Source organism: Rhodococcus sp. HM1, from assembly GCF_023218075.1.
GTDB lineage: Bacteria > Actinomycetota > Actinomycetes > Mycobacteriales > Mycobacteriaceae > Rhodococcus.
The window spans coordinates 1-55,965 of sequence record NZ_JALPTB010000011.1 but is presented as its reverse complement, the minus strand read 5'-3'; the positions used below and the strand labels follow the sequence as shown (position 1 = coordinate 55,965).

Sequence of the window (55,965 nt, the reverse complement as noted above, 5' to 3'; positions counted from 1 at the left end):
GTTCGGAGACTCGATGGGGTCGGCGATGGTCGGCCCCTTCATGTCCGACGCGGGTCTGTCCCTCGGGCAGATCGCGCTGATCAAGGGCGTCCTGTCGTCGGTCGGTGCACTCGCGGGTGCGGCACTGGGTGCGTGGATGTGCTCACGGTGGGGCCGGCGGAGGGCTCTGCTGATCGGTGGCGTGACCCAGACCGCGAGCGTGGCGCTGTATCTGGTCGCCTCGCTCGGGGTCGGCGGATTCGGATTGATCGTCTCGGCGAGCCTGGCCGAGCACGTCCTCGGCGGCGCCGCGACCGTGGCGGTGTTCACGCTCATGATGGACGCCGCCGATCGCGACCACGCGGGCAGCGACTACACGCTGATGGCGTGCGCGATCGTGGTCGTCCAGGGCATCGCCGGTTTCACGGCGGGCGCGGTCGGTGAACTGCTCGGTTATCCCGCTCTGTTCGGCACGGGTGCCGCCCTGTCGGGTCTCGGCTGCGCGGTTCTGCTCGTCGCTCTCGACCGAGGAGTGGGACCTCGTGGCGTCGGCGACGTCTGGCGAGCACCCGAACGGACGAACGCAACCTGAACGGATTCGGCCGGACGCCCGTGAGGCGTCCGGCCGAATCCGGGTCGGGCAGGTGTCAGGCCTGCGCCTCGGCGGGTGCGCGACGCGCGCCCACGGCGTAGAGCGCCAGGCCCACGACGACCCACGTCACGAGAGTCAATGCGGCCGTTGCCCCGCCGGCCCAGTCGAAGTAGGCGGCCGAGCGGACCAGGGTTCCGGCTGCACCCGGCGGCAGGATCTGGCCGAACGTGCCGAGCCCGCTGGGCAGCCACGCCGAGGTGGTGGCGATGCCGGCCAGGGGGTTGCCGAGGAACATCATCGTCATGGCGCCGAGCGTGAATCCCTTGGCACCGAACGCCTTCTGAAGACCCGCCAGCGGAAGGGCGAGCCCTGCGATACCCAGCGTGAGGGCCGCCGCGACCGGCCACATGCTCGATTCGATGCTGCCGAACCAGTGGGTGAGCACGGCGGAAACTGCGATACCGCCGAGCGCGGCGAAGCCGATCAGGCCCGCGAGGTACCACGCATTGCTACGCGGGAAGATCTTCCGGAACGCGACGACCGGGACGATGCCGCCGAAGACGAGCGGGAACGCGAGTCCGCCGATGCCGATGCCGGTGGGATCGGACGCGGGCAGCGGAACGACGTCCTCGACCGTCACTGCGGATCCGGTCGCGCGGGCCACGGTCTGCGCGGTGCCGGTGAGCGATCCGGAGATGGCGGACGAACCGGCACTGGCGACCAGAGCGTGGACGTTGCCGCCGTCGACGACGAACCCGCCGACGACCTCGCGATTGCGGATCGCGTCGCGCAGAGCCTCGTCCGACTCGAAACGCTGCGGCTCGTATGCATCCGGGGCGGCCGCGCCGAGGGCCTGCTCGAATTGGGCGGTATCGGTTCCCACCACCCCCACCTGCAGATCGTGGGCGCCGCTCTCGAGCGACGGCAGGATGAAGACCATCAGGAGCAGAACCAGGATCACGCCGAGGCCGGCACACATGGCGAGCAGCATGGCGGCGGGGTTTCGGGTGCGTCCGGAAGCGCCCTCCTCGGCTGCCGCCGGGGACTCCGTGTCGATCTGTGTCATTCCCTCGTCCTTCTGCCCCGGTGTTGAACCGGATGAAGATCCTCCACTTATGTGGAGAATAATCCTCCGTTTAGAATGGGATGTCAAGAACGCCCGTCAGGACCGAGCGCCCGAGGAGTTACAGATGCGTTCCGATGCCGCGAAGCGTCGTCAGGCAATCGTCCGGGAGGCACGACGGTTGTTCGCCGCCCACGGCAGCGACGTCGCGTTGGAGACCATCGCCGAGGCCGCAGGCGTCGGCATCGCCACCCTGTACCGGAACTTCGAATCACGCAGCGCGCTTGCCCACGAGGTGGCGCTGGCGATCCTCGGCGACATGCAAGCAGCGGCGGCCGATGCCCTCGACGCGTTCGATGCGGCGCCCGACACCGCCTGGACGAACTACGTGCAGCGACTCGTCGAACTGGATCTCGGGGCGTTGTCGGGCGCTCTGACGGAGTACGTCGCGCACGAACTGCCGGAGTCGGTGCGCCGGGCGCAGCAAATCACGCTCGCCGGGGTCGAGGACGTGCTCGCCGCCGCCCGGTCCGCGGGCGCGGTCCGCGCGGATCTGGGTGCGCTCGAACTCGTTCTCGGGATCGGCATGATCACCCGCCCCCAGCCCGCGGCCATCCGCGCCGTCGCACCCGACCTCGTCCCCCGCCTGGTGTCGATCATGCTGGCCGGGATGCGGCCCTAACTGTCCCCTTCCAGGGTCCGTTCCAGGACATCGGCGGGCGCATAGTTCGCCCAGCCGTGCCCGGGCCAGTTGAACCATCCGGACGACGCGAGGGTTCCGCCGTCCGGATGCAGCGTCGTGCCGGTGATGAACGACGACAGTCCCGACGCGAGGAACACGACGCAGTTGGAGATGTCGTGGACATGTCCGACGCGCCCCATCGGAATCGCGATCGCCGCACTGCGCGGATCGGCCAGGGCGTGCTCCCCCGCCGCGAGCCGCTCGAGGTTCGGTGTCGGAACGAATTCGGGCGCAACGTTGTTCACGCGGATGCGGTCCGGCGCCACCTCGACCGCGAGTGTTCGGGCGAACTGCTCGACGGCGGCCTTCGTAGCGGAGTAGACGGCGAAACCCGATGCGGCCCGGTGCGCTTCGATGGTCGAGAGGTTGACGATGCTGCCGCCGCGGCCACCGTTCTTCATCCGGCGCACCGCGAGCGAACACGCGTGCAACACGTGCGAGAGGTGTACGCCACCTCGGCCACGTTGAACAGCGAGATCGCGAACCTCGAGAAGTGCGCGGCCACTCATTTCGGCCGGCACCCGGACGCTGAGATCCTGCTCGGCCAGCCCGGTCTCGGGGTCGTTCTCGGTGCCCGGGTGCTCACCGAGTTCGGGGACGCCCCCGGTCGTTACGTCGGTGCGAAGGCACGGAAGAACTACGCCGGGACCAGCCCGATCACCCGAGCGTCCGGCAAGACGCGTGTGGTCTGCGCCCGGCACGTGCACAACGACCGGCTCGTCGACGCCCTGAACACTGCTCGGCGGTTGTCACGTGGACGGGTGCCCCGGCCGGTGCGAGTGCAGAACCTCGAGACAACGCCGAAACTCGTCCTCGTCGATCTCCCCGTGCGCGAAGCGTGTTGCCAGGATGCTCTCCGGGGTCGGTTCCGGAACAGGCGGCGGGACCGGAGGCGGTCCCACTTGCGGACCCGGACTCAATGCTCGCACCAACAGGACGATCCCCGCGATCACGAGCGCCCAGAACAGCACCATCGCGACGGTCATGAGGACATAGCCCCAGCCGCTCATGCCGTCGCCGTACCAGAACATCATCGAGATCCACTCCTCCCGCTCGGCGACGCTCCTTCGGGGCGCCGCGGGACCGTTCGTCCACTTCCATGCTCCCCGTCCACGACAATCTGTTCCGCGTCGATTTCGCGAAGACCCGCCCGAGATGGGCCGGACCGAACATGCAGCCGACCACAACGGGAACCGGTGCCCAGCGGCGTCACGGGGGTGGAACCGCCGCGGTCACCGATCCTGCGTCGCCGAGGCATCCTCCGGGTTGTTCCAGACCGCGGCAGCGCCGCTGTCACCGACCCGATAGACCTGGACGACGGATCCAACCGCGAGAACGATCCCGACGACGGCGAACCCGATCGCAAGCACCCGGGACACCTGTGTCGGTGCGGAACCCGCGCGCTTCGCCCACCACGCGCGGACCCGGGACTGGTGGATCGCCCACCACGCGAACGAGACCAGGAACAGCCCGGCCGACCAGTAGACGAGCTGGTCGCCCAGCTCGGCGTGGGTCTCCACCAGCGGATCGCGCGGCGTCCGGTGCTCGAGCCACTCGCCCGCCTGAGTTGTCAGCGGGACAAGGACGAGGGACACGAACGCAACTGTCGGCGTGATGACCCCGAGCCTGCGCCGGGCGGCCGGCCAGCATACCGACAACAGCAGGAGCAGCGCCGACAACGGAACCAGCACCACCACGAAATGCACCAGCAGCGGGTGGATCGGCATTCCGTTGAACGTTGTGGGGCCCATGCTTACTCGCCTTCGTCGAGATGTGTGCGATCGGGCGCCAGACTAGGGGCGAATTCTTGGAGCTTTCTGGGAATCGACAGGTAGTTCGAGCGTGAAGCTGGCTCCGTGACCTTCTCGCGATTCGACCAGGACCCGGCCGCCGTGAGCCTCCGCCACCTCTCGGACGAGGGCGAGGCCGATACCGTATCGGCGCGGCCCCCCGGGCCGGTCCGGTCCGTGCGCGAACCGCGTGAACAGCCGCTGCATCTGCTGAGGAGGGATGCCGATGCCGGTGTCTGTCACCGTAATTCGGGCATACTCGGCATCGGCAGCGACGCGGATGGTGACACGTCCGCCCGGCCGGACGTGAGTGACGGCATTGTCGACGAGTCCGTGCACCGCACGCCGCAGGGCCGGACGGGATCCCGACACCACTGCCGTCGCGGTGTCTCGTTCCAAGTCGACAGTGACACCGAGGGATTGCGCGTGCGCCGAGACGCTGTCGCGGATCTCTTCGCACATGTCCGCCGTGTCGACCGGTTCGCGGGCGTCCGGGCCGGACTCCAACGACGCCGAGAGCAGGAGATCCTCCACGAGCTCGGAGAGTGCTCGGGTATCGTCCACCAGCCCCTCGAGCTGCCGGGACACCTCGGACGGCTCGAGGCGGCCGGCCCGGCGCGCCAGCAGCTGCGCCCGGGTGTGCAGGACGGTGAGCGGCGCCCGCAGCTCATGGGAGGCGTCGGCGACGAATCGACGCTGCAGCGAAAGCGCCTGCGAGAGCGGCCGGATGGACCTTCGGGTCAGCAGGAAGACGACCAGCGTCGAGGCCGCGATGCCGGCGAACTCGGCGAGGGCCAGCGCCGTCAGCAGTCGATCCCGCCCGGCCTCGAACGGTTCCAGGTCGAGAAGGACGACGGCGCGTCCGTACGAGTTGTCGGCGACAAGCACCCGGAAGTGCCGGTCGCCGTCACGGAACTCGACGAAACCGTTCGGGGCATCCACCAACTCCAGGGCCCGCGGCGGGGCGCCGGGGCCGGCCTCGGTGGCTCCGTCGTGGTCCCGGAGCACGATCACCGTGCCGGGCGGAGGATCGTCGACGTCCTCGGCGGTCGCGACGATCGACCGCAGCTGAGTGTCGATCTGACGCGATTGCACGCGGCTGTCGACGAGGAACACGGCGACGCCGACAACCAGCAGAACGAGAGCGAGGGCGATCGCGGACTGCAGCGCTGCGAGCCGACCCGCGCGGCGCAGCAGGTGCTCGTCCCCGATCACCGCGGCCGGTCGCGTCGCGAGGGTCGGAGGGCGACCGCGCCGTCGTGTTCTCATCGGGAGCCGAGCCGGTATCCGACGCCGCGCACGGTTCGCACGACATCGGGTCCGAGCTTGCGACGCAGGTAGTGGACGTAGGTGTCGACGGTCCCCAGCGCACCGGCGGCACCGAACGCGGCGTCGAGGAGTTGCCCTCGCGTGAAGACCTGACCGGGAGCCGCGGCGAGCACTGCCAGCAGCGCACATTCGCTCGCCGATAGCTCGACCACCCCGTCGTCCCCGATCACCGTCCGGCTCGCGAGATCCAGTCGACGACCTGCCACCGGCAACTGTTCGGCCCCGTCGAACCGGCGACGCCGCAGAGCCCGGAGCCGGGCGAGCAGCTCGGGGATCTCGAACGGCTTGACGAGGTAGTCCTCGGCACCGGCGTCGAGTCCCTCGACGCGATCCCCGAGTGTGCCCCGGGCGGTCAGAACGAGCACCGGTGTGCCCACCCCGCGCCGCCGCAGCGCACGCAGCACCTCGATACCGTCGCGTCCCGGCAGGCCCCGGTCGAGGACGACGACGTCGTGCCGGCCGGTCAAGCCCAGCTGCAGACCGGCCTGGGCGTCACCGGCGACATCGACGCGGTAGCCCTCGTCCGTGAGCAGTTCGACGAGCAGATCCGCGAGGCGCGCGTCGTCCTCGACGAGCAGGACCGACGGGGGCGCGGCAGACGTGGACATGATTCGAGAGTGCCACTCGGCGCTCACTCGGGGCCGTACCGCCGCGGTCCGGACGTCTACAGTTCCCGCGTCAGCCCGACGTGAGTGCTGTCGTAACCGAGCCGCGCGAAGAACGTACAGACCCGCTCGCAGACCCGGTCCGCGGTGACCTGAGCGAGCGACGCCCCACGCTGTCGGCCGTGCCCGTGCGCCCACTCGAGCATCGCGGTGCCGACACCCCGGGAACGTTCGGACGGCGCCACTCTGACCCCTTCGATCTGCATCCGCGTGACACCGCCGCGGGAAAGCCCCGGAACGATGGAGAGCTGCATGGTGCCGACGATCCGATCGTCCTCGTCGCGCACCGCGGCCAGGTAGTGCGCGGAGTCCCGGGTCACCGCGTCGTACGCCTCCTCGTACCGCGCGATCTCGGCGCCTTCACGGCCGGTGTCGCCGGACAGGAGCGCGACCAGCGCCGGCACGTCCACGCGGGCGGCGCGCGTCACCCGGTACGTCCGGTCGCCGACACTCAGCCGTCCCCCGACCGATTCCCGCGCTCGTGACCGCAAGCGGGCGATGAGCGTGTCCAGCCAATTGCCGACATTCAGCCGGGCCTCGGAGGTGTCGGGGTAGCGGCAGCGCAGGTGCAAGCCGGACTCGTCGAGGATGAACCACAGCATCACGCCGTCGGTGCGGATCGTCGCGCCGACGTACTGCGCCTCCAGCCCGGTCGCGTCGACCCGGACCGGTAACCGGCGCAGATCCAGCCACGAGATCGCGAACATCCCCGGCGCCTCGGGCATCCCACCCCACGGACGCAGCACGTCCTCGAGGGGCCAAGACCCCATCCCCACCGCTTCCTTGACCGCCTCCGCGGCGGCGCGGGGCTCGGGGACGGCCGATTCCAGCACCGAATTGGTGATGAACCAGCCGACGGAGTCGTGCCACGTGGCGTCGTACCGGCTGTGCACCGGGAACACCGCCCGCAACGGAGAGCCGGCCAGCTCGAGGGTCACGTCGGTCATCGCCGCCACCACCAGGGCGAGGGTCGAGACGCCGTCGTCTTTGGCCTGCGCCCCGAAGGCAGCGCTGTCGTCGACGTCGAGCACGTCGCGCACCTCCACGCGTTCGCGATGCAGCGTCTCCTCGCCCAGCGGCAGCGGGAACCGCGGCATCACGTCGCCACTGGCCGCGAGGACCTCGGCCCAGCGGCGGCGTACGTCGTCGGGTGCGGTCGGGCGGTCGCGAAGCGCGCTGGTGTGCTCGGCGAACGCCGGTGCCGTCGGCAATGCCGGTTCACGGCCCTCGTGGACCGCTGCGAGTGCGGCGAGCAGGTCGCGGGCGAGCACCAGCATCGACCACATGTCGACGTGCGAGTGGTCGGCGGCGATCACCACCGTCGGTCCGTCCGCTGTCTCGAGCATGCACAGCCGGTGCGACGGACGGGTGTACGGCGAGCACGCGCGGTCGAGCACGTCCCGCAGGGCATCGTTGACCGCCTGGCCGGGCGCGATCGAGTGCTCGACCCACCGGCCGGGTGTGATTTCGACCTCGTACAACTTCGGCTCACCGTCGTCTCCGGGCACGAAGACCGACCGCAACGTGCCGTGCCGCGCGATCACCGCCAGCCACGCGGTCGCGAGATCGTCGGGTGACACCGGCTCGGAGAGCCTGAAGGACAAGGCCATCCAGGATCCGGCACGGTCGCCCGCACCGACGTGGCGTCCCTGGTCGAAGGAGACGGGCAGGGGTCGGCCCGGCTGTCCGGCTGTCACGTCGTAGCCGAGCAGCCGACCGAAGGGAAGGCGCAGGTGCGCGACGTTCGTGAGCCGCATGGCGGTATCCTAGGCGCCTTCCTCAGCGACGACCGACCAAGGAGCCGCCGTGCCGACCTTCAGTGTTCCGGGAGCCGAACTGGACGTGGAGCTGAGCGACGAGGGTGGCCACCCGGTTGTGCAACTCCACGGCCTCACCTCCAGCCGCCATCGCGACCGCCTGATGGATCTCGATCTCGGGCGTGGACTGAGCGGGACCCGACTCCTCAGGTACGACGCGCGCGGGCACGGCCGTTCGACCGGCCGCGCGGTGCCGGAGGACTACCGCTGGGAGGTCCTCGCCGACGACCTGCTGCGACTGCTCGACCACTGGTTCCCCGGCGAGCAGGTCCACGGCGTCGGCCCGTCGATGGGCACCGGAACACTGCTGCACGCGGCGGTCCGGGATCCGGGGCGGTTCAGTGGCCTCACCCTGATGGTGCCGGCGACCGCATGGGAAACGCGCGCGGCCAAGGCAGAGAGTTACCGGCAGAATGCCCGGGTCATCGAGGAGCAGGGACTCGACGCGTTCCTCCGAGCGGACCTGTCGCAGTCGCGTCCGCCTGCAACCGCGGGAACCCCGGAGACCGTGCCGGACGTCGCCGAGCACCTGCTTCCGTCGCTGTTCCGAGGAGCCGCGCTGAGCGACCTGCCCGACCCCGACGAGGTCGCCAAGATCGACGTTCCCGCAACGATTCTCGCCTGGATCGACGATCCCGGGCACCCGGTGTCCACGGCGGAGGCGTTGCTGGATCTTCTCCCGGACTCGACTCTGGAGGTGGCCCGCACGCCGGCCGACCTCGCCCGCTGGCCGAGCATCCTGTGCGCGGACGTGGCGCGGCAGGGGTAGCGGCGGGGCGAGTCGTCACATGCGTGGCGACTGGCGGAACTCCGGGGCCGGGGTCGGGGCACCACTGCGGAGGTCGGCGTCGGGCACATCCGGCCCCTTCCCCACGTTCTGCAGCAGCGTCTTCGCAGGGTCCCAGAACTGGCCGTTACTCGGAATGAAGAGCTGAACCTCGTCCGTCAGGCCTTCTTCCTCCAGCCACGTCTTCCCCGCGGCCTCGGTGGCACCTGCCTCGTGGAACAGGTCGCGATACGCGGGAAGCGCGATCGCGGTCGTCTCACAAACCTCGTCGAGGGTGCTCACCGCTGCGCGCAGACGCAGCCACTTGTGGCGCTTCCAACGCTTTTCGTCGGCTGCGAAGCGGTGCCGCAGTCTGGCCCCGGCGAGCGCACCGCGCAACGCCATCGACGCGACCGTCTCACGCCTCATGAACAGGTTGGTTCCGCCTTCCTCGGCACGCTGCCGCACCCACGCGACCCGGCCGCGGGTGCTGGGCATGTTCGTCTGCATGACATCCCGCCAGGTCCGGGCGGTGGACACGATCGCCGCGACGAATCCGGCCGCGGTCCCGCGAACTACGCTGTACGGCGGCACGCTGGACTGCCAGTCCTCGGGAAACCACACGTCCTGATGCTCGAATCCCCGCGGATGCCGCCCCAGGTTCAGACCGAACGTCGGCCATTCCGGCAGAGACTGGTCGAACAGGTGCACCGGGAAGTTCGAAGTGATACCGCCGTCCGACAGCCACAGTTCCTCTGCGATTTCGGTATCGGCATTCATCATCGGGGACTCGAGCGCCTTCTTCGGCTCGAACTCGAGCGGCCGACCCATATCGTCGCGCACCGTGGTCGGCTTTCGCAGCCGGTAGACGCGGACGGCCTTGAAGAGGAACGGTAGCGCCATGCTAGCCCGGACCGCGAATACGACGGGAAGGTCCCACGGCTCGGGAAGCGCACAGAGTTCGCGCCGTTCCCACTTCCCCTTCTCGCCCCAGCACTTGTACATCTGTGCATTCGACTCACCGTCGACCGACTCGGGTGCCAGCAGATCGACGACCTCCGGCGGGAAGATCGCCGCGAGATCCTTACGGTCGACATAGAACTGGCTGCCCAGCGACTCCTTCATGCTCGCGTTGTCGACGAACGGAAACAGGAACGGCCGCTGCTGCGCCAGATCGGTGGTGACCAACTGCAGATTGACGCGGCGCGCGCGGGCACGGTGTGCCAGCTTCTCCCCCCGTCTGTTCTCATCGTTTTCGTCGACGCCCCACAGGTCACCGAACGTCAACGGCCTTTCCTGCCCGGCGAGATCCCGGAGCCGAGCGTCGATCCATGCCACCAGGCGATCCCCCGAGAACAGCCCGTACTGATCCCGCGACCGGAACTTCGCGTTCATGTCCATTGCGATGACGCCCAGGAACGCCGCGGACACGAGCGCCCACAACCCGGTGAAGGCCAGTACGAGCAATGCGGCCAAGACGACTCCACCGAGATCCATGGCCGAGCGGTCCGTCGCGATCCACACGAACGCCGCTGCGGCCGCGACGCAGGCCACCAGCCCGATCACGGTCGCTACGAGCACGCCCTTCGTCGCACGCGGCTCCTCGGCACTGGTGTGGCTCTTCAGCAGCTCCTGGTAGAGCGCGGTTGCCTTCGCGTCCTTGCCGGCGATCCAGTTCTCGATCTCACGATCCAGATCCCGTTTCATGCCGCGCGCTCGTTGGAGACGGAATACACCGACCGCGCTCACGACCACCAACACGATCGTGAGGATCCCGGTCACCGACAGTCCCAACGCCGAGCCCCACCGGCCCCACGCGTCACCGGCCGCTTCGTCGACGGCCCGGCGCATCGCCACGACCAGGAGCGCGAAGGTCCCGGCGCTGATCAGCATGCCGAGGGTGCACCATCGCAATCCGAGCGCCAGCGCGGCCCGCCAGACCGCCTGGTAGCGATTGCGGCGCCGCATGATCGGCTCGAGCAACCCGAACAGCCGCCGCTCCCGGCGCTTCGCCGACTGCGCCTTGCGAGACTCCGAACTACCAGGCGCCGGCTCGTTCGGACGGAAGAGCCCTGCGAGCCGAAATTCGTCGTCCGACTTCCCTTCCGTGTCGGGCCGGGTCCCATCGAGTTGCGTCAGCCAGCGCACGACTTCTGCGACTCCTGCGAAACCGCGCTGCACGGACTCCGGCGTGGACGCCTTCGTTGGCACTTCCACCTGTTCGATCTCCCGGATGCGCCCGAGCTCCGCGGCGGCAGCTGCGGCCGCGGCGATCGCACCCGCCGACGTCCCACCGATGTTGCGCAGCCGGAACGCGCGGGCGATCTCGCACACTGCGAGCGGGTAGACGATGCCCGAGGTCGTGCCGCCGCGCATGGTGATATCCGTGCTGCGCCGACAATAGTCCCCGTACTTATCGACCTCGTCCGCGAACGTCTCCGCCGCCTCCGCGTGGCTGAGATTCAGATCAGGATTGCCCAGGTCGTTTTCGAAGTAAGTATTCGGGTTGAGATAGCCAGTCGCCGGGGGATCCGGCACGGGCGTCGGTGGCGACTCGGCCGGCTCGAGCCCCTTCGGATTCGGCTTGTCGCGCTGCCAGACCTTGCGCGACTCAGTACCGGCGAGCAATTCATCGAGTCGTTTCAGCGCCGACGACGGACCTGGCACGGCCATGGTCGCCGCCTCCTCCCTGTCGGTTCCACAACCGATCGCTATACGCTGCGCTCACCGAAAGGCTTGTCCAGAAGGCATTCTCGGATCGAGATCACACTTCCGAACCTGCCACCGCCGAGCCGGCATCAATGAAGAATTGGCCGAACCCAGATCAGAACGGCCCCAGCATATTCCGACACACCCTTGTGCCTCTTGGGCGATTTCGAACTCCCGAGAAGTGTCGAGTCCCCGCCTTTCGTGAGTAGCGCGAGCTTCGTTGCGTCTACAACCACGACCGAACTGCACGACACCGACCCATTCACATTCCGACCGGTGCAACAATGTCCCCCGACTGCGCATTCGATTCTAGGCCAGGGCCCTCGGGTTGGGCGGCGAGTTCGTGCGGTAAGCCCATCCCGACGACCATCGGCGTTGATCACCGTCTACCGGCGCCTCGGCGCGACCCGATGCGCGGCCGAACCGGCGGCCGATGAGATGATGACGGGCGTGCCCATGCCCTCACCACTACCTGTCAGGAACGGCGTCGGGCCGACGCGACTGCGCGTCCCGAACTCCGGCCCCTGGTCGACGATCGCCGAATACGTCGTCGCCAGGTTCGATCACCTCGACGCCGACGACCTGTACCGGCGGTTCGACGCCGACGAGATCGTGGGCGCCGACGGCAGTCCGATCGACCGCGATACGGAACTGGGAGCGCACCGGTTCGTCTGGTACTACCGCGATCTGCCGACCGAGGAACCGGTGCCGTTCGACGAGGAGATTCTCCACGTCGACGACGACCTCGTCGTGATCGACAAGCCGCACTTCCTGCCGACCACCCCGGGCGGGCGGTACCTGCGCGAGTCCGCGCTCGTCCGACTGCGGACCCGCCTCGACAATCCGGATCTGACGCCGATCCATCGACTCGATCGAGCAACCGCAGGTCTGGTGATGTTCTCGACTCGTCCCGAGACGCGCGGCGCCTACCAATCGCTGTTCGAGAAGCGGCAGGTCGTGAAGGTCTACGAGGCGGTGTCGGCGCTTCCGTCCGAATGGGACCCTGCCGCACCGGCGCTCGCCAGGCACGCCGTGCCCGTCGTCTACCGCAACCACATCGAGTCGCGCCGCGGCGAGCTGCGGGTCGTCGTCGACGATTCGCGAGAGCCCAACTCCGAGACGGTGATCGAGGTGCTCGGCACCGGCGTGAGCGCCTCGGGACGTGCGGTGCTGCACACGCTCCTGCGGCCGCACACCGGACGGATGCACCAACTGCGGGTGCATCTGGCGGCGCTCGGCGTCGGGATCCTGGGCGACCGTTGGTATCCCGACCTCTTGGCCGAGGAACCCGACGATTATTCCCTCCCCCTCCAATTACTGGCGCGGGAACTGGAATTCACCGATCCACTGTCAGGGGTGCCGCGACGGTTCGTCACCCGACGGACGTTGAGCGAAGCACCCGTTCCGGGACGCTGAGCCCGTCCGAAGATCGCACTCGGTCAACCGGACGGCTCCGCAGCGTCGGCGAGCCCGAACTTGGCTAGTTTCCGGTACAGCGACGACCGTGAAATGCCCAGTGCGCGAGCGGTTTCCGCCCGGTTCCCGCCGGCATCCCGCAACGCTTTGGCCACCACGTCGCGCTCGACCGCCTCGACGGCGCTCAGTTTGCGGCCCGGCCCGTGATGGCACCATTCGGGCAGGTCCTCGCGCGTGATTCGCCCGGCCGGCCGCAGCGCGACGGCGCTGCGCAGCGCATCCTCCAGCTCGTGGATGTTGCGCGGCCACGGGTAGCGCACGAGGAGGCGCATCGCGTCGGGCGTGAGCTCGCGGCTCGACGAGCCGGTGATCGTCCGAAGCACCTGCGCCACCACTCCGGGGATGTCGTCGGTGCGGTGCCGCAGCGCGGGCACGTGCACGGTTCGCTCGAGCGCGTCGAGCAACGGAGCGAGGAACTCCGGCGCCGGTTCATCCGAATCCTGCATGGTGGCGACGACGAACACGTGCTCGGGACAGGGTTTCGCCAGCGCCGCCGCCAGGGTTGCAACCACCGGTTCGGGCATGGATCGAATGTTGCGCAGTACGTACAGGGTGGGAGTCGGGGAATCGTCGGTAAGCCCCGAGAGGTCGGTACTGCCGTCGACGAGGATGCTGCGCCCGCCGGGCACCACCGAGTGGAAGATCTCGGACGCCAGCGAGGCCTTGCCCGTGCCCGGCTCGCCGGTGACCAGCACCCGCTCCCCCGTCCGCACCGCGTCCTCGATCTCGTTGCAGGTCCGGGTCCACAGGGGCGAACCGCCGGCCCGCAACTTCCCGGTTCCTGCGGCAGCCAGTCCCGCCCCATGCGAGGGCACGCGGGGCGGAGCGGTGGGCCGGACCGCGGCCGGGATCGCGGCCGCCGCAGCGGCGGATTCGGACACTTCGATCAGGTACCCGGCAGTGTCCTCGCCCGCCCGGATCCGGACGGCCCGCACCCGGACGCTGACACCGTCGGGCAGTTCGACGTGCTCGTCGATGCGGTCGCGGTGGCCGATCATGTAGTCGACATGCTCGCCGACGCGGCGCTGATCTTCCGGCGCCAGGATGGCGTGGGCGAGCGGATTCGCCAGCGACATCGCGCTGCCGGTGGCCAGCAGCGCCGTCCCCCCACGTGCGTCGGCGCGGACGAACGCGTCGAACAGCGCGTGCTGACGGGCGCTGCGATCGCGAAACAGGTTCAGTTCGATCTCGGATGCTGCGCTGCGCGCCACGCTCGCCAGCAACGGGGAAGAATGCTCGGAGAGACAGCTGAGGTCGACGACACCGGCGATGTGGCCGCTGAACGGGTCGCGGATCGGGGCACCGGAACACGCGAACGGTTGGAACCGGTCGTGGAAGTGCTCGGCGCCGTCGATCTGGACTGCCTGTCCGGATTCGAGCACGGTCCCCACGCCGTTGGTGCCGATCTCGGCCTCCCGGTAGTCGAAGCCGGGCGCGAGCGAGACCCGGTCGAGGAGCCGGCCGATGCCGCGGGCACCGTCGATCCTCATCAGCACCTGTGCCTTCGCGTCGGTCAGTGCGATGCTGACGGGAACGTCGACCATGTCCGCCGCGAGCCTGTCGAAAACGGACATTGCGCATTGCACCAGCCGGGATTCCCGATCCACGTCACCGACGTACCCGACGTCCCCACCGGAAGGCTGCACCCCGGCTGCCTGCGACCGCTGCCACGAGGCGGACACGAGCGGCGACACCAGGGACTCGTCCGGCTCTCCGGAATCGAGGAACCCGGCGCGGGCGACCGCCACCGTCAGCCGTCGGTCTGCGTTCTTCATCGTGTTCCTTCCACCACGTCGCAGTGATCTGCGTCACTCGAGGGTACCGGTCGGTTCCGTGCGACGCCCGGACCGAGTGTTCGGTCGGTTCCGTGCGATGCCCGGGTCCAGTGTCAGTTCGCCCCCGAGCGAACGCTCTCTCGGTCCAGGTCGGCCAGCCGGGCCAGCACTGTTTCCGGCACCGCACCCTCGGGGAGCCGGGCGAGCCGGAACGCCCCGGTCTCCGCGGGCACGGCGGCGCGGTCGCCGAGCCAGAAGTCGTCGCCGAGCACATCCCCGTCGCCTTCACCGAACGACACGCTTCGCTGGTCACGCAGCCCTAGCTCCCATCGGTAGTGCACGGCGACGTTGCCGATCGGCGCATAGGCCTCGGGGGGTACTGCAGGCACATCTCCGGCCGCGCGCTCGTCGAGCAGGACCGCCGCGACGGGCACGTCGGCGAACCCGCGCAGCCAGTCGGCCACGTACATCGCCGCGTTCTCCACCCGGTCGGCGTCGAGATCGTCCGTCGTTCCGGGGTGTGTCTGTGCCAGCCACGCACGCGGGGACGGGATCTGCAGGACGAGCGGCAGCCGTGTCGTGCCGGCCACGGTGGCAACCAGCGTCACCGCGGCCCGGCCGGCCTCCGCGTCTCCGAGCAGGGTGCGCAGCGCGTATCCGGGACGCGACCGTGCGGTCATCGCATCCTGCAGGCGGGGGTCCTCGGCGAGGATCCGATAGTAGGCACCGAGGTCGAGCAGCGTGGCGTCCGGGCGCAGCAGCCCGTGTGCCTGGTTGAACAGGTTCGACAGCGCGGTCGGGTCGCCCCAGGGAATCGGATTGCCGCGCAACAGGACCCGCTGACTGTAGTCGAGATGGTCGATGATCAAGGGGGTGCGGCGCCCCGAGGCCGGTGCAGCGAGGAACTCGGGCTTCGAAGTGGTCATCGTGGTCTCCGGGGGGTGAAGGGGTGCCCGCACGCACGTCGTGCGGGCACCCGGTGGACGGGGCGGACGGTGGTCAGGACTTGCGGTGGACCACCTCACCGTGCTTGGCCTCGAGTTCCTTCACCCGCGCGGTCAGCTCGGCGATCTTCAATTCGCGTCGGTCGGGCATCATGATGATCGGCATCTTGTCGATCGTCGTGGTGACCCGCTGTGCACCGTTGACGGTGAAGTGGGTGGCGGTCAGTTCCTCGGTGTCACCCCAGGACCCGTAGTAGAGGAGGTCCTTCGGAGGTTCGGGGGTGACGAACTGCTCGACGAACTGCGCGTAGGGAACGCCGCGGGCGATCCGGGCTCGGCGCATCGACGCACGCAGTTCGTCGGTGGCTTCGGTGTCGACGACGAACGTCTCCGGCTCGTACACGACGCCGTAGATGTCGTGCGCGACCTTCGGTGAGATGCGGTCGATCTCGAGATCCGCGACCACGTCCTCGGGGGCTCGTTCGAGCGGGTCTCCGTAGCCGCCGCCGGTGCCCTGCGAAATCATGTACAGCTCACCGTCCTTGGCGACGTCGAACTGCAGGCCCATGTGGCTGGTGGTGTACTCGGCGCCTTCGAACGGCTGCTCGTTCATCACCTTCTCGATGGACAGGTCGAAACGTTCCGGGTTGCGCCGCAGTTCGTCGTAGACGTTGACGCCCTTGACCATCGCGAGCGGATAGGTGTTGCAGCCGTAGCCACCGAACTGCCCGGTGATGGACGAGAACTTCGCACCCGAGGTGACGGTCATGAAGCCCCACAGCGGGGTGCCTTCCGCCGCCACGATCATCTCGTAGCCCATGCCACCGCGATACTTGCCGAAGCCCTGATTGTCGCGGACGATCCGCTTGCTCACCAGCTGCATGAAGGGCACCTCCTCCTCCATGACCTCCTGTTCGGCGGTGTCGGCCATCGCGCAGAACAGGGGCGATACGGCGTCCTCGCCGTCGCGGAACGCCTTCGCGCCGCCGCCCATGCCGTTGAGGTCGGCGCACAGATTCCCGACCTGATCACCGTGCTGGGTGACCCCGCCCCACAGGAAGGTGTTGATCTGGTTGAACCACGGGGCGATGACGTTGGAGAACTTCTCCGGGTTGGAGAACTGCAGCTTCGCCCAGGGGTTCTGCAACGCCGAGAACCCGCGGAACGAGGCCTGCAGGGATTGGCCCATCGGGGCGTCGTAGCCGGCGTCGGACCAGGTGTGCTCATCGGAGATGATCTCGATCGGACTCATCGCCGACGTGCAGCGCGGCAGATCCGGCCACCAGAACGCGAGGATGGCCTGCATCATCATCGACTTGACCGAGCACAGCGGCGAATTGATGGCCCGGTTGAGAATCTCGGGTCCGCTCCCGCGCAGATCGATCGTCATCTTGTCGCCCTTGACGGTGATCGCACAGGCGAGCTTGATGAGGATGTTCTCCTTGAGCGTCGAGTCCATGAACTGGTTGAACCGGACGGTGCCGTCGGGCAGCTCGCGGATCCGGCGGCGCACCTCGGCCTCGACGTCCTCGACGGTGATGCGCAGTGCAGCGACGAAGGTTTCCACTCCGACCTCGTCGATGATCGCGTCAACTCGTTCCTGGATACGTTGCACCGCACCGATCTTCACCTTCAGATCGGCGAGCTGCAGCTTCGGGTCGCGCACCGAGTGCTGCAGGAAGGTGAGCAGGTCGCGGCGCAGCTCGCCCCGTTCGACGATCTTGAACGGGCTCATCCGCAGGCCGTCGTCGAAGGGCGTCTCCGAGCCGGAGGGCATGCCGCCGGGCTCGCACGCGCCGTTCTCGCCCTCGTGGATGGTGGCCGCGATCCACGCGATGATCCGGTCGTCACGGATGATCGGCATGATCATCGACTGGTCGGTGTTGTGGACGTTGCCGAAGCGGGCGTCGTTGTGGATGAAGCCGTCGCCCGGGTGGATGCCTACGGTCGGCTCGTCCTTCCAGTACTTCATGATGTACCGGATCGGGTGGTGCAGGATCGCGGAGAACGCGATCACGCCGTGGCAGGACAGGTAGGTCACATCGCCGGCGGCGGTGTAGATAGCGGTGGTGAGGTCACCCCATTTGGCGCCGGGAGCCGCACCCATCGCCTCGCACATCTCGAAGCCCTCGTCGAGGGCGCCGGCCAGGCGTTTACGGATGCGATCCACCTCGAGCGGATCGATGCCCTTGGCGATGCATTCCTCCTCGAGCTCGCTGCGCGAGGCGATGTGGTGCGAACGCATGATCTCCCGATCGGGGCCGAGGAACAGCGTGGTCTCGTCCATGAATTCGTCGACCCATTGCTGTTCCTGCTCGTCGAGCGACGCGAGGCGTTCGGCGGCGGCGTTGGCGAGGTCGTCGTGCACTGCGGTCATGACATTGTCTCCTGGTGTTTCTGCGCTAGTCCTTGAGGAACCAGACGGCGCCCTGCGGGGAGGGTTCGAGGCGCCAGCCCGGCTCGACGAGATAGGTCGTGTTCTCGGTGGTGACGATCGCCGGGCCGGGGATCACATGCCGGGCATCGAGGGCCTTCGCGTCGTAGACCGCGGTGCTGATCGCCCGCGGGTGCCCGACGAAGTGCGCGTCCCGATGTCCGATCGGGACAGGCAGCGTTCGTTCCCCGCCATGATGCAGCGAGTCGAATTCCACCGTGTCGCCGTTGACGTACGACGCGACACGGATGGTCTGCACACGGATCCCCGCCTCGGGTGCGGCCGACCCCTCCCCGTACCGTTGCGAGTAGATGTCGGAGAAGGTGCGGATCAGGTGCAGGACGTCCCCGACCCCGTGAATCCGGTTGATGTCGAAGGACACCGCGGTCGTCACCAGCTGGTTGCCGTACCGCAGGTCCATTTCGAGGCGATGCTCGATCACGTCGTCGGTGATGCCCTGCCGACGCAGATCCTCCGCACCCTTCGCTTCCAGGGCAGCCACGATGTCGTTGAACTCCTCGTAACGGTCGTAGAGTGCTCGCGTGGTTGCGTTGTAGAGCACCACGTGCACGCCCCGTTCGTGGATGTGCAGCTGCTTCATGTTGCCGGCGCCGCACGCGGAGAACACCGACGAGAACGGCGGCGCGAGGATCCGGCGGATACCGGCGTGGTCGGCGATGCCGCACGCGTGCAGCGGGCCGTTGCCGCCGTAGGCGAGCATCGTGAAGTCCTCGGGCAGGTAACCGCGCACCCGCAGTTCCTTGGCGATGCCGATCGCCATCTGCTCGTCGACGGAACTCTTGATGACCTTGGCCACGTCGATGACGTCGAGATCCAGTTCGTCACAGAGGTTTTCCTCGATGGCGAACACCGCGCGCCTGGGGTTGAGCTTGATGAAACCGTTAGCGTAGTTGTCGGGGTCGAGGTAGCCGAGCAGCAGATCGGCGTCGGTCACCGTCGGGCGCAGTCCGCCGCGGTCGTAGCACGCCGGGCCGGGGTCCGATCCCGCGGACTCGGGTCCGAGCCGCACGGACTGGTGGATGCGGTCGTAGCTGGCGATGGAACCGCCTCCGGCGCCGAGGGTTTCGAGGTGAATCATCGGTACCGAGACCAGCCACCGGTCGATGGTGGGTTGGAAGTCGTAGTGCTTGACCCCACCTGCGGGCACCAGGCCGATGTCGAAGGAGGTGCCACCCATGTCGGTGGTGATGATGTTGCCGATGCCCGAGGACTCCGAAAGATGCTCTGCGGCACTGACTCCCGCGACAGGTCCCGAGTGGATGGTCTGCAGCGCATCGGTCGAGTTCATCTGTGCCATGCCGCCGGAGTTGTGGATGATGAGCATCGGCTTGTCGTAGCCGGAATCGCGCAGGTTGTTCGCCAGCTGGCTCATCGCGTGGAACATGATGTCGTGCAGGAAGCCGTCGACGATGGTGGAGGTGGCCCGCACGTACTCACCCTTGCGGCCGGACACCTGGTGGCCGAGCAGCACCGGGATGGCGCCGAGCTGATGCTCGGGGTACTCCTCCTGGATGATCTCCATGATCCGCAGCTCGTGCGCCGGATTCTCGGTCGAGTTGACCAGCGACACCACCAGCGCCTGGACGCCGGCGTCGACGAGTTCGCGCACCATCTCTCGTACGTTCTGTTCGACGAGCGGGATGACGATTTTGCCGGCGGAGTTGACGCGCTCCTTCACCGAGCGGATCAGGCTGCGGTGCACCAGTGGTTCGGGACGCTCGGCAGCGGGCAGATTCTGCTGCATCGACGGGTCCAGACCCTCACCGTAGCCACGGCCGCGCGAGAGCGGGATGGTGTCCTCGAAGCCGTGGGTGACGATGGCACCGACGCGGGGCCCCTTGCGCTCGATGAGCGCATTGGTACCGAGAGTGGTGGCGTACCGTACCGAATCCACCTGGGACAGCACGTCGTCGCGGTCGAGGTTGGCCCGTCGGCAGGCAAGGTCGAGGGCCTCGTTGAAGCCCTGCGCGAGGTTGTGGTGGGTGGTGAGGGCCTTGGCCTCGACGTACTTGTCGTCCCAGGCGAAGAAGCAGTCGGTGAAGGTGCCGCCGATGTCGACGGAGATGCGTTTCATGGTATCGGATTCCTTGCGGTCGAAGATGTTCAGTGCTGGTGGCGGCGGCCTTCGAACTCGCCTTCGGCGTCCTGCCCCGGTCCGTAGGTGATGACCTCTTCCGGATCGGTGCCGCGTTCGAGCCACTGGGCACGCAGGGCGTCGATGTCCCACTCCATGTCGACGGTCGGCGGATGGCCCGGCGGGACGTACTCGGTCTCGATCTGGGTTCCGCAACCCGGGCAGTAGTACTCGAGGATCCGGCAGTAGTTCGGGTCCGGTGAGAATGTGAACTCGTAGCGGTCCGGGTCGATGATCGGCTGATGGATCTCGCGCGGATCGCGGTCGTAGACGAGGGTCCCTTCCTTGTAATTGCCACGGGCGCTGCCGAATTCGTGTTGGCACACCCGGCACAGCCACAGTTCGGTGTCGAGATCGATGACCAGGTATTCGGTCATGGGAATTCGCATGTCGTGCATCCTTCGAAGCGGTGGGAGCAGGCGTCGCGCCTGTCGGTCAGTGGGTGTCGGTGAGCAGCAGGTCGCCGCCGGCGGTGACGTGGAAAGTCCAGCCGTCCTGCACCCGGGCGGTGAAGAAGGGGCCTTCGACGATGGCAGGTCCCTCGGCGGTCGCACCCGGCTGCTGCTCGGTGAGCGTGTACACCGGCACCTCGGCGCGTCCCGCGGCACCGAGCACGGTGCGGACACCGGTCGCCTGCGGGTCGCAGGGTTCGGCGAACGAGCTGTCGGGCAGGGCGATTCGATTCATTCGGCGCGTGACGACGAGGGTCAGCGCGCTGGAGGCACCGGCCACGAGTTCCACCGGCTCGCCGGGCCGGTAGGGGGTTTCGTCGACGGTGACGCCGTGCTCGTCCTCCGAGGCAACCGTCCACGACAGAGTGCACTCGTCGAGGGAATGACCCTCCTGGAACATGTCGCGTTCGGCCTTGGCGAGCAGGTCGGCGGTGGCATCGGCGAGTGTCGCGTCGCTCGTGTCCACGAGGTCGGTCTCGTAGCTCTGCCCGATGTCGGAGAATCCGATCCCGAACGCCGAGAAGACGGCGGCGAGCTTGGGGATCAGGACGGTGCGGACACCGGCATCCCGGGCAGCACCACACGCACTCATCGGACCGGCACCGCCGAACGCGGCGATCGTGGTCTCGTCGGCATCCTGGACTGCCGGGGCGATGGCACTCCCCATGGCTGTGAAGTAGGCCTGCTCCATCGCGATCAGCGCCTCGTCGAGGGTGAGGCCGAGCGGCTCGGCGACGGTCTCGCGGACGACCGCGCGGGCCCGGTCCGCATCGAGGGTGAAGCCGCCGTCGAGGTAGGTGGACGGATCGAGTACCCCGAGCAGCAGATTGACGTCGGTGATGGTGGCGGCGGTACCACCGAAACCGAAGCAGGCCGGTCCCGGTGCTGCGCCGACGCTCTCGGGGCCGACCGTGATGACACCGTCGGTGACGGCGATGACGGAGCTGCCGCCGATGCCTGCGGACTCGACGTTGGACATCGGGAAGGAGATGGGGATCCCGGCGATGGAACCTCTTCGGTCCGTGAGGATCTCGCCGCCGGTGACCGTGCCGATGTCGGTGGTCGTGCCGCCGACGTCGATCATGAGGACGTGCTTGAGGCCGTAGACTTCGGCCAGCGCCCGGGTGCCTTCCAAGCCGCCTCGCGGTCCCGACGAGTAGGTCTTGAGCGCAACCGATTTCGCTACGCGCGACGAGGCCCCGTCGTTGCGGTAGATCAGCAGTGGGTTGCGGACGCGATGGTCGCGCAGACGATGCTCGGTGTTGTACAGGAACCGTTCGATCGTCGGGTGCAGGAAGGTGTTGATCACGGCCGACCAGATGCGCCGGGACGCGGTGCGATCGGTGCTGAAGTCCCACGAGTACAGGAACGGCACCGACCCGAGCAGGTGGCGCGGGAACTTGCGCAGCAGGACCCTGCGGATCTCGCGTTCGCGGCCGTCGTTGGTGTCACCGACCGCGACGACGATGCGGGCCGCGCCGTCGGTGATGAGCCGGTTGACCTTGGCGACCAGTTCGCTGTCGAGGTCGTCGGCGGCGCTGTCGATCACCGCGACGCGGCTGCCGACGAGGTCGTCGAACAGCGCGCGCTGCTCGGGGGTGCGCCTGAGCTCGTCCACCGTGCCGGCCGAGTCGGTGAGGATGCCGACACTCGGACCCTTCCGCTCCACGAGCGCGTTCGTACCCTGCGTTGTCGAGTAGCGGATGTGTGCGGTCGAGTGCAGCAGCTCGGGCAGATTCTCCGTGCCGTAGATCTCCCGCGACACTTTGGTGAGACCGTCGAACAGGCACTGCGACAGGTCGAACGGGGTGGTGAGGGTCTTGGTGAAGCTGAAGTCGTGGCCGTCCCACGCGCAGATGTCGGTGAGGGTACCGCCATTGTCGATGTTGATCAGTCTGTCCATGGTGTCCTCGGTCCAATGCGGTGTTGCGATTCGGATGAGGAAATCCTGGGGCTGCAGACATCGTGTGAAGTGTGTCACTTGCGGACACCTTGAGTGATATACGCCCCAACCTGGGGTTTCGGTGTTCGTCCCGCACGACCGATGCGCGCGGGTGTCGGCGTGGTGGAGGGAAGTGTCCGGATGAGGGACACTTTCCGGTTCGATGGGGAGTGCAGGCGAACACGGGAACCACAGATCTCCTAGAGCTGGGGACGACCCGTTTCGGACCCGGCCCCGTAGGGGACTGCCCCACTCGAAGTGAGGGCAGTCCCTTCGGACTCTCGGTCCCTGCCGCTGATGCGTGAAACCGGAGACAGACCACCGCGACACGACAGCCGGGCCGCGGTAGTTCGCACGTGTAACATTTTCGCTCGTGCTCGTCATCCCTCAAGCTCACGGACAGGAAAGTATCGTCGACTATTCGGCGCTTCCCGGACCTGGCGGGCAACAGTCCAAGATGCCTGCGCTCGACGCACTGCAGTGGACGCTGAAGGTCGCGCTCTCGCAGCGTCCGTGGAGCTTCGTCGCCTCGGTCGGCATGGCGGTCGCTTTCATCTGCAACGGCCTGACGCCCGTCGTCGTGGGCAGGGCCGTGGATGAGGCCATCGCCACCTCGTCTGCCGGCCGACTGGGATTCTGGATCCTGGTTCTGGGTTGTCTTTTCGTGCTCGCCATCGTCGCGAACTGGATCGCGCGCTTCATGTTGATCCGCAGTCAGCAGCTGGTCAGCCATGATCTGCGCACCATGGTCACCGACCGCATCCAGGATCCACGTGGGTTCGCCGGCCGCGAGCGCACCGCAGGCGGCTTGCTGTCGATCGCATCGTCCGACACCAGCCGGGTCGGCGAGATCGTGATGATGACGGTCATGCCTGTAGCCGAGGCGGCGGCCATCGTCTACGGCGCCACCATGATGTTCACCATCAGTCCCTGGCTGAGCCTGGCCACCCTCATCGGCGGTCCGCTCCTGGCGATCGTGGCCCTCCGGGTGGCCCGCCCGCTGCAGAGTCGTTCGGTCGCACGTCAGCATGCGATTGCTCAGGCCGCGGCGACCGCCGCGGATGTGGTGCAGGGACTGCGCATCCTGAAAGGCCTGGGCGCGATCGTCACCGTCCGGGTTCGCTATGCCGAGGTCTCGGACATCGCCTATCACAAGACCATTCACGCCAATGCCGCCGAGGCGCGCCTCAACGGGGCCACAGAGGCCACCGGCGCGATCTTCGTCTCCGCCCTCGGCATCGCCGCCGGCGCGTTCGCACTCAACGGGCACATGACCATCGGCGACCTCATCACCGTCGTCGGCCTGACGCAGTTCCTCATCACTCCGATGACCATGTTCGGCAGGAACCTCGCCTCGCGATGGGCCTCGGCCGAGGCATCCGGACGGCGTATCCGCGAGGTTCTCGGGGCAGACTTCGAACACACCACTGAAATCGACGAAGCCAGGACCGCCAACTTCCTGGAGGCCCTGCCGACCGGTCTCACTGTCGTGCGCGGCACCGACCACGAGCTGATCTCCCAGCTGGAGTCGCTACCCCGGACCAGGGTGATCGTCGTCCCGCACGCGGCTGACCTGTTCGACGGCAGCGTCGCCGACAACGTCCACCCCGACCGGGCCACCGCCGAGGAAGCACTCCGCGTCGCCTGCTGCGACGACATCCCCGAGGGCCCCGACAAGCGCGTCGGCGAGAACGGACGCATGCTGTCCGGCGGTCAGCGGCAACGCGTGGCCCTGGCACGCGCCATCGCCTTCGACCCCGAGGTCCTCGTGCTGCAGGATCCGACCACCGCGGTGGACTCGGTGACGGAGCAGAACCTCGCCGAGCGGGTGTCCCGGCACCGGGCAGGCAAGATCACGCTCGTGTTCAGCGAGGCCCCGGCCTGGAACGCCGTGGCGGCCAACCACTCGAGCGTGGCGGAGCTGAAGGCGACGGCGGAGGAGCTGCTGGCGGGGGCCGCCCGATGAATCCGTCGACGAACGCGAGCCCACCCGTCAAGACCGACACCGCCCTTCGGTTCCCCCTGGCCACGCTGACGCAGGTGCGGCGCGAGGTCGCGCGTCAGCTGGGCCAAGTCCGCCATGCGAAGCTGTTGTTCCTGCTCGCCCTGGTACTGCTCGTCCTCGGCGCGTACGCCGGTGTGCTGGTGCCGCAGCTGATGGGCCGGATCGTGGACCTGGTGACGGACCGCACCCAGGGATCGCTGTGGCTGATCGGCGCAGGTCTGATTTCCGCCGCGATCGCCGGCGCGGTCGTGAACGCCTGCGGCTTCTATCTGGTGTCACGGCTGTCCGAGCGCGTGATCGCGAACCTGCGCCAGGACATGGTCGGCACCGCTCTGGGACTGCCCACCCACCGAGTCGAGGATGCAGGCGCAGGCGATCTGGTCAGCCGTTCCACCGATGACGTCGCCGAGCTGTCCGCCGCCGTCACGGAGACCGTGCCGACGCTGTCCACCTCACTGTTCACTGTCATTGCCACCGTCACGGCCCTGTTCGCGCTGGACTGGCAGTTCCTGATCATCCCGGTGATCGTCGCGCCGGTGTACTACATCGCCGCGCGCCGCTACCTCGCCAAGGCCCCCGAGCGCTATGCCGCCGAGCGCGCCGCCATGGCCGAGCGTGCCCGTCGCGTCCTGGAGTCCATCCGCGGTCGCGCGACGGTGCGTGCGTTCTCGATGGAAAACCGCGTCCACACCGAAATCGAGAACGCCTCGTGGGATGTGGTCCGCAAGGGCATCAGGGCTCGCAGCACCATGCTCGTCCTCAACGTCTGGATGCTCGGTGCCGAGTTCCTCATGCTGACGATCGCGCTGTCGGTGGGTTACCGGCTGGTGTCCACCGGTGCCCTCACCGTGGGCGCCGTGACCGGGGCGGTGCTCATGATCATCCGATTGCGTGGTCCTTTGAACACGTTCATGCGCGTGCTCGACGTCGTGCAGTCCGGGTACGCATCGCTGGCACGAATCGTGGGCGTGGTCTCCGATCCGCCGGTGCCGGTGCCCGACAGCGGCGCAGATGCTCCCCGAGGGCACGTCGAGCTGCGCAACGTCAGCTTCAGCTACGGCGGCCCCTGGGCCGTCCGCAACATCAACCTGACCATCACCCCGGGCGAGACCGTCGCCATCGTGGGCGCGTCAGGGGCCGGAAAGACAACGGTGGCAGCGCTGCTGGCGGGACTGCACATACCCGACGAGGGCGAGGTGCTCGTCGACGGACACCCCGTGTCGTCACTGTCCGACCGTGAGCGCGTCGCGCGTCTCGCCATGGTCAGCCAGGAGGTGCATGTCTTCTCCGGAACTCTGCGCCAGGACATGACCCTCGCCAAGCCCGATGCCACCGATACAGAGCTCCGTTCGGTACTCGATCTGGTACATGCCCGCTCATGGTTCGACCGGCTTCCTCAGGGGCTCGACACGGTGGTCGGCGCGCGTGGCATCCAGCTGGAGCCTGTGGCCGCTCAGCAGCTGGCGCTGGCTCGCGTTCTACTTCTCGACCCGGCCATCGTCATCATGGACGAGGCGACTGCCGAAGCCGGCTCGGCGGGGGCGGGGGCGTTGGAGGATGCCGCTGATGTGGTGACCCGTAATCGTTCGGCCCTGGTGGTGGCGCACCGCCTGGACCAGGCCTCGCGTGCCGACAACATTCTCGTCATGGACGCGGGTCAGGTCGTGGAGCAGGGCACCCACGACCAGTTGCTCGCCGCCGGCGGGATCTACCACCGTCTGTGGGCCGCTTGGACTGCCGGTCGGCGAGAGATCGGCAGCGCCGGCCGCGCTCCGGACGGAGATTCCGATCCCGACCTCGTCACTTCGGGGGTGACCACGTAGCCGCGTGCTCCATCCGGACCGGCAACTCGCCCCTCTTGCGCCGAGACCGGCCGTTGCGCGACCGCAGGCCCTAGCCTGGTCCGCATGGCCGACCCGAACGCAGAACACCTGCACCTCGAGTCCCTCGACGAGTGGCACGCGTGGCTGCGGGACAACCACGACCGGCCCCCCGGCGTCTGGATCGTGTTCTGGCGCAAGGAGTCCGGTAACACTCCCCTCGACTACGAGCAGGTCGTGCGGGAAGCACTGTGCTGGGGGTGGGTAGACGGGCACACCCGGATCATCGACGAGCACCGCCGTGGCATGTGGTTCACCCGACGCGCGCGCAACAGCGCGTGGGCCGCGTCCAACAAGGCTCGCGTGACCGAACTGATCGCCGAGGGACGAATGCAGCCGCCCGGGCAGGCCGTCGTCGACGACGCCAAGCAACGCGGTCTGTGGACGCTGCTCGACGACGCCGAGGCACTCGTCGAATCTCCGGAACTCACCGCAGCCCTCGACGCCGACCCTCGGGCGCGCACCAACTGGGACGCGTGGCCGCCGAGCGTCCGCAAATTCGCGCTCAGCCAGATCGCATTCGCGAAGCAGCCGGCGACCAAGACCAGGCGGATCGCCGGCATCGTCGAGAAGGCCGCCCGCAACGAGCGACCGTGATCGGGGCCGCGCCTACGGAACCAGGATGGTCTTGCCCGTCGTCTGCCGGCCGACCGATTCACCGGTCCGACGCGGGCTGTGTGGCACCGCAGGCGCAGGCGCCGCCGCTACGCGGTTGGTAGTCGTGCACATGACCGGTGCGGTCCTGGCTGATCCGGCAGCAGGCCTGCAACCGCTGCCGGAGGTGGGCGCGGCCTCGCTGGACGCGAGATTTCATGCCGGAGACGGAGATTCCGGCCTCGTCGGCGGCTGCGGCATGCGTGCGGGCGTCGAGATCGACCATCTTCACCGCCTCGGCCTGTTCGGCGGGCAGACCCGAGAGCATCGGCACCAGGCACGCGGCGAGTTCCTTCTGGACCGCCTCATCGGTCTCGGAACCGTCCGGCAACTGGTTGTCCGGGACGGCGTCGACAGGCAGTTCCCGGCGATGAGCCGCGGACCGGTAGTAGTCCGTGATCGCGTTGCGGGTGATCGAATACATCCACCCCAGCAGCCGATCCTGATCGCGCAGACCGTCGAGACTCCGGGCCATCCGCAGGAAGACGATCGACAGGATGTCGTCGGCGTCCTCCGGGGTCGAGACCCGGCGGGCGATGAATGCCCGCAGGTCACCCGAGAAGTCCCGCCACAGTTGCTCGAGATCGCCCGGTGCCGGTTGCAGTGTCGTCGCAGTGGGGTCCGTCGTCTCGCCCATGATCTCTGATTCCTCTCCGTCTCCAGCATCCTCGCCGCGCGGCGCTTCCGCGAGCCCCGGACGGTTGCCGTCTCGTCGAGACGGACGATCTAAAGGGCTGTCGGACGCAACCCTGCGCGGCTGCAGCGAGGCAGGCGCTGCGTCCGATTCACATGGGTCTCGTCTGTAGAGGTGTCGATGTCGATATCGGGTTCCCCGATTCGACGTACCGGTAGAAGCGCGGTGAGGAGGTGAGAGCGATGTTGACCACGCATCTGTTGTCGGGTCTGACCAGTGAAGAGGTGGACCTGATCCTGGCGGAGGAACTGCATCTGCTCGACACCGCCGAATGAGCGCTGTCGACGCCCGCCCCGGACGTATCCACTGAACGCGGTACCCCTATCCCCTTCACGGATAGGGGTACCTGCCGTGCCCGGTGTCGGGCGGCGCCGAGACGCCGGAAACCGCCCTGCCCGTACCCGCCACCGGAGCGGGAACGGCGCAGAGCGGGATCCCGGCGCTCAGCGGGCCGACGACGGCCGGATCCGGCGGATCACGATCGGGAGGGCGATGACCACGGCCCACAACCCGATCGCCGCGATCAGGGCGGTGACGGTGTCACCGCCGCTGGCGGTGCCGAGCACGTGCCCGCGCAGGGCGTCGGTGGCATGCGCGACCGGGTTGAGCGACGCCATCGCCCGCATCCAGCCGGGCATCGTCTCGAGCGGCGCGAACGCACTCGAGACGAACATCAGAGGCATCATCACCATCATTCCGGCGAACTGCACGACGTCGGGACGCCGGAGCCGGTCCCCGATCAGCCCGAACAGCGCACTCATCGCCCCGGCCAGGACCACCAGCACAATCACCGCGGAGACGGCGTCGGCGGCGGTGCCGTGGAATTCGAAACCCAGTGCCACTGCGGTGATCCCGAGCAGCACCGCCCGAGCCAGGGTGAACATCGCTTCGTTGAGGGTGCGGGCCACCCCCGGCACGCTCGGGCGCATGGGCAGAGCAGCGAACCGGTCGTGGAGGCCGTTGGTGTGATCGATCGCCGCGGACACCCCGGCGTTGGTGCCGGCCATCACGGTGGAGACGGCAAGCATCGCCGGAGTGAGGAAGTCGATGTAGCTGACTCCGGCCGGAAACTCCGCTCCGGCCGCGACGCTGCGGAACACCTGGCTGAACAGCACCAGCATCGCCATCGGCATGGTCAGCGAGAACATCAGCAATTGCGGGACGCGGGCGCTGGTGCGCAGGTTGCGTATGGTCAGGGCGGCGACCTGGCTCCCGAACGGGGAGACGGTCGGGCGGATGGTGGTCATCGGTGTGCTCCAGTGTTGTGGGCGAGGTGGGTGAAGACGTCGTCGAGACTCGGGGATGTCACATCCAGATCGGTGAGCTCGATACCTGAGCGGTGCAGGTCGGCGACCAGTGCGGTGGCGGCAGGAGCGTCGTCGACGGTGACCGACACCCGGATCCGGGCGCCGCCGTCGACCGGACGTTCGGTGTCCGGGGTGAACGGCAGCGCGCTTGCTCGAACGGCCGGGACGGTGGCGGCGAGGACCTTGCCGCCGACGATCCGCTTCAGATCGCTCGGGGTACCGCGGGCAGCGACCCGGCCACTGCGCAGGACCACGATGTGGTCGGCGAGCCGGTCGGCTTCCTCGAGGTACTGGGTGGTGAGCACCACGGTGGTACCCGCGGCGGTGAGTTCCTCGACGACCTCCCACAGCCCGGTGCGGGCGATCGGGTCCAGGCCGGTGGTCGGCTCGTCCAGGAACAGCACCGACGGGGAGCCGACGAGGCTGGCGGCCAGGTCGATTCGCCGGCGCGATCCCCCGGACAGTTCCCCGACCCGGCGGGTCGCGTACTCGTGCAACCCGAGCCTCTCGATCAGCGCGTCCGCCCGGGGGCGGGCGGTGCGACGCAGCCCGGTGAGGCGACCGATCAGCTCCAGATTCTCTCGGGCAGTGAGGAATTCGTCGAGACCGGCGTACTGACCGGTCACCCCGATGCGGCGGCGGACTGCGGTGGCGTCGGCGACGACGTCGAGACCGTCGACCTGCACTCGTCCGATGGTCGGGGTCACCAGGGTGGTCAGGGTGCGGATCAGGGTGGTCTTGCCGGCGCCGTTGTGGCCGAGCACCCCGACCGTGGTTCCGGCAGCGGCTTCCAGGTCGACGCCGTCGAGCGCCCACGTCTTGCCGTAGGCGACGTGGAGGTCTTCGACCACGACGGCCGGGGCGGTCATCGCACACCCCCGGCGGGGTCGGCGGCGGGACGGGCGGACAGTTGGGTGGTCATCGCTGGTTCCTCTCGAGCTGGCGGTGCCCCCACACGAACGTGGGGTCCGCTAGCTCAGACGAACCAATCGCTGCCCGGACGCACTGCCGCCGAGCGTTGGGGCGTCAGCGGCAGCAGTTCGGATCGAGGACGATCCGCAGTGCGTCGAGAGACTCGGTACGGGCGCGATAGAAGACGTTCATCCCTCGACGTTCGGATTCGACCATGCCGGCCTTGCGGAGCTGCCCGAGATGATGACTGACGGTGGATTCGGCCAGGTCGACACCGGCGGCGAGATCGCAGGTACACACCTCGCCGCCGTCGGCGGTGAGCAGGATGGATACGAGCTTGATGCGGACCGGATCGGCCAGTGCCTTCAATCGGAGTGCGAGCTCGAGGGCAGCGTCGTCGCTCATCGGCGCGGCCGACACCGGAGCGCAGCAGATCGGTGCACTGACGTCGATCACTGGCAGGGCTTTCGGCATGATTCGAGACTACCCAAAAGCTTGACATATATCGAAAAGGTGGCGCACCCTGTAGCCGTCATACTTCGATATATGTCTCAGAGGTGGAGGTCATCATGTCCCGCGCCCAACTCGCCCTCAATGTCGACGACCTGCAGGAAGCGGTCACGTTCTACTCGAAGCTGTTCGGTACCGAACCGGCCAAGCTCAAGCCGGGCTATGCGAACTTCGCGATCGCGGAGCCGCCGCTCAAGCTGGTGTTGCTCGAGAACCCCGGCAAGGGCGGCACCATCAACCACCTCGGGGTGGAGGTCGAATCGAGCGAGAAGGTACATGCCGAGATCGCCCGCCTGACCGGCGAGGGGCTGTTCACCGACGAGGAGATCGGCACCACTTGTTGTTTCGCCACGCAGGACAAGGTGTGGGTCACCGGTCCGGCCGGTGAGAAGTGGGAGGTGTACACCGTCCTCGCCGATTCGGAGACCTTCGGGACGAGCCCGCAGCACCTCGACGGCCCGGTCGGCGAGGGCGGCGTGTGCTGTGGCACCGCCGCCGGCACCCTGGAGGAGAGCGAGCGGCCGCAGCCTGCTGCCACCGAAAAATCCTGCTGCTGAACCACATACCGGTGTCGGCTGCCTTTCGGGCGGCCGACACCGGTGTCCTCGGCGACGCACTCCTCGGGAGCAGGACTTCGGACGCGAGGCGTTGATCGCCGGGGTGCGCCCGGTCGAAGTCCTTTCACCGAGATCAGTTGTCGAGGTCGAGGTCCAGTTCGGCGACGGCAGATCGAGCGGTGCGGCCGACGCCGAGGATCGTGGCCGAGCCGGGGCCGGTCCAGTCGCCGTAGCCGAGCAGATGCAGGCGCGGTTCCTTCAGGGAACGGGTGCCGGCGACCGGCACCGTGCCGGTGTGATCGCGCAGCCGAAGCGGTCTCAGATGCGCGAGTGCGGGCCGGAAGCCGGTGGCCCACAGCACGACGTCGGCGTGCTGCCTACGCTCACCCCAGGCGATGCCGTCGACGGTGAGCCGGTCGAACATCGGCAGCGCGGTCAGCACCCCGCGGTCGCGCGCTGCGAGGACGTCCGGGACCATCACGATGTCTCCGAGGGCGGCGATGCCACCGGGATCGGGCCGGCCGGAGGCCAGGGCGATCGCGCGGCGGGAGGCGAACTCGAACAAGGCCCGGCCGTCGACGCCATCGGGCAGAAATCGTGGTGGCCGGGTGGTGACCCAGGTGGTGGTCGCGGTGGTGGAGATCTCGGCGACGAGTTGAGCGGCGGAGTTGCCACCGCCGACGATCACCACGTCCGCCCCGGCGAACTCGGCCGGGGTGCGGTAGTCGACGGTGTGCAACTGCCGTCCGGTGAACAAGTTCGCGCCCGGGTAGCTCGGCCGGAACGGTCGCTGCCAGGTGCCGGTGGCACTGATCACCCGGCGCGCCCGCCACTGCCCGCTGTCGGTGTCGACCAGCAGATCGAGGCCGTCACGCCGGACCGCGTGCACCCGCACCGGCCGCTCGACCGGCAGGTCGTAGCGGGTTTCGTAGGCGGTGAGATAGTCCACGACATGACGTGCCGGCGGGAACCCGTCCGGCCACCGGGGCATCGGCCGGCCCGGCAGGGAAGCGAATTCCGCCGGCGAGAACAGCCGCAGCGACGGCCACATGTGCGGCCAGGCTCCACCCGGACCCCGCTGGTCGTCGAGGATCACGAAGCGGTGCCCGGCCCGGCGCAGATAGTAGCCGGCGGCCAGGCCCGCCTGGCCGCCGCCGATCACGACCACGTCGACGCTCGTCGTCATCGAAGATCCTGCAGTCAGCGCTGGGACGGCTGCGCGGTCAGTTCGGCGATGAGCGCTCCGACCTTGGCGCGGATCTCGTCGCGGATCGGGCGCACCGCGTCGATGCCCTGCCCGGCCGGGTCGTCGAGCACCCAGTCGCGGTAGGACTTGCCCGGGAACACCGGGCAGGTGTCCCCGCAGCCCATCGTGATCACCACATCCGAGGCCTGCACCGCGTCGGTGGTGAGGACCTTCGGATTCTCCTTCGAGATATCGATGCCCACTTCGGCCATCGCGGCGACGGCAGCCGGGTTGACGTGCTCGGCGGGTGCGCTTCCGGCGGATCGGACCTCGATCCGGTCCCCGGCCAGCGCAGCGAGGAATCCGGCGGCCATCTGGGAGCGGCCGGCGTTGTGGACGCAGACGAACAGCACCGAAGGCCGGGTGTTGCCGCTGGTGGTGGAGTCGGTGGTCATGACGCTGGGGATTCCTTTCCGCAGGAAGTTCGGACGGAGACGGCGCTGTCCGGTCCCGTCAGCTCGTGGCGACGGCAGCCTGGCCGGTGAAGCGTTTGCGCAGTGCGAGCGAGACATAGACCAGGGCGACGAGGACCGGCACCTCGATGAGCGGTCCGACCACCCCGGCCAAGGCCTGCCCCGAGGTCACCCCGAACGTGCCGATTGCGACCGCGATGGCCAGTTCGAAGTTGTTGCCCGCCGCGGTGAACGCCAAGGTGGTGGTGCGCTCGTAGCCGAGTCCGATCGCGGCACCGAGCAGATACCCGCCGCCCCACATCAGCGCGAAGTACGCCAGCAAGGGCAGCGCGATACGCACCACGTCCAGCGGCCGCGAGGTGATCTGCTCGCCCTGCAGCGCGAAGAGGATCACGATGGTGAACAACAGCCCGTACAGGGCCCACGGCCCGATCTTCGGCAGGAACTTGTCCTCGTACCACTGCCGGCCGTTGGCCTTCTCACCGAAGTGACGGGTGAGGAACCCCGCGATCAGTGGGATGCCGAGGAAGATCAGCACCGACTCGGCGATCTGCCACGGAGAGACGTCGAGGGTGGTCTGCTCGAGACCGAGCCACCCGGGCACCACCGACAGGTAGAACCAGCCGAGCACGGCGAACATGATCACCTGGAAGACCGAGTTGATCGCCACCAGCACGGTGGCAGCTTCGCGGTCGCCGCATGCCAGGTCGTTCCAGATGACGACCATCGCTATGCAGCGGGCCAGGCCGACGATGATCAGGCCGGTCCGGTACTCGGGTAGATCCGGGAGCATCAGCCAGGCGAGGGCGAACATGAGCGCCGGGCCGAGGATCCAGTTGAGGAGCAGGGAACCGACGAGGAGTTTGCGGTCGCCGGTGACGGTGTCGAGGCGGTCGTAGCGAACCTTCGCCAGCACCGGGTACATCATGATCAGCAGACCGAGGGCGATGGGCAGCGAGATTCCGTCGATCTCGATGAAGCTCAATGCTTCTCCGAGTCCGGGGATCATCCGTCCCAGCAGCAGGCCGGCAACGATGGCGGCGCCGATCCACACCGCCAGATACCGGTCGAGGGTCGACATCTTCCCGACCACAGCCGGGTGTTCGGTGGTCGTGGTCACGAGAGGGCCTCCTGAACGGCTTCGGTCGGGGCGCAAGCCGATCCGGGCAGTACGCCGGATTCGGTGGCCAGCACCGCGGAGAGCTGTTCGAGCACGGGCGGAATCACTCGGTAGTAGACCCAGGTCCCGCGGCGCTCGCAGTCGAGCAGCCCGGCTTCGCGCAGCACCTTCAGGTGGTGCGAGATGGTCGGCTGGGACAGGTCGAAGGCCGGGCTGATATCGCACACGCAACTCTCCCCGCCCTGGTGGCTGGCGATCAGGCTGAGCATCCGCAGCCGCACCGGATCACCGAGGGCTTTGAACATCCGGGCCAAGTCGGCGGCCCAATCCGAGGTGAGGGGCTGCCGCATCAGCGGGGAACAGCAGGCGTCGCCGCTCGGATCTGCTTGCATTGACATGGATCAATATTGACAGACGTCGAATCAACCGCCAAACTCCGGTGCGGACGTCCCATCTCGATCAGAGGCACACCATGCCGGAACCACAACCGCCGGTCGACCGCCGGGAGATCGCCGCCGACCTCGAACGTGCCCGCCGCACCCTGCACTCACTCCTCGATCACGCCTCGTCCGAGGAACTCGACCGCCGCTCGCACGGCACCCGATGGACCAACGAACAGCTGTTGTTCCACATGGTGTTCGGATACATGGTCGTTCGCCGACTGCTGGTGCTGACGCGGGTGTTCTCCCGCCTGCCCGACCCGGCGGGCCGCGGATTCGCGCGCGCCCTGAACGCGGCGACACCGGCGTTCCACGAGGTCAATTACCGGGGCTCGTGCGCGGCCGCGTTCGTCTTCGACCGCCGCCGGATGGGAAGGCACTGCGATCGCGTCATCGCGAAGCTCCAGCGCTCGCTGGCCACCGAACCCGAGACGAACATGCAGCGCAGCATGGCGTTTCCGGTGCGCTGGGACCCGTTCTTCACCGACACGATGACCGTCGAACAGCTCTACCGCTACCCGGGCCGGCACTTCGACTTCCACCGGAACCAGCTCACCCTCGACAGAAATCCCCCGCTCTGACAGGAGGGCACCGGCGTGGGGCGCCGCAATCCCGCGGCACCCCACCCCACCGAGGTCATCCGCAGCAGACGCTGCCGGCCGACGCATCCTGCTCGGCGCCGTCCTGCTCAGCGTTGTCCTGCCCGTTGCACGCGACCTCACACGCCGAGGTCGTCAGACCCTCGGGGTTGGCGGGGCTGTCGTCGGTCACCGCGTAGAACTCCCACCACCCGTTGGGCACGTCCGGTGCCTCGACGAACACCTTGTCCTGCACCGCATGGCAGCACAAATCCTGTTCGGCCACCGTCGCGGTCAGACCCACGTCCCGGAACCGCGCCAACGCGGCGGAGACGTCCTCGGATGTCGGCGATTCGACACCGATATGGTTCAGACTCTCCTGGGCACCGGGATTCTCGATCAACACCAGCTTCAGCGGAGGATCCTCGATCTCGAAGTTGGCGTATCCGTCGCGCTGCTTGTGCGGGGACACCCCGAACAGCGTCGAGTAGAACGCGGTCGCCGCCGTCACGTCTTCGACGTTGAGCGCGAGTTGAACTCGGGAGGTAGGCATCGTCGTCACCTTTCGGGAATTCGGGCACCGGCGCGAGCGTCCCCATCGGACTCTCGTCACCGTGTGCCGCCCCTACTGACGAGGCTCGTCCCGCAAGGACGCAACTCGGCCAGTGAACCGGTGGCATAGCCGCAAATGAGAAAGATAGCCGCGCGAGGCATGCATCGCGCGGCTATCTTTCTCGTCTGCGCTTGCGCGCGTCGGGGTCCTACACGTTGAAGCGGAACTCCACGACGTCGCCGTCCTGCATGATGTAGTCCTTGCCCTCCATGCGCACCTTGCCGGCGGCCTTGGCGGCGGCCATCGAACCGGCCTCGGCGAGGTCGTCGAAGGAGACGATCTCGGCCTTGATGAAGCCCCGCTCGAAGTCGGTGTGGATGACGCCGGCAGCCTGCGGAGCGGTGTCGCCCTTGTGGATCGTCCAGGCGCGAGCTTCCTTCGGGCCGGCCGTCAGGTAGGTCTGCAGACCGAGGGTGTGGAAGCCGGTGCGGGCCAGGGCATGCAGACCGGGTTCGGTCTGGCCGATCGAGTCCAGCATCTCCTGCCGGTCCTCCTCGTCCAGCTCGAGCAATTCCTGCTCGACCTTCGCGTCGAGGAACACGGCGTCGGCGGGGGCGACGGATGCGCGCAACTCGGCGACCTTCGCCTCGTCGGTGAGCACCGCCTCGTCGGCGTTGAAGACGTACAGGAACGGCTTGGTGGTCAGCAGGTGCAGCTCGCGCAGCAGGCCGAAGTCGAGCTTGTCCTTGACGCTGAACAGCGTCTTGCCCTCCTCGAGGAAGGCCTGAGCCTTGACGGCCTCCTCGTACTGGGGCTTGAGGTCCTTGTTCTTCTTCGCTTCCTTCTCGAGACGCGGCAGCGCCTTCTCGAGGGTCTGCATGTCGGCGAGGACGAGTTCGGTCTCGATGATCTCGATGTCCGAGGCCGGGTCGACGCGGCCGTCGACGTGCACGACGTCGTCGTCGGAGAACACGCGCACCACCTGGCAGATGGCGTCGGCCTCGCGGATGTTGGCGAGGAACTTGTTGCCCAGGCCGGCACCCTCGGATGCGCCCTTGACGATGCCGGCGATGTCGACGAAGGACACCGTGGCGGGCAGGATGCGCTCGGACCCGAAGATCTCGGCGAGCTTCTTCAGCCGCGGATCGGGCAACTCGACCAGGCCGACGTTCGGCTCGATGGTGGCGAACGGGTAGTTCGCGGCCAGCACATCGTTCTGGGTCAGCGCGTTGAACAGCGTCGACTTGCCGACGTTGGGAAGTCCGACGATTCCGAGAGTAAGGCTCACGGAATCAGCATTCTACGTGGCCACGCGCCGGCCCCGTCAGCCGCACGACGTGCGACGGCGACGAGCCAGTCCGCGGCGTCGTGCCAGGGGCGCAGATCCCAGGTCGCGAACCGCTGCTCGAGCACCATCCCGGAGGCGGCGAGGTCCGCGGCGAACTGCTCCGGACGGTAGACGCTGCCGGTGGTGAATCCGGCGACGAACACCCCGCCGGGCCGCAGGTGCGCGGCGATCGCGGCGAGCACCGTGCGTTCGCTGCCCGGTTCCAGGAACACCATCACGTTGCCGGCGGCGACGACCGCGTCGAACGGCTCCCCCGGCAGGTCCAGGGTCGCCAGGTCCGTGAGGTGCACGGTCAGGTCGGGATGGCGGCGGCGTGCCTCGTCGATCAGCACGGGATCGAGGTCGACGCCGGTCACCCGGTGACCGCGCCGGGCCAGTTCGGCCCCCACCCTGCCGGTGCCGCACCCGGCGTCGAGCACCCGGCTGCCGCGCGCGAGGAGGACGTCCACGAAACGCGCTTCACCGTGCAGGTCGGCGCCGGATTCCTCGAGACCGGTGAACCGTTCGATGTAGGCGCGGGAATCGTCGGCGCTGCGCTCGGTCTGCCATCGGGTGCCCATGGCACCCGAACGTACCGAGCCGGCAGTGCCTACGGGCAGGCGACCTTCACGAGCTGCGCGATGCGCGCCGCCTGGTCGTCGGTCGGTTCCACCGAGCCGTTGGTGGCGAGTTCCTGGACGGTCGCGTCGATGTCCTGCTGCGGAGCGCCGTCCTCGATCATCGGGCACGTGTCGGTGACGATCTTCTCGATCGACTCCGTTTCCCGATCCGCCGCCAGGTCCGGGTAGGCGGTGCGGAACGTACCGACGAATGCGCTGAGCTTCGCCTGGTCGATCGCTTCCCCGGCCTTCTCCGCGGCGCTCTCCGCGGCGCTCTGCACGGACGACACCGCACCCTCCGCCTGCTCGCGGACACTCGTCACGACCGCACCCAGCGACGACTGCGCCTCCTCGCTCGCCGGGGTGTTGTCCTCGTCGGAGGAACAGGCGGCGAGTGTGCATGCGACCGCGAGTGCGGCGACGGCCGCCGGAACCGACTTCCGGATCCGAGATCCCACGCTTCGTGTGCTCATGCACTCGAGGGTCCCACGCGTCCCGCGGCCGAACGCGGGAATCGTCGAATTCCGCCAGGTACACGACTCACAGCCCGGAGTTCCGCGGGGTCCGACGCGAGGCCCGTGTGCATCGGCGAACCGGACGCTCGCTCCGTTAGATTGTCGGAACGAGGCCGTCGGAAGGATCCCCGTTGAGCGAAGCGAAGTCCCCGCCCGAACTACCCGCACGTCCCCTCGATCGGGGCGCGGTCATCGGCGCCGGCGGCATCTGGCTGGCCAAGGTGTCGGCATGCGTCGTCCTGATCGCCGCGGGCGCTGTCGTCCTCGGCTGGATCATCGAGAAGATGTGGGTGGTCGTACTCCCGGTCGCCCTCGCGATCGTGGTGTCGACGGTCCTGTGGCCGCCGACCCGTGCCCTGATGAAACGCCGTGTGCCACCCGCGGCGGCCGCGTCGGTCACCCTGCTGCTGTTCTTCGCGGTCGTCGGCGGCATCATCGCCGGCATCGTGCCGTCGGTGGTGTCGCAGGCCCCGGAGCTGGGTAACAAGGCCACCGAGGGTATCCACAAGGTGGAGGACTGGATTCAGGGACCGCCGATCAACCTCCGCGACGAGCAGCTCGAGAACGCGGTCCAGGTGGTGGTGGAGAAGGTTCAGGGCAGCGCCGCGACCATCGCCAGCGGCGTGTTCTCGGGCGTCAGCACGGCCGGCTCGCTGCTGGTCACCCTCGGCCTGGTGCTGGTCCTGACGTTCTTCTTCATCAAGGACGGCCCGCGGTTCATCCCGTGGCTGCACGCCGTCGGCGGTGGGCGCGCGGGACGTCACCTCGAAGAAGTGCTCGTCCGCATGTGGGACACGCTCGGCGGGTTCATCCGCACGCAGGCGCTGGTGAGCTTCATCGATGCGTTCTTCATCGGTCTCGGCCTGGTCATCCTCGGTGTTCCGCTCGCACCCGTGCTGGCGATCATCACCTTCATCGGCGGGTTCATCCCGATCGTCGGCGCGTTCGTCGCCGGCGCCCTCGCGGTCCTCGTCGCGCTCGTGGCCAACGGCCTGACCACCGCGATCATCGTGCTGGGCATCATCATCGCGGTACAGCAGCTCGAAGGGAACGTGCTCCAGCCGGTGCTGCAATCACGGAGCATGCACCTGCACGCGGTCATCGTGCTGCTCGCGGTGACGGCCGGGTCGTCGCTGTTCGGCATCGTCGGGGCGTTCCTCGCCGTGCCGGTCGCGGCGGTCGCCGCGGTGGTGATCCGCTACATCGGCGAACAGATCGACGAACGCGTCGAAGCAGCCAACAAGGAAACCCTGGCGCTGCCCGCTCCCGGGGAGGGCTCGGCACCCGAACCGAGCTGACCGACGTGGCCGGGTTCAGCTCGCGATCTCGACCGTCGAGCCGGCCCGGCCCCGGACGACGTGCAGCCTGCTCGGGATGCGCTGCCGCATCTCGTCGACGTGGCTGACCACCCCGACGACGCGGCCACCGGCACGCAGTTCGTCGAGCACACCCATCACCGAGTCGAGGGCGTCGGCGTCGAGCGTGCCGAACCCCTCGTCGATGAACATGGTGTCGAGCACGAGCCCCCCGGATTCGGCGGCGACGACGTCGGCCAACCCGAGCGCCAACGCGAGCGACGCCTGGAACGACTCACCACCCGACAGGGTCTTCGTGGACCGGACCATCCCGGTGTACTCGTCGTGGATGTCCAGACCCAGACCGCCTCGTTTGCCGTGGCTGCCTGCGGCGTCGGAGTGCACGAATTCGTAGCGTCCACCGGACATTCGACGCAGCCGCTCGGACGCCGCCTCGGCGACCTCCTCGAGTCGCGCCGCGAGCACATACGACCGCAGCGACATCTTCCGCGAGTTCTGCCCGCCACCTGCGATCACATCCGCGAGTCCGGCCAGTTCGTTCTGCTCGGCCCGCAGGGGCGCGAGCTTCGCATCCTCCTGCTCGAGCCGGGTCGTGTACTTGTCGATGTCGGTGAGCCGCCGATCGGCCTCCGAGGCAGCGGTGAGCGCCGCGTGCAGTTCGGCGGCGGCGCGGTTCGCGGCGTCCTGCCGCGCCGCGACGTCGGCCGTCTCGTCTCCGATGAGCGCCGCGAGCTCGGGTTCGGCGAGCGTGGCGGCCGCGACCGCGCGGGCTTCCTCGGCGGCGCGGACGAGTGCGTCGATCTCGGCCAGACGCGCGTCGGATCGCACGGCGGCCAGTGCCGCGTCCAGGTCGTGGAATCCGGCGTCGACGGCGGCTTGCTCGGCGTCGCGGGCCCGCTCGTCGGCGAAGGTCCGGGCCCGGACGGCGGCCGCTCGCCGGTCGAGCAGTTCGGTGGCCGCGGCCGCGAGGGCCGCCAGCCGCGCGCGGCGGTCCACGAGCGAACCCCCGTCCCCGACCGCGGCGTGGATGCGAGCCCGGATCTCGTCGGCTTCGGCAGCGGCGACCGCGTCGGCCTGCGCGATCTCCGCGACCTCGGCCTCCGTGCCGCGCAGCCGCTCCTGCAGTTCCGCGTCGAGCCGTTCCAGGGTGTCGACCTGCGTGCGACGCCGATCGAGTTCCCCGGCCTCCGTGGCCGCCGCGTCGTGGGCCGACCTGGCGGCGTCACGTTCGGCGACGAGGTCGTCGAGCGGCCGCTCGCCGCACCGCTGGCGCAGCGCCGCAACGACTTCGGCCGCCTCGGCGACGGCAGCGATTGCCCGGGCGAGTGCCGCCTCGGCGCGCTGCTCGGCCTCGCGGGCCGCGTCCTCGTCGGCCTTGGTGACAGTGTCCGGTGCGGGCCGCGCCGGCGCGGGATGCTCGGTGGATCCGCAGACGGCACATTCCTGCCCGTCGACGAGTTCGGCCGCCAATTCGGCTGCCATACCGGCGATTCGCCGTTCCCGCACGTCGAGCAGGACGGCCCGGGCGTCGAGATGCGCCGCACGCAGCTCCACGACGCGCTGCTCACGCTTGTCGAGTTCGGTTCTGCGCGAAGCAAGTTCGTCCGCTGCGGCGACCGCATCGGCGGCGCGGTCGCGGGTTGCGGCGAGACCCGGCAGTGCGGCCGCGGCCTGTTCCGCGGCGCGGACGGCGGCGGCAGCCTCGTCGCGGCGCACGGGCAACGCATCCCGCTGCGCGGTGAGTTGTTCGATGTCGGCGGCGAGCGTGCGACGACGCTCGTCCAGCCGGGACCGTTCGTCGTCGAGGGTCGCGACGCGACGCTGCTGCGCGATGAGATCGTCGAGCCGCACGACCTCCGCGGACCACCGCTGCTCGTGCCCGCGGATCCGATCGCGGTCGCCGTCCTCGGGCTGTTCGGGCAGTTCGTCGAGCAGCGCGCGACCGTCGTCGTCGCCGGACAGCGCGGCGAGTGCATCGGCCGCCGCCTGCAACGCCGCCGCGGCGGTCGACGCGGCGCGGCGGGATTCCTCACCGGTCACCGCGACCGGCGCCGCCCGCAGCGCGGCCGCCCTCTCGGCGGCCAGCGCGGCCCGCTCGTCCGCAGTGGCGTCGAGGGCCGCGAGTTCGGACTGTGCGGCGGCGCGGCGCTCCAGGCGACGGGCCAGCGCGACCGCCTCCTCGAGTTCCGCGCGGGCGCTGCGCTCCGCGTCGCGGGCGGTGTCCAGCGCGACGATCATGCTGTCCCGGGTGTCGACGGCGTCCTCGCGCAGCTTGCGCGCCCACCCGACCGGGTCGGCGTCGGCACCGGCCTCGATCCCGGCCGCCGCGTCGACCTTCGCGCTGAGCACGTCGACCTTCTTCTGCTGTTCGGCGAGCTTCTTCGCACCGGCAGCGGCCCGCTCGCGGAACCATTTCTCGACACCGCCGAAGAGCGTCGTGTCGAACAGCCGCTCGAGCAGCGCGCCGCGTTCCTTGCTGTCGGCCCGGAGGAACTTCGCGAACTCCCCCTGGGGCAGCAGGACGACCTGGAAGAACTGAGCCGCGCTCATGCCGAGCAGTGCCCCGATCACCTCGCCGATGTCCTCGTGCCGCGACAGGTTCTGCCCCGACCCGTCCAGCCAGGTCAGCGTCGCCTTCGCCTTCTCCTTGGTCGTGCCGGTGCCGCGCAGCTTCGGGCGTTCGTATTCGGGGCTGCGCACGATCCGCAGGCGTCGGCCGGCGATGGTGGCCTCGAGCATCACCTTCGGGACGGCACCGGCGGCGGCGTGATCGGACACCAGCCGGCGCCCCTCGGCGCGCGCACCCGGCACCGTCCCGTACAGCGCGAACGCGACCGCGTCGAGGATCGAGGTCTTGCCCGCTCCGGTGCGGCCGTGCAGCAGGAACAGCCCGTCGGCGCCGAGTTCGTCGAAGTCGACCCGGACCGTGTCCGCGAACGGCCCGAACGCGGTGACCTCGAGTGCGTGCAGCCTCACGCCGACACCTCCACGACCTCGTCGGCGGCCGCGATCTTGTCCGCGCCTACGCGGTCGGCCTCGCGCAGCGCCTGTTCGATCCAGCGGGCGTCCCGCTGCGACGGCTCCGACCGCACGTCCGTCAGGAACGCGCACGCGACGTCGAGGTTGCTGCGGCCGTGCACCTTCTCCCGGTAGCTGGTTCCCGACGTCGTGTCGGGGCGGTTCCAGACGACGTGCACCGCGTGCGGGAACCGGGTCTGCAGCCGTCGCATCGCATCGAGCGGCCGAACCGCGTCGGTCAGCTCGGCCGCGACGTAGTGGTCCTCTGCAGCGGCGTGCTCGGGATCGGCGAGCAGATCCTCGAGTGTTCCGGACAGCTGGCTCAGGCCCCGCACGACGGGGAGCTCGACCCGTTCGACCGACGCCACGCCGGTCGCGTCGAGGTCGACGAGCCACACCGCCTTGCGGTGACTGCGTTCGCCGAAGGAGTACGGCAGCGGTGACCCGGAGTAACGGACGTGCTCGGCGACGGTCTGCGGGGAGTGAAGGTGCCCGAGGGCGACATAGTCCATGCCGTCGAACGCGGACGCGGACACGGTTTCGACACCGCCGACCGAGATGGACCGTTCCGAACCGGTCGCCTCCGCCCCGACGACGAACGCGTGCGCGAGCAGCACCGTCCGGCCGCCGCGGATCTCGGCGTCGGCGCGGACCCGGCCCATCGCGGCGTCGAGGATCTCCTGGTGGGAGCGGGCCTTGGGCACGCCCAGTTCGGCTCGGGTGATCTCCGGCTCGAGATAGGGGATGCCGTAGAACGCGACCGGACCGTGCTCGTCGTCGACGATCACCGGGCGGTCCACGTCGGCGACCTTGGTGATCAGGTGCAGTCCCCCCTTGGCGGCGAACGCGGCGCCGGCACCGAGCCGCACCGGCGAGTCGTGGTTGCCGGAGGTCGCGACGATGACCGCGCCCGCCTCGTGGATCGCCTCCAACCCGGCGTTGCACACCGCTACCGCGTCGGAGCTGGGGATCGACCGGTCGTACACGTCGCCGGGCACGACCACGACGTCGACGCTGCGCTCGGCGACCAGTTCGGCGATCGCGGTCAGGGCGCGCGCCTGGTCTCCCAGCAGGTCCACACCGTGGAAGGTGCGGCCGATGTGCCAGTCGGAGGTGTGCAGGATCCGCATGGCGACGACCGTAGAGGACCGCACCGACACGTCCGGTTCGGGGTGAGTGCCCCGCGCATGTCGGTCCCGTGCGGCATCATCCGCCTCATGACTGCTCTCACGGCACTCGGGCTGATCGTGGCGCTCGTTCTCGGGTTCGGGCTGGGGTGGCTGGCGCAGGCGTCGCGGATCGGCGACCGGACCGCGCGCGCCGAGGCGCAGCTCGCGGCGCTGCGGGACAACGAGACGCAGTTGCGGCAGTCGCTCGGCGCGGTCAGCGAGGACGCGGCGCGCCGGCAGTCCGGCGCGATCGGCGAGCAGGTGTCGCGGCTGGTGGGGCCGCTGCAGGAGGCGGTGGGCGCGCTGGCCCGTCAGGTCGAGCACGTCGAACGCAATCGGGTCCACGCGTATGCCGGTCTGACCGAGCAGGTTGAGGGCATGCACCGGGCGTCGCTGTCGCTGTCGCAGCAGACCCAGCAGCTCGTGACGGCGCTGCGGGCCCCGCAGATCCGCGGCCGGTGGGGTGAGATCCAGCTCGAGCGGGTGGTGGAACTGGCCGGGATGGTCCGGCACTGCGATTTCGACACGCAGGTCGCCGCCGAGGGGGTGCGACCTGATCTGCTCGTCTACCTGGCAGGCGGCAAGCAGATCGTCGTCGACGCGAAGGTCCCGTTCGCCGCGTACCTCGACGCGGCGCAGGAAGAGGACGTCGCCGAACGCGATCGGCACCTGGCACGGCATGCTCGGCAGCTGCGCACCCACATCGACCAGTTGTCCGCGAAGGCGTACTGGGAGTCGTTCGACCCGACGCCCGAATTCGTGGTGCTGTTCGTGCCGGGCGATCCGTTCCTGGACGCTGCGCTCACCGCGGACTCGGGTCTGCTGGAGTACGCGTTCGGCCGGAACGTGATCCTCGCGACACCCACGACGCTGGTGGCGTTGCTGCGCACCATCGCGCACACATGGCGGCAGGAGGCACTGTCGCGCGACGCCGCGCAGATCCACCGGCTCGGCCGCGAGTTGTATCAGCGGCTCGGCACCGTGGGCAGTCACCTCGACCGGCTCGGCGCGCAACTGGGCAAGGCGGTCGATTCGTTCAATCAGACGGTGTCGTCGATGGAGACACGTGTCGGGGTGACGGCCCGGAAGCTCAGCGAACTGGAGATCTTCGACGGCGACGTGCCCGAGGTGCGTCGGGTCGACGCGTGGCCGCGGCGCGCCACCCTGACCGAAAACCCGGATCCGGCCGGTGCCGTCGACGAAGCAATCTGAGTCGGTGGGTCTACTGTCTATGTGTGTCTGCATCCCAACGTGCTCGCCCGGCGGTGGCGCTCGACATGCGCTCGCTCGCTCCGACCATGCCCGGAGTGCCCTGGTGGGGTGCCGTCGTCATTGCCGCCGGGGCGACTCTGCTCGGTGCGTTGATCGACTCGTTCCGCGGTGACGAGCTGACGACGGTCTTCTCCGTCTTCTATGTCCTCGGATGCATCGCCGCGGTCGTCGCGGTGCAGCAGCGCGGTGTGTTCACCGCGATGGCACAGCCTCCGCTGCTGCTGGTGGCGGCGATTCCCCTCGCCCAGGAGTTGCTGTTCGAATCGAGCGGCTCCGGCCTGCGGGATCTCGCGCTGAACGTGGCGTATCCGCTGGTGAACCGGTTCCCCGCGATGTTCGTTGCCACCGCGGCGGTGCTGATCATCGGTGGTGTCCGGATCTACATGGCCCAGCAGGAGACGGCGAATCGTTCCGGCGGGGCGAAGAGGTCCCGACCCGCCGCATTCAAGGGCACTGTGTCCAAGAGCCCTGCGTCCAAGAGCGCTGCCTCGAAGGGCGCGGCGGTGAGGAGCGCTGCGGTCAGGAGCTCGCGCCCGGCCGAGCAGAAGGCATCCGGAAGCGCGACCGCTCCCCGTCGCGAGGTCGTCGACGAACCCGGCCGGCGGCCGCGGACCGCGGCCGCACCCGCCCGCACCCGGCAGAGCGCGGAGCGTGCCCCGCAGAATCCGGCGCGGTCCCGCCGGGAGCGCGAGGCGGCCGACCCGACGAAGACGTCCGTCCGGCAGGTCGCCGACACCCGCGACAATCCGTCCGTTCAGCGGCGCCCGGCAGACGACGCCCGCGCACGGAGGTCGGAATCGGCGCCGCGCCGTGAACCGGATCCGCGCCGCCGCGAGCCGCAGCCGGAGCGGCAGGCACCGCCGCGCGCGACGCCCCGACCGCAGGTGAGCACCCCCGCCTACCCGCCGCCCGCTGTGCGTTACCGCGACCGCTACGAGGACTGAGCTGCGCTTCGCGCCGGTGTGTACTTCTGGCGGCTCCGGCCGCCACAAAGGCACACCGGCGGCGCAGCCGCCTTACCTGGCCCTGGCTGCGCGCAGCTCGCGTGGGAGTGCGAACACCAGCGTCTCGTTGGCGGTGGTGACGGTCTGCACGTCGCGGTAACCGTGTTCGGCGAGCAGATCGAGCACGCCGCGCACGAGGATCTCGGGCACCGACGCCCCCGAGGTGATGCCGACGGTCTCGACGCCGTCGAGCCAGGCCGGATCGACCTCACGCGCGTAGTCGACGAGGTGCGCGGCCTTCGCGCCTGCGCCGAGCGCCACCTCGACGAGGCGCACCGAATTCGACGAGTTGCGTGATCCGACGACGATCACCAGATCGCATTCGGGAGCCATCGCCTTCACCGCGACCTGACGGTTCTGGGTGGCGTAGCAGATGTCGTCGCTCGGCGGGTCCTGCAGCTGCGGGAACTTCTCGCGCAGCCGTTTCACGGTCTCCATGGTTTCGTCGACGCTCAGCGTGGTCTGCGAGAGCCAGATCACCTTCGATTCGTCGCGGACCCGGACGGCGTCGACGGCGTCGGGGCCGTCGACCAGTTGTACGTGATCGGGGGCCTCACCTGCGGTGCCCTCGACTTCCTCGTGGCCTTCGTGCCCGATGAGCAGAATGTCGTAGTCGTCGCGGGCGAAGCGCTTGGCTTCCTGATGGACCTTGGTCACGAGCGGGCAGGTCGCGTCGATGGTGTGCAGGTCGCGGGCGGCGGCCGCCTGGTGGACCGCCGGGGACACCCCGTGTGCGGAGAAGACCAGGACCGATCCGGGTGGAACCTGGTCGGTTTCGTCGACGAACACGACACCGCGCTCGGCAAGCGTGTCCACCACGTGCCGGTTGTGGACGATCTCTTTCCGCACGTAGATCGGGGCGCCGTGCTTCTCGAGCGCCTTCTCCACGGTCTCGACCGCGCGGTCGACCCCGGCGCAGTATCCGCGGGGTTCGGCGAGCAACACCCGCTTCCCTGCGGACGCGGTCCCCGCCGACCGTGTGATACCGACTTCGAGTGGAACAGGCGCAGACATGCCTCCAGGGTACGGGCCGATGCGGGGCGGAGCCCGCCTCGGCTTCCGTCACGGCCCACCTCGGCTACCAATCGTGGGGCTCGTGAGGCAGTCTTGGGGGCATGATCCGTCCACCGTTCATGGCTCGGGTGGCGGCCGGGGTCGCCGTCACCGCCTACGAAGAGACACTCAAGCTGCCGTCGACCGCCCTCGCGCTGCCGATGACGACGGTCAGCCAGGTCCTGCAGACGACGATGAGGATCCAGCAGTCGATGACCGCGCTCGCGATCAAGGGGGATCGTCTGTTCGAGGCGCTGGGCGCCCGAGCCGAGGAAACCCCGGAGTGGGCGGTGTTCGACGAGGACGAGGCTCCGGCACCGAACGCCGCCACCAACGGGGCGGAGCAGTCGGAGGCGCCCGGCCGGTTCGCGCTGTACTCCATGCCGCCGGCCGTCGAGACCGAAACCGCGGCCGAGAAAGCGGCCGACGCCCCGGAACCGGGTGAGAGCGCGAAACCGGCCCCGACCGCGGCGGAGACCGAGGTGCCCGGGATCGTCGAGGACCTCGACTACACCTCGCTGACCCTCGCGCAATTGCGTGCGCGCCTGCGCACCCTGTCCGTGGAGGACCTGACGGCGCTGCTCGACTACGAGAACGCGACACGGGCGCGGGCGCCGTTCGTGACGATGTTGTCGAACCGGATCACGACCACCACCACGAAGTGACCTCGGCGCATCCCACCACCCAACCGAACTCCGCGGACAATCCGTGGCCGGTACGCACCGTGTCGCAGAAGGTCGCGGGCTGGATCGATCGGCTCGGCACGATCTGGGTCGAGGGCCAGATCACCCAGATGAACGTGCGCCCCGGAACGCGCACGGCGTACCTGACCCTGCGTGATCCCTCGGTGGACATGTCCCTGTCGGTGACGTGCTCCCCGCAGCTGATCCACAGTTCGCCGGTGACGCTGGTCGAGGGCGCGCGGGTCGTGATGTTCGGGAAACTGTCGTTCTGGCCGGCGCGCGGCAGCATCTCGCTGCGTGTCACCGAGATCCGCGCGGTCGGCATCGGCGAACTGCTCGCCCGCATCGAACGGCTGCGCGCGCTGCTCGCAGCGGAAGGTCTGTTCGATCCGCGGCTCAAGCGGCCGCTGCCGTTCCTACCGGGCCGTATCGGCCTGATCACCGGCCGCGGCGGCGCCGCCGAGCACGACGTGGTGTCGGTGGCGCAGCGCCGGTGGCCCGCGGTGCGGTTCGAGATCCGCAACACCGCGGTGCAGGGCCCGACCGCGGTACCGCAGATCCTCGATGCGCTCGCCGAACTCGACGCCGACCCCGCGGTGGACGTGATCGTCCTGGCCCGCGGCGGCGGCAGTGTCGAGGATCTGCTGCCGTTCTCCGACGAGACGCTGTGCCGCGCGATCGTCGCGTGCACGACCCCGGTGGTCAGCGCGATCGGCCACGAACCCGACAGTCCGCTGTGCGATCACGTCGCCGATCTGCGGGCCGCCACCCCCACCGACGCCGCCAAACGGGTCGTGCCGGATGCCGCCGCCGAGCAGGCGCTCGTCGACGATCTGCGGGCGCGCGCCGCGTCGGCGCTGCGCAACTGGGTGCGCCGCGAGGAGCACGTGGTGGCACAGTTGCGGTCCCGGCCGGTCCTGGCCGATCCGCTGCGCGCGATCGATCAGCGTGGCGAGGAGGTCGAGCGGTTACGGCAGGCCGGTCGCCGCGACATCGATCGGGTGCTGGCGGCGCAGGCCACCACGATCGAGCATCTGCGGGCCCGGCTGGCGACGCTGGGTCCGGCCGCGACCCTCGCACGCGGCTACGCGGTAGTGCAGCGGATCGTGCCCGACGGCGACCCGGAGGTCGTCCGGTCGATCGACGAGATGCCCCCGGGAACCCAGTTGCGGGTCCGGGTCGGTGACGGTGCCGCGCGGGCCGCGGTGATGGGACGAGAGAAGTGACGACGAGGATGACGGTGTGAGTGACACGAACGCGGATGTGGCGGAGCTCGGCTACGAGAGGGCCCGCGACGAACTGGTCAACGTGGTGAAGATGCTCGAACAGGGTGGCCTGGACCTCGACGAGTCGCTGGCGCTGTGGGAGCGCGGCGAAGCGCTCGCCAAGCGGTGCGAGGAGCACCTCGCGGGTGCTCGGCAACGGGTCGAGAACGCCCTGTCGCACAGCGAGGACGACGAAGAAGACTGACCGGTCGGGGACAACCGACCGGCCCGGTCGCGGCCTACGGGGTGAGCGGCTCCGCTGCGTTCGCCGCGGCAGCGATCGTGGCGAACTCGGCTTCGTCGCCGGATCCGCCGATCAGGATCCGCACGTCACCGAAGTCCGAGACCCACAGCGGCTCGCTCCCCTCCTCGGCGTACACCGTCCAGTCGCGGCCGTCGATGGTCTCGGTGCCGGTGACGAACCGGCTCGAGCCCGCGACGAACCGCACGAGCTCGTCGGTACCGGCGTTGGACTGGGTGAAGCGTACGTAGCGGCCGGACGGGGTGATGAACCCGACCGTGCTCGAGTCGCCGCCCTGCTGGCCGGTGATGATGCTGCGGCTGCCCGAGTTGGCCTGCCAGTCCTCGGGGACCTGCGGATGCCGGATGGGGAATCCCAGTTCCCTCGCGTCGTACTCGAGACCTGCATCGATGTCGAAGCTCGGCACCGGACCCGCGGTGGGACCGCCCGGGTTGAACGAGCATTGGCTTGCGATCGCAGCGATGACGAGGCACGCCAGGACGAGCGGAATGAGCGACCACGTCATGTCACGGGCGTCGTTCAGGATGCGGGGTTTCTCGGAAGCCACGCGTCCAGTCTGACAGCCTCCGCAGGAACGGGCCGCGGCCGGTCCGGGTCCCAGCCTCCGCCGCACCGGCGCTGATGAGACAATTGCAGCCTGAACCACCATCGGATTCGGCGGCCGCGCGACTCGACGGCCGTCCCTCGTGCCGGCGCACCGCGTCGACCGACAGCATCAGGAGGCAGTAGCCCATGACGGCCACCCCATCGCACCGCGAAGCTCCGGACCGCAACCTCGCCCTCGAGTTGGTCCGCGTCACGGAGGCCGCGGCGATGGCGGCAGGCCGCTGGGTCGGCCGCGGCGACAAGGAAGGCGGCGACGGTGCCGCCGTCGACGCGATGCGTCACATGGTCAGCTCGGTGTCGATGCAGGGCATCGTGGTGATCGGCGAGGGCGAGAAGGACGAAGCCCCGATGCTGTACAACGGCGAGGAGGTCGGCAACGGCGACGGCCCCCTGTGCGACGTCGCCGTCGACCCGATCGACGGCACCACGCTGATGTCGAAGGGTGCGCCGGGCGCGATCGCGGTCCTCGCGGTCGCCGAGCGCGGCGCCATGTTCGACCCGTCGGCCGTGTTCTACATGGACAAGATCGCCGTGGGTCCCGAGGCTGCCGACGTCATCGACCTGTCCGCGGGTGTCGCCGAGAACATCCGTCGCGTCGCGAAGGCCAAGAATCGCACCATCTCCGATACGACCGTCACGATCCTGGATCGTCCGCGGCACTCCGAGATCATCCGGGAGATCCGGGAGACCGGTGCGCGCATCCGCCTGATCTCCGACGGCGACGTCGCCGGTGCGATCGCGACCGCCCGCCCCGATTCCGGTGTCGACATGCTCCTGGGCATCGGCGGCACCCCGGAGGGCATCATCGCCGCGGCGGCGCTGCGCTGTATGGGTGGCGCGCTGCAGGGCAAGCTCGCCCCCAAGGACGACGCCGAGCGGCAGAAGGCCATCGACGCCGGCCACGACCTGGACCGGATCCTGACCACCGAGGAACTCGTCACCGGCGAGAACATCTTCTTCTGCGCGACCGGTGTCACCGACGGCGACCTGCTCAAGGGCGTGCGGTACTACGGCGGCGGCGCGACCACGCAGTCGATCGTCATGCGCAGCAAGTCCGGCACGGTCCGCATGATCGAGGCCTACCACCGCCTCGAGAAGCTGCACGAGTTCTCGTCGATCAACTTCACCGGTGTCGACGGCGCGCAGCCCCCGATGCCCTGACAATGCGCTTCGCGCCGGTGTGTCTTTGTGGCGGTCGGAACCGCCACTTCGACACACCGGCGGCGAAGCCGCCTCGGTGGCAAGCTGAGGTTCATGACTGAGAACAGCGAACCGCAGTTCCGCATCGAACACGACACGATGGGCGAGGTCCGGGTTCCGGTCGACGCCCTGTGGCGCGCGCAGACGCAGCGCGCCGTGGAGAACTTCCCCATCTCGGGTCGCGGTCTCGAACGCGCCCAGATCCGGGCGCTCGGCCTGCTCAAGGCGGCCTGCGCGCAGGTCAACAAGGACCTGGGGCTGCTCGACGCCGGCAAGGCGGACGCGATCATCGCCGCGGCCGGTGAGATCGCGGCCGGTGAGCACGACGACCAGTTCCCCATCGACGTCTTCCAGACCGGCTCGGGCACCAGCTCGAACATGAACGCCAACGAGGTCATCGCGTCGATCGCCGCCCGCAACGGGGTGACGGTGCATCCCAACGACGACGTCAACATGTCGCAGTCGTCGAACGACACCTTCCCCACCTCGACGCACGTCGCCGCCACCGAAGCCGCGGTGCGCGATCTGATTCCCGCGCTCGAGCATCTGCACGCCGCGCTGGCCGCGAAGGCCACCGAGTGGCGCACCGTCGTCAAGTCCGGGCGCACGCATCTGATGGACGCCGTTCCGGTGACGCTCGGGCAGGAGTTCGGGGGCTATGCCCGGCAGGTCGAGGCCGGGATCGAAAGGGTGCAGGCGTGCCTGCCGCGACTCGGAGAGCTGCCGATCGGCGGCACCGCCGTCGGCACCGGGCTGAACGCCCCCGAGGGGTTCGGGCGGCTGGTCGTCGCCGAACTCGTCGAGTCCACGGGCATCGACGAGCTGCGTCCCGCCCGCGACAGTTTCGAAGCGCAGGCCGCGCGGGACGGGCTCGTCGAGGCGTCGGGTGCGCTGCGCACGATCGCGGTGTCGCTGACGAAGATCGCGAACGACATCCGGTGGATGGGGTCCGGTCCGCTGACCGGGCTCGGCGAGATCCGGTTGCCCGACCTGCAGCCGGGCAGCTCGATCATGCCCGGCAAGGTCAATCCTGTTCTGCCCGAAGCAGTCACGCAGGTCGCGGCACAGGTCGTGGGGAACGATGCCACTGTCGCGTGGGGCGGCGCGGCCGGGGCGTTCGAGCTGAACGTGTACATCCCGGTGATGGCGCGGAACCTGCTCGAATCGATGCGCCTGCTCGCGAACGTGTCCCGGTTGTTCGCCGACCGGTGCATCACCGGGCTGGAGGCGAACGTCGAACACCTTCGGACGCTGGCGGAATCGTCGCCGTCGATCGTGACGCCGCTGAATTCGGCGATCGGATACGAGGAGGCCGCGGCGGTCGCCAAGCAGGCGTTGAAGGAGAAGAAGACGATCCGACAGACCGTCGTGGACCGGGGTCTGATCGGCGACGGCCTCAGCGAGGAGGAACTGGACCGGCGCCTCGACGTGCTCGCGATGACGAACGTCGAGCGCGACTCCTAGACGAGGACGGGTGCGGCGCACACGTCACTGCGCCGCACCCTCCGTGTCGTCGAAGAAGTGCCACGTGCCGTCCTCGTGCTGAGCCTCCATCCGCCAGCCGAGTTCGCTGTTGTCGGCTCGCTGATCGACGAACCAGGCGTGCGCGTCCTCCGCGCTCTCGATGTCGCGGGTGTCCACGACCTCGCCCTCCGGGTTGATCACTCTGTAGGTAGCCATGAGGACCGGCTTCCCGCGCCCAGGAGACGCCAAACGTCCCGGCACACCGACGGACGCTACTCGGTGACGACCTCGGTCCTGCCGTCGATGAAGGTGATGTGCCCCATCTCGAAATCGCTCTGCACACCACCGGGGATGGGATGTTCGTCGCTGGTGGGGAAGCCGAGTTCGCCGGCGGCACCACCGGCGGCCTCCCACGCGACCCGGATCTCGCCCCCCACGATGTGGGCGTCGGTGTCCGGACTCCACGCGATGACGCCGCCTTCGAATTCGCCGATGCTGCCGTCGCCTATGCTCTCCTGGCTTCCGGTCGGCGGGCCGAGCGGACCGGCCGCTCCCCCGGTCTCGTTGTACTTGTCGAGGACAGCGCCGCTGATCTCGTATTCCTGACCGTCGGGGCCGGCCACCACGGTGGTCGCGTCACCGGCGATCTCGTTCCCGGCACTCTCGGCGGCGCCCACGGCGCTCTCGGCAGCGCTCTCGACCGCGGACTGGGCGCTCTCCACCACCGACTCCGCAGCGGACTGCGCGGCCTCGGCGGCACTGGTCTCACTCTGGTAGGCGCTCTCGGAGGTGGTGTCGTTGTCGTCGCTGCAGCCCGCGACCACCAGCCCGACGGTGGCAACCGCGGCGGCGGTGGTGGCGACTCGTCGTGGGATTCCCTTCACGGCTGACTCCTCACTGCTGAACTACACGGCTGTGCACTACGCATGCGTCCCTTCGCACGCTGCCATCCCCTCGCGTGCCTCGTCGCGATTCCGCTCAGACTCCTCCGAATCGTTGCAGTTCCCGGACCCGGGGGTACGCTTTCGCCGACAGGCAGGCTCGCGCGGGACTATCATCCGACCGACGGAAAGGTCGCTCATGCGTGCATTCCCTCGCTTCGCGCTCGGTGTCGTGCTCGCTCTCGCGGCCACGGCGACCGGCTGCGTCACGATCGACCCGAACGATCGCGACCGACCCCCGTCGCAGCCCTCCGAGACCGCCGATCTCGCGCCCGACCAGGTTGCGGGAGTTCCCATTCCGGACGGGCAGATCGACGACGCGATCGCGCAGCTCGACGGCCTCGCGCAGAAACTGCTCGATCACACCGGGATCCCGGGTATGGCGGTCGCGGTCGTGCACGACGGGGAAACCGTGTATGCGAAGGGTTTCGGTGTCCGCGCGGCCGGTTCCGACGAGCCGGTCGATGCCGACACGGTGTTCCAGCTCGCGTCGATGTCGAAGTCGATCGGGGCGACCGTCGTCGCCCAGCAGGTCGGTGCCGGTGTGGTCGGCTGGGACGATCCCGTGATCGAGCACCTTCCGACCTTCGCGCTCGCCGAACCGTACGTCACCGAACACGTCACCGTCGGGGACCTGTACGCACACCGTTCGGGGCTGCCCGATCACGCCGGCGACGACCTCGAGGATCTCGGCTACGATCGCGCGCAGATTCTCGAACGGCTGCGGCTGCTTCCCCTCTCGCCTTTCCGTATCACCTACGACTACACGAACTTCGGTGTGACCGCGGCAGCCCAGGCGGTCGCGGACGCGGCGGGTGCGGACTGGGCCGACCTGTCGCAGCGAGTACTGTACGAGCCGCTCGGAATGAGCTCGACCAGTTCACGATTCGACGATTTCACCGCTCGGGAGAACCGGGCGCCGGGGCACATGCTGGTCGACGGCGAGTACGTCGCGCGTGAGGTCCGCGATCCGGACGAGCAATCGCCGGCTGGCGGGATCTCCTCGTCGGTGAACGACGTGGCGAAATGGCTCACCATGCTGCTCGCCGACGGGCAGTTCGAGGGGCGCACCGTCGTCGAGGCGTCGGCGCTGCAACCCGCACTGTCCCCGCAGGTGGTGTCGCGTGCGCCCGCGACCCCGGACAGCCGCGGCGGTTTCTACGGCTACGGGTTCAACGTCGGAACGCTCGCGTCGGGACGGACCTCGGTCGGTCACGCGGGGGCGTTCGCACTCGGCGCGGCCACCGCGTTCACCGCGGTGCCGTCGGCCGACGTCGCGATCGTCACGCTCACCAACGCCGCGCCGATCGGGGTCCCCGACACGCTCAATGCCGAGTTCGTCGACCTGGTGCAGTTCGGGGAGATCCGCGAGGACTGGGCGGGGCTGTACGAGAAGGCATATTCGGCCTACGCCGACCCGAAGGGTTCGCTGGTCGGCCAGGAGCCGCCCACGGATCCGGCGCCGGCGAAGCCCCTCGACCGGTACACCGGGATCTACGACAATCCGTACTTCGGACCGGCACGCATCGACCAGCGGGACGGCAGCCTCGCGCTCACGATCGGGCCGGTGGGCCAGACCTATCCGCTGACCCACTGGGACGGTGACGTGTTCACGTTCGAAGTCACCGGCGAGAACGCCCCGGACGGGACGATCTCGACCGCGACGTTCACCCCCGATGCGGTGACGTTCGAGTACTGGAATTCCGACGGCATGGGAACCTTCACACGACAGGGAGCATCATGACCACATCCGACACGACCACTTCCCAGTCCGCGATCGCGGTGGTGCGCAATTTCCTCGACGCACTGGCGGCATCCGACATCGCCACCGCGGTCGCGCTGCTCGATCCCGAAATCGCTTGGTACAACACCGGACTGCCGACGCTGCGCGGGCTCCCGAGGGTCAGCCGCACGCTCCAAGGAATGTCCCGCCCCTCGGTAGGCCTGAACGTGGTGATGCACCACATCGCCGACGACGGGAACGGCGTGGTGCTGACCGAACGCACCGACGTGCTGCGGGTGGGCCGGGTGTCGATCGCGTTCTGGGTGTGCGGCACGTTCGAGGTGCGCGACGGACGGATCCGGGTGTGGCGCGACCACTACGACATGGCCACCTTCCTGGGAGCCACCGCGACCGGTGTCCTCCGGGCGGTACTGCGCCGGTCGTAGAATTCTCGAGGCCGCCGAACCGTTCGGCGGTGTGAACAGGGAGCAGTACGATGAGCGACGCCGAGCGCACCCCCGGTTTCGAGGCCGGACTCGAGGTCCGCAGGGAGGTGATGGGCGACGACTTCGTCGAGCGCGCGTTCGACCGTGCCCGTGGCACGGATTCGGAGGCCTTGCAGGAGTTCGTGACCGAGCACGCGTGGGGCGCGGTGTGGACCCGTCCCGGTCTCGATCGCCGCAGCCGCAGCCTGCTCAACATCGGCATGCTCATCGCCCTCCGCGCCGAGAACGAGCTGCGCGGCCACATCCGCGGCGCCCTCCGAAACGGCCTGACGCGCACCGAGATCACCGAAGCCGTCATCCATTCGGCCGCCTACTGCGGCTCCCCCGCCGCCCTCGCCGCGATGCGCGTCACCCAGGAGGTCCTCGAGGCCGAGCTCGGCCCCGCCTGACCGACCACCCGAGTTGGCTCACGTTTTCGGGATGATTGACGGCTCACGTCTGTGACCTGCTGGTTCTCGTCGGGATCGGTCTGATTTCACGCACTAACGGCGCTGGTTCTAGGCTCGGCGAGTGGTGTTTGTC

Annotated in this window: 52 protein-coding genes and 1 pseudogene (1 of these 53 only partly in view); 21 read left to right on the top strand and 32 right to left on the bottom strand. The window is 68.7% G+C overall.

Annotated features, from left to right (window positions below; genetic code table 11):
* Window positions 1-571: the 3' portion of an MFS transporter gene (locus tag M1M07_RS08580; protein WP_248673869.1), read on the top strand. It extends 689 nt beyond the left edge of the window; only the last 571 of its 1,260 coding nucleotides appear in the window; its start codon lies off the left edge, out of view; it ends in the stop codon at window positions 569-571.
* A gap of 55 nt (window positions 572-626) precedes the next feature.
* Here the strand turns inward: M1M07_RS08580 and M1M07_RS08575 are convergent, their stop codons facing one another.
* Window positions 627-1,637: an ABC transporter permease gene (locus M1M07_RS08575; RefSeq protein WP_197257962.1), complete on the bottom strand. Its 1,011-nt coding sequence runs from the start codon at window positions 1,635-1,637 to the stop codon at window positions 627-629.
* Between the two features lie 124 nt (window positions 1,638-1,761).
* On the opposite strand from M1M07_RS08575, the gene M1M07_RS08570 reads away from it, so the two are divergent.
* Window positions 1,762-2,316, top strand: a complete 555-nt coding sequence (locus M1M07_RS08570) for a TetR/AcrR family transcriptional regulator (RefSeq protein ID WP_197257960.1) — start codon at window positions 1,762-1,764, stop codon at window positions 2,314-2,316.
* Here M1M07_RS08570 and M1M07_RS08565 read toward each other — a convergent pair.
* On the bottom strand, window positions 2,313-2,810 hold the full coding sequence (locus tag M1M07_RS08565) for an SDR family oxidoreductase (RefSeq protein ID WP_248673868.1): 498 nt from the start codon (window positions 2,808-2,810) through the stop codon (window positions 2,313-2,315). The genes M1M07_RS08570 and M1M07_RS08565 overlap by 4 nt on opposite strands.
* Before the next feature lie 24 nt (window positions 2,811-2,834).
* Here M1M07_RS08565 and M1M07_RS08560 point away from each other — a divergent pair.
* Window positions 2,835-3,110, top strand: a pseudogene (locus M1M07_RS08560) (transposase); the annotation flags it as partial.
* 15 nt (window positions 3,111-3,125) lie between these two features.
* On the opposite strand, the gene M1M07_RS08555 reads toward M1M07_RS08560, so the two are convergent.
* From M1M07_RS08555 to M1M07_RS08535, 5 genes are all read right to left on the bottom strand, one after another.
* Complete coding sequence (locus M1M07_RS08555; protein ID WP_197257958.1) at window positions 3,126-3,410, bottom strand: SHOCT domain-containing protein; 285 nt, start codon at window positions 3,408-3,410, stop codon at window positions 3,126-3,128.
* A gap of 198 nt (window positions 3,411-3,608) precedes the next feature.
* Window positions 3,609-4,127, bottom strand: a complete 519-nt coding sequence (locus tag M1M07_RS08550) for a DUF2231 domain-containing protein (protein ID WP_197257956.1) — start codon at window positions 4,125-4,127, stop codon at window positions 3,609-3,611.
* Window positions 4,128-4,169: 42 nt separating this feature from the next.
* On the bottom strand, window positions 4,170-5,435 hold the full coding sequence (locus tag M1M07_RS08545; protein ID WP_197257954.1) for a sensor histidine kinase KdpD: 1,266 nt from the start codon (window positions 5,433-5,435) through the stop codon (window positions 4,170-4,172).
* Window positions 5,432-6,103, bottom strand: coding sequence for a response regulator transcription factor (locus M1M07_RS08540; protein ID WP_197257952.1), 672 nt, complete (start codon window positions 6,101-6,103; stop codon window positions 5,432-5,434). Before M1M07_RS08540 ends, M1M07_RS08545 begins: the two co-directional genes overlap by 4 nt.
* A 56-nt stretch (window positions 6,104-6,159) precedes the next feature.
* Complete coding sequence (locus M1M07_RS08535; RefSeq protein ID WP_197257950.1) at window positions 6,160-7,917, bottom strand: GNAT family N-acetyltransferase; 1,758 nt, start codon at window positions 7,915-7,917, stop codon at window positions 6,160-6,162.
* Window positions 7,918-7,966: 49 nt separating this feature from the next.
* Between M1M07_RS08535 and M1M07_RS08530 the strand changes: the two genes are divergently transcribed.
* Window positions 7,967-8,746: an alpha/beta fold hydrolase gene (locus M1M07_RS08530; RefSeq protein ID WP_248673867.1), complete on the top strand. Its 780-nt coding sequence runs from the start codon at window positions 7,967-7,969 to the stop codon at window positions 8,744-8,746.
* Between the two features lie 15 nt (window positions 8,747-8,761).
* On the opposite strand, the gene M1M07_RS08525 is transcribed toward M1M07_RS08530, so the two are convergent.
* Window positions 8,762-11,416, bottom strand: a complete 2,655-nt coding sequence (locus M1M07_RS08525) for a patatin-like phospholipase family protein (protein WP_197257948.1) — start codon at window positions 11,414-11,416, stop codon at window positions 8,762-8,764.
* Between the two features lie 474 nt (window positions 11,417-11,890).
* On the opposite strand from M1M07_RS08525, the gene M1M07_RS08520 reads away from it, so the two are divergent.
* Entirely contained in the window at window positions 11,891-12,868 is a 978-nt protein-coding gene (locus tag M1M07_RS08520) for a pseudouridine synthase (protein WP_197258018.1), read from the top strand.
* A gap of 23 nt (window positions 12,869-12,891) precedes the next feature.
* Here the strand turns inward: M1M07_RS08520 and M1M07_RS08515 are convergent, their stop codons facing one another.
* The 6 genes from M1M07_RS08515 to M1M07_RS08490 all read right to left on the bottom strand — a co-directional run bounded on the left by M1M07_RS08515 (window position 12,892) and on the right by M1M07_RS08490 (window position 22,591).
* Window positions 12,892-14,703: a sigma-54-dependent Fis family transcriptional regulator gene (locus tag M1M07_RS08515; protein WP_197257946.1), complete on the bottom strand. Its 1,812-nt coding sequence runs from the start codon at window positions 14,701-14,703 to the stop codon at window positions 12,892-12,894.
* 113 nt (window positions 14,704-14,816) lie between these two features.
* Complete coding sequence (locus M1M07_RS08510; RefSeq protein ID WP_197257944.1) at window positions 14,817-15,629, bottom strand: hypothetical protein; 813 nt, start codon at window positions 15,627-15,629, stop codon at window positions 14,817-14,819.
* Between the two features lie 73 nt (window positions 15,630-15,702).
* Window positions 15,703-18,024 (bottom strand): hydantoinase B/oxoprolinase family protein, encoded by a 2,322-nt coding sequence (locus M1M07_RS08505; RefSeq protein ID WP_197257942.1) that lies wholly within the window; start codon window positions 18,022-18,024, stop codon window positions 15,703-15,705.
* A gap of 25 nt (window positions 18,025-18,049) precedes the next feature.
* Complete coding sequence (locus M1M07_RS08500) at window positions 18,050-20,176, bottom strand: hydantoinase/oxoprolinase family protein (RefSeq protein WP_197257940.1); 2,127 nt, start codon at window positions 20,174-20,176, stop codon at window positions 18,050-18,052.
* Window positions 20,177-20,205: 29 nt separating this feature from the next.
* A complete protein-coding gene (locus M1M07_RS08495) occupies window positions 20,206-20,625 on the bottom strand; it encodes an acetone carboxylase subunit gamma (RefSeq protein ID WP_197257938.1) in 420 nt (139 codons plus the stop codon).
* 46 nt (window positions 20,626-20,671) lie between these two features.
* Complete coding sequence (locus M1M07_RS08490) at window positions 20,672-22,591, bottom strand: hydantoinase/oxoprolinase family protein (RefSeq protein WP_197257936.1); 1,920 nt, start codon at window positions 22,589-22,591, stop codon at window positions 20,672-20,674.
* A 496-nt stretch (window positions 22,592-23,087) separates the two neighbouring features.
* On the opposite strand from M1M07_RS08490, the gene M1M07_RS08485 reads away from it, so the two are divergent.
* The 3 genes from M1M07_RS08485 (at window position 23,088) to M1M07_RS08475 (ending at window position 27,112) form a co-directional block, all read left to right on the top strand.
* Window positions 23,088-24,596: an ABC transporter transmembrane domain-containing protein gene (locus M1M07_RS08485; RefSeq protein ID WP_368862559.1), complete on the top strand. Its 1,509-nt coding sequence runs from the start codon at window positions 23,088-23,090 to the stop codon at window positions 24,594-24,596.
* Window positions 24,593-26,458, top strand: coding sequence for an ABC transporter ATP-binding protein (locus M1M07_RS08480; RefSeq protein ID WP_248673866.1), 1,866 nt, complete (start codon window positions 24,593-24,595; stop codon window positions 26,456-26,458). Before M1M07_RS08485 ends, M1M07_RS08480 begins: the two co-directional genes overlap by 4 nt.
* A gap of 84 nt (window positions 26,459-26,542) precedes the next feature.
* Window positions 26,543-27,112: a YdeI family protein gene (locus M1M07_RS08475; RefSeq protein WP_197257932.1), complete on the top strand. Its 570-nt coding sequence runs from the start codon at window positions 26,543-26,545 to the stop codon at window positions 27,110-27,112.
* A 58-nt stretch (window positions 27,113-27,170) separates the two neighbouring features.
* On the opposite strand, the gene M1M07_RS08470 is transcribed toward M1M07_RS08475, so the two are convergent.
* The 4 genes from M1M07_RS08470 to M1M07_RS08455 form a co-directional block, all read right to left on the bottom strand.
* Window positions 27,171-27,806: a sigma-70 family RNA polymerase sigma factor gene (locus M1M07_RS08470; RefSeq protein ID WP_197257930.1), complete on the bottom strand. Its 636-nt coding sequence runs from the start codon at window positions 27,804-27,806 to the stop codon at window positions 27,171-27,173.
* 500 nt (window positions 27,807-28,306) lie between these two features.
* Window positions 28,307-29,110 carry an ABC transporter permease gene (locus M1M07_RS08465; RefSeq protein ID WP_248673865.1) on the bottom strand — a complete coding sequence of 268 codons (804 nt, stop codon included), beginning with the start codon at window positions 29,108-29,110 and terminating at the stop codon, window positions 28,307-28,309.
* The gene (locus M1M07_RS08460; protein WP_248673864.1) at window positions 29,107-30,039 is read right to left on the bottom strand and encodes an ATP-binding cassette domain-containing protein; all 933 of its coding nucleotides are present in this window, start codon (window positions 30,037-30,039) and stop codon (window positions 29,107-29,109) included. The genes M1M07_RS08465 and M1M07_RS08460 overlap by 4 nt, the downstream gene beginning before the upstream one ends.
* A gap of 157 nt (window positions 30,040-30,196) precedes the next feature.
* Window positions 30,197-30,556 carry an Rv2640c family ArsR-like transcriptional regulator gene (locus tag M1M07_RS08455; protein WP_197257926.1) on the bottom strand — a complete coding sequence of 120 codons (360 nt, stop codon included), beginning with the start codon at window positions 30,554-30,556 and terminating at the stop codon, window positions 30,197-30,199.
* A 95-nt stretch (window positions 30,557-30,651) separates the two neighbouring features.
* On the opposite strand from M1M07_RS08455, the gene M1M07_RS08450 reads away from it, so the two are divergent.
* Entirely contained in the window at window positions 30,652-31,149 is a 498-nt protein-coding gene (locus M1M07_RS08450; protein ID WP_197257924.1) for an ArsI/CadI family heavy metal resistance metalloenzyme, read from the top strand.
* Between the two features lie 133 nt (window positions 31,150-31,282).
* Here the strand turns inward: M1M07_RS08450 and M1M07_RS08445 are convergent, their stop codons facing one another.
* Genes M1M07_RS08445 through M1M07_RS08430 form a run of 4 tightly spaced genes read right to left on the bottom strand, consistent with a single transcriptional unit; the run spans window position 31,283 to window position 34,326 of the window.
* Window positions 31,283-32,335 (bottom strand): ArsO family NAD(P)H-dependent flavin-containing monooxygenase, encoded by a 1,053-nt coding sequence (locus tag M1M07_RS08445; protein ID WP_197257922.1) that lies wholly within the window; start codon window positions 32,333-32,335, stop codon window positions 31,283-31,285.
* 14 nt (window positions 32,336-32,349) lie between these two features.
* A complete protein-coding gene (locus M1M07_RS08440; RefSeq protein WP_197257920.1) occupies window positions 32,350-32,790 on the bottom strand; it encodes an arsenate reductase ArsC in 441 nt (146 codons plus the stop codon).
* A 58-nt stretch (window positions 32,791-32,848) separates the two neighbouring features.
* Entirely contained in the window at window positions 32,849-33,889 is a 1,041-nt protein-coding gene (gene arsB, locus M1M07_RS08435; protein WP_248673900.1) for an ACR3 family arsenite efflux transporter, read from the bottom strand.
* 35 nt (window positions 33,890-33,924) lie between these two features.
* The gene (locus M1M07_RS08430; RefSeq protein ID WP_197257918.1) at window positions 33,925-34,326 is read right to left on the bottom strand and encodes a helix-turn-helix transcriptional regulator; all 402 of its coding nucleotides are present in this window, start codon (window positions 34,324-34,326) and stop codon (window positions 33,925-33,927) included.
* 74 nt (window positions 34,327-34,400) lie between these two features.
* Here M1M07_RS08430 and M1M07_RS08425 point away from each other — a divergent pair, with 74 nt between their 5' ends.
* Window positions 34,401-34,949, top strand: a complete 549-nt coding sequence (locus M1M07_RS08425) for a DinB family protein (RefSeq protein ID WP_248673863.1) — start codon at window positions 34,401-34,403, stop codon at window positions 34,947-34,949.
* A gap of 55 nt (window positions 34,950-35,004) precedes the next feature.
* On the opposite strand, the gene M1M07_RS08420 is transcribed toward M1M07_RS08425, so the two are convergent.
* The 4 genes from M1M07_RS08420 to M1M07_RS08405 form a co-directional block, all read right to left on the bottom strand.
* On the bottom strand, window positions 35,005-35,499 hold the full coding sequence (locus tag M1M07_RS08420) for an ArsI/CadI family heavy metal resistance metalloenzyme (protein ID WP_248673862.1): 495 nt from the start codon (window positions 35,497-35,499) through the stop codon (window positions 35,005-35,007).
* 208 nt (window positions 35,500-35,707) lie between these two features.
* Window positions 35,708-36,787, bottom strand: coding sequence for a redox-regulated ATPase YchF (ychF, locus tag M1M07_RS08415; protein WP_197257912.1), 1,080 nt, complete (start codon window positions 36,785-36,787; stop codon window positions 35,708-35,710).
* Window positions 36,784-37,407, bottom strand: a complete 624-nt coding sequence (locus M1M07_RS08410; RefSeq protein ID WP_248673861.1) for a bifunctional 2-polyprenyl-6-hydroxyphenol methylase/3-demethylubiquinol 3-O-methyltransferase UbiG — start codon at window positions 37,405-37,407, stop codon at window positions 36,784-36,786. Before M1M07_RS08410 ends, ychF begins: the two co-directional genes overlap by 4 nt.
* 29 nt (window positions 37,408-37,436) lie before the next feature.
* Window positions 37,437-37,919, bottom strand: a complete 483-nt coding sequence (locus tag M1M07_RS08405; protein ID WP_197257908.1) for a hypothetical protein — start codon at window positions 37,917-37,919, stop codon at window positions 37,437-37,439.
* A gap of 173 nt (window positions 37,920-38,092) precedes the next feature.
* Here M1M07_RS08405 and M1M07_RS08400 point away from each other — a divergent pair, with 173 nt between their 5' ends.
* Window positions 38,093-39,259: an AI-2E family transporter gene (locus M1M07_RS08400; protein ID WP_197257906.1), complete on the top strand. Its 1,167-nt coding sequence runs from the start codon at window positions 38,093-38,095 to the stop codon at window positions 39,257-39,259.
* 15 nt (window positions 39,260-39,274) lie between these two features.
* On the opposite strand, the gene M1M07_RS08395 is transcribed toward M1M07_RS08400, so the two are convergent.
* Both M1M07_RS08395 and M1M07_RS08390 read right to left on the bottom strand, forming a co-directional pair.
* Complete coding sequence (locus tag M1M07_RS08395) at window positions 39,275-42,253, bottom strand: AAA family ATPase (protein WP_248673860.1); 2,979 nt, start codon at window positions 42,251-42,253, stop codon at window positions 39,275-39,277.
* Complete coding sequence (locus M1M07_RS08390; protein ID WP_197250442.1) at window positions 42,250-43,425, bottom strand: exonuclease SbcCD subunit D; 1,176 nt, start codon at window positions 43,423-43,425, stop codon at window positions 42,250-42,252. The genes M1M07_RS08395 and M1M07_RS08390 overlap by 4 nt, the downstream gene beginning before the upstream one ends.
* Window positions 43,426-43,512: 87 nt before the next feature.
* On the opposite strand from M1M07_RS08390, the gene M1M07_RS08385 reads away from it, so the two are divergent.
* Window positions 43,513-44,676: a DNA recombination protein RmuC gene (locus M1M07_RS08385; protein WP_197250443.1), complete on the top strand. Its 1,164-nt coding sequence runs from the start codon at window positions 43,513-43,515 to the stop codon at window positions 44,674-44,676.
* Window positions 44,677-44,699: 23 nt separating this feature from the next.
* The gene (locus M1M07_RS08380; protein ID WP_308200786.1) at window positions 44,700-45,680 is read left to right on the top strand and encodes a DUF6542 domain-containing protein; all 981 of its coding nucleotides are present in this window, start codon (window positions 44,700-44,702) and stop codon (window positions 45,678-45,680) included.
* 72 nt (window positions 45,681-45,752) lie between these two features.
* Here M1M07_RS08380 and M1M07_RS08375 read toward each other — a convergent pair whose 3' ends face one another.
* Window positions 45,753-46,754: a 4-hydroxy-3-methylbut-2-enyl diphosphate reductase gene (locus M1M07_RS08375; RefSeq protein ID WP_248673859.1), complete on the bottom strand. Its 1,002-nt coding sequence runs from the start codon at window positions 46,752-46,754 to the stop codon at window positions 45,753-45,755.
* 101 nt (window positions 46,755-46,855) lie between these two features.
* Here M1M07_RS08375 and M1M07_RS08370 point away from each other — a divergent pair, with 101 nt between their 5' ends.
* The 3 genes from M1M07_RS08370 to M1M07_RS08360 are packed head-to-tail and all read left to right on the top strand — an operon-like array spanning window position 46,856 to window position 48,946.
* Entirely contained in the window at window positions 46,856-47,458 is a 603-nt protein-coding gene (locus M1M07_RS08370; RefSeq protein WP_248673858.1) for a lipid droplet-associated protein, read from the top strand.
* A complete protein-coding gene (xseA, locus tag M1M07_RS08365; protein ID WP_197257189.1) occupies window positions 47,455-48,702 on the top strand; it encodes an exodeoxyribonuclease VII large subunit in 1,248 nt (415 codons plus the stop codon). The genes M1M07_RS08370 and xseA overlap by 4 nt, the downstream gene beginning before the upstream one ends.
* Before the next feature lie 16 nt (window positions 48,703-48,718).
* Window positions 48,719-48,946: an exodeoxyribonuclease VII small subunit gene (locus M1M07_RS08360; RefSeq protein WP_197257191.1), complete on the top strand. Its 228-nt coding sequence runs from the start codon at window positions 48,719-48,721 to the stop codon at window positions 48,944-48,946.
* A gap of 34 nt (window positions 48,947-48,980) precedes the next feature.
* Here the strand turns inward: M1M07_RS08360 and M1M07_RS08355 are convergent, their stop codons facing one another.
* Window positions 48,981-49,550, bottom strand: a complete 570-nt coding sequence (locus tag M1M07_RS08355) for a DUF4245 domain-containing protein (protein ID WP_197257193.1) — start codon at window positions 49,548-49,550, stop codon at window positions 48,981-48,983.
* Between the two features lie 185 nt (window positions 49,551-49,735).
* On the opposite strand from M1M07_RS08355, the gene glpX reads away from it, so the two are divergent.
* Both glpX and M1M07_RS08345 read left to right on the top strand, forming a co-directional pair.
* Window positions 49,736-50,770: a class II fructose-bisphosphatase gene (gene glpX, locus M1M07_RS08350; RefSeq protein WP_197257195.1), complete on the top strand. Its 1,035-nt coding sequence runs from the start codon at window positions 49,736-49,738 to the stop codon at window positions 50,768-50,770.
* 93 nt (window positions 50,771-50,863) lie between these two features.
* On the top strand, window positions 50,864-52,273 hold the full coding sequence (locus M1M07_RS08345; protein ID WP_197257197.1) for a class II fumarate hydratase: 1,410 nt from the start codon (window positions 50,864-50,866) through the stop codon (window positions 52,271-52,273).
* Between the two features lie 24 nt (window positions 52,274-52,297).
* Here the strand turns inward: M1M07_RS08345 and M1M07_RS08340 are convergent, their stop codons facing one another.
* Together M1M07_RS08340 and M1M07_RS08335 are read right to left on the bottom strand one after the other, a co-directional pair.
* A complete protein-coding gene (locus M1M07_RS08340) occupies window positions 52,298-52,489 on the bottom strand; it encodes a hypothetical protein (RefSeq protein WP_197257199.1) in 192 nt (63 codons plus the stop codon).
* A 56-nt stretch (window positions 52,490-52,545) separates the two neighbouring features.
* Window positions 52,546-53,157 carry an esterase gene (locus M1M07_RS08335; RefSeq protein WP_248673857.1) on the bottom strand — a complete coding sequence of 204 codons (612 nt, stop codon included), beginning with the start codon at window positions 53,155-53,157 and terminating at the stop codon, window positions 52,546-52,548.
* Between the two features lie 196 nt (window positions 53,158-53,353).
* Here M1M07_RS08335 and M1M07_RS08330 point away from each other — a divergent pair, with 196 nt between their 5' ends.
* From M1M07_RS08330 to M1M07_RS08320, 3 genes are read left to right on the top strand one after another with little or no spacing between them, the layout of a single operon-like run.
* A complete protein-coding gene (locus M1M07_RS08330) occupies window positions 53,354-54,958 on the top strand; it encodes a serine hydrolase (protein ID WP_248673856.1) in 1,605 nt (534 codons plus the stop codon).
* Window positions 54,955-55,383, top strand: coding sequence for a limonene-1,2-epoxide hydrolase family protein (locus tag M1M07_RS08325; RefSeq protein ID WP_248673855.1), 429 nt, complete (start codon window positions 54,955-54,957; stop codon window positions 55,381-55,383). The genes M1M07_RS08330 and M1M07_RS08325 overlap by 4 nt, the downstream gene beginning before the upstream one ends.
* 50 nt (window positions 55,384-55,433) lie before the next feature.
* Window positions 55,434-55,832: a carboxymuconolactone decarboxylase family protein gene (locus tag M1M07_RS08320; protein ID WP_197257209.1), complete on the top strand. Its 399-nt coding sequence runs from the start codon at window positions 55,434-55,436 to the stop codon at window positions 55,830-55,832.
* The last annotated feature ends 133 nt before the right edge of the window (window positions 55,833-55,965 follow it).

Bases quoted from the DNA above. Each gene is read 5' to 3' on its own strand.
- M1M07_RS08330 (WP_248673856.1), top strand. From the start codon at position 53,354: ATGCGTGCATTCCCTCGCTTCGCGCTCGGTGTCGTGCTCGCTCTCGCG.
- M1M07_RS08370 (WP_248673858.1), top strand. From the start codon at position 46,856: ATGATCCGTCCACCGTTCATGGCTCGGGTGGCGGCCGGGGTCGCCGTC.
- M1M07_RS08345 (WP_197257197.1), top strand. From the start codon at position 50,864: ATGACTGAGAACAGCGAACCGCAGTTCCGCATCGAACACGACACGATG.
- M1M07_RS08390 (WP_197250442.1), bottom strand. From the start codon at position 43,425: ATGCGGATCCTGCACACCTCCGACTGGCACATCGGCCGCACCTTCCAC.
- M1M07_RS08470 (WP_197257930.1), bottom strand. From the start codon at position 27,806: ATGGGCGAGACGACGGACCCCACTGCGACGACACTGCAACCGGCACCG.
- M1M07_RS08550 (WP_197257956.1), bottom strand. From the start codon at position 4,127: ATGGGCCCCACAACGTTCAACGGAATGCCGATCCACCCGCTGCTGGTG.
- M1M07_RS08430 (WP_197257918.1), bottom strand. From the start codon at position 34,326: ATGTCAATGCAAGCAGATCCGAGCGGCGACGCCTGCTGTTCCCCGCTG.
- M1M07_RS08340 (WP_197257199.1), bottom strand. From the start codon at position 52,489: ATGGCTACCTACAGAGTGATCAACCCGGAGGGCGAGGTCGTGGACACC.
- M1M07_RS08570 (WP_197257960.1), top strand. From the start codon at position 1,762: ATGCGTTCCGATGCCGCGAAGCGTCGTCAGGCAATCGTCCGGGAGGCA.
- M1M07_RS08465 (WP_248673865.1), bottom strand. From the start codon at position 29,110: ATGACCACCATCCGCCCGACCGTCTCCCCGTTCGGGAGCCAGGTCGCC.
- M1M07_RS08555 (WP_197257958.1), bottom strand. From the start codon at position 3,410: ATGATGTTCTGGTACGGCGACGGCATGAGCGGCTGGGGCTATGTCCTC.
- M1M07_RS08540 (WP_197257952.1), bottom strand. From the start codon at position 6,103: ATGTCCACGTCTGCCGCGCCCCCGTCGGTCCTGCTCGTCGAGGACGAC.
- M1M07_RS08410 (WP_248673861.1), bottom strand. From the start codon at position 37,407: ATGGGCACCCGATGGCAGACCGAGCGCAGCGCCGACGATTCCCGCGCC.
- glpX (WP_197257195.1), top strand. From the start codon at position 49,736: ATGACGGCCACCCCATCGCACCGCGAAGCTCCGGACCGCAACCTCGCC.
- M1M07_RS08455 (WP_197257926.1), bottom strand. From the start codon at position 30,556: ATGCCGAAAGCCCTGCCAGTGATCGACGTCAGTGCACCGATCTGCTGC.
- M1M07_RS08320 (WP_197257209.1), top strand. From the start codon at position 55,434: ATGAGCGACGCCGAGCGCACCCCCGGTTTCGAGGCCGGACTCGAGGTC.
- M1M07_RS08475 (WP_197257932.1), top strand. From the start codon at position 26,543: ATGGCCGACCCGAACGCAGAACACCTGCACCTCGAGTCCCTCGACGAG.
- M1M07_RS08480 (WP_248673866.1), top strand. From the start codon at position 24,593: ATGAATCCGTCGACGAACGCGAGCCCACCCGTCAAGACCGACACCGCC.
- M1M07_RS08325 (WP_248673855.1), top strand. From the start codon at position 54,955: ATGACCACATCCGACACGACCACTTCCCAGTCCGCGATCGCGGTGGTG.
- M1M07_RS08495 (WP_197257938.1), bottom strand. From the start codon at position 20,625: ATGCGAATTCCCATGACCGAATACCTGGTCATCGATCTCGACACCGAA.
- M1M07_RS08420 (WP_248673862.1), bottom strand. From the start codon at position 35,499: ATGCCTACCTCCCGAGTTCAACTCGCGCTCAACGTCGAAGACGTGACG.
- M1M07_RS08375 (WP_248673859.1), bottom strand. From the start codon at position 46,754: ATGTCTGCGCCTGTTCCACTCGAAGTCGGTATCACACGGTCGGCGGGG.
- M1M07_RS08460 (WP_248673864.1), bottom strand. From the start codon at position 30,039: ATGACCGCCCCGGCCGTCGTGGTCGAAGACCTCCACGTCGCCTACGGC.
- M1M07_RS08545 (WP_197257954.1), bottom strand. From the start codon at position 5,435: ATGAGAACACGACGGCGCGGTCGCCCTCCGACCCTCGCGACGCGACCG.
- M1M07_RS08510 (WP_197257944.1), bottom strand. From the start codon at position 15,629: ATGACCACTTCGAAGCCCGAGTTCCTCGCTGCACCGGCCTCGGGGCGC.
- M1M07_RS08440 (WP_197257920.1), bottom strand. From the start codon at position 32,790: ATGACCACCGACTCCACCACCAGCGGCAACACCCGGCCTTCGGTGCTG.
- arsB (WP_248673900.1), bottom strand. From the start codon at position 33,889: ATGTCGACCCTCGACCGGTATCTGGCGGTGTGGATCGGCGCCGCCATC.
- M1M07_RS08425 (WP_248673863.1), top strand. From the start codon at position 34,401: ATGCCGGAACCACAACCGCCGGTCGACCGCCGGGAGATCGCCGCCGAC.
- M1M07_RS08385 (WP_197250443.1), top strand. From the start codon at position 43,513: ATGACTGCTCTCACGGCACTCGGGCTGATCGTGGCGCTCGTTCTCGGG.
- M1M07_RS08525 (WP_197257948.1), bottom strand. From the start codon at position 11,416: ATGGCCGTGCCAGGTCCGTCGTCGGCGCTGAAACGACTCGATGAATTG.
- M1M07_RS08575 (WP_197257962.1), bottom strand. From the start codon at position 1,637: ATGACACAGATCGACACGGAGTCCCCGGCGGCAGCCGAGGAGGGCGCT.
- M1M07_RS08500 (WP_197257940.1), bottom strand. From the start codon at position 20,176: ATGAAACGCATCTCCGTCGACATCGGCGGCACCTTCACCGACTGCTTC.
- M1M07_RS08535 (WP_197257950.1), bottom strand. From the start codon at position 7,917: ATGCGGCTCACGAACGTCGCGCACCTGCGCCTTCCCTTCGGTCGGCTG.
- M1M07_RS08485 (WP_368862559.1), top strand. From the start codon at position 23,088: ATGCCTGCGCTCGACGCACTGCAGTGGACGCTGAAGGTCGCGCTCTCG.
- M1M07_RS08405 (WP_197257908.1), bottom strand. From the start codon at position 37,919: ATGAGCACACGAAGCGTGGGATCTCGGATCCGGAAGTCGGTTCCGGCG.
- M1M07_RS08520 (WP_197258018.1), top strand. From the start codon at position 11,891: ATGATGACGGGCGTGCCCATGCCCTCACCACTACCTGTCAGGAACGGC.
- M1M07_RS08515 (WP_197257946.1), bottom strand. From the start codon at position 14,703: ATGAAGAACGCAGACCGACGGCTGACGGTGGCGGTCGCCCGCGCCGGG.
- M1M07_RS08450 (WP_197257924.1), top strand. From the start codon at position 30,652: ATGTCCCGCGCCCAACTCGCCCTCAATGTCGACGACCTGCAGGAAGCG.
- M1M07_RS08490 (WP_197257936.1), bottom strand. From the start codon at position 22,591: ATGGACAGACTGATCAACATCGACAATGGCGGTACCCTCACCGACATC.
- M1M07_RS08445 (WP_197257922.1), bottom strand. From the start codon at position 32,335: ATGACGACGAGCGTCGACGTGGTCGTGATCGGCGGCGGCCAGGCGGGC.
- M1M07_RS08505 (WP_197257942.1), bottom strand. From the start codon at position 18,024: ATGACCGCAGTGCACGACGACCTCGCCAACGCCGCCGCCGAACGCCTC.